Below are 57,671 nucleotides of genomic sequence, written 5' to 3' on the forward strand. Positions count from 1 at the left end.
ACTATTAACCATGGAAGTAAGCTTTACTTACATACCGTGGGGCTTTGGTGTAAACCACAACCAGAGAGTTATATAAATTCATTAGCCTGGTAAATTTTACAACTTAAATGAACAAAACGCTATGAGATTGCGTTCATTGACGGATTTAGAGATGACCCCGCTTCATACAGATGATTTTGTTGATCGACGCTGCTCCGTCATCAGCGACATAAATCAGATGACCGAGTTGGAAAGCGAGTGGAACGAGCTGTGGCTCAAAGCCAAGGGCTCCTTTTATCAAAGCTATTCGGTCTCATACCATAGCTGGAACGAAATCTCCCGCCCAGCCGGACGTTCGCTCTTCTGCATCGTCATTCGCGAAAATGGCAAGCTGGTTCTTGTCTTTCCTTTGGTAAGATATCGCAACGGTCCGTGCTCGATGGTTCGCCCTCTCGGGCCAGATGCCGCGCAAACCACGGATGTGCTGGTCGATCCCCAGTCGGATTACCGACGCAATATCAGCTTGGCGTGGCAAACGATCGAACATTCGTCCAAAGTCGACATCATCCGCATGCCATTCGTCAAGGTCGGATCATTTCTTGATCAATTGATCAACAACAGGCGAAACCTTGGCTGCGAGGGCGACATCGCGCCCTTTGCCGATTTGCAGGATCAGACGAGCTGGGATGCATATGCCAAAATAATTGGCGCGAACTCCCGCCAGCAGCTTAACCGGAAGCGCAAAAGGCTTTCCGAACTCGGCAAGTTCGAGTTTGTCGAAGTCGATCCGGTTGCCGATCCAACCTATGCAATCGAACTTATGGAGTGGATGTTCGCGCAGAAGAAAATATGGTCCGAGCGTGTCGGCAAACACGGCCCCTGGATAACCTCAAAAGACTATCGAAGCTTCATGTACAACTGGATCACGGATCCCGACAATATCCAGGGAATGCGTATCTATGCCATCCTGATCGACAAAGCGCCGATCGCCATGAAACTGGCAGCTTACGGCCTATCCCATATGGATCTGATTATTGCCGCGTTCCATTCGGATCCACAATACGCGAAATATTCGCCGGGGTTCGTGCTCGACGAATTCTGGATGAAGATCGTATTTGAAAAGCGTCTGAACGTTGATTTTGGCGCAGGCAATGAGCCCTACAAATTGTTTTGGTCGAGAAACGTCAAAAACGATCTCGCAAGCTATCATATCCCGCAAACCTTGATCGGAAACACAGCCACCCGATTGTGGCGCCTGAAGCGCGGGACGATGGCTCATCTGGCCGAGCGTCGGAAGCGACAGACTGAGCTGCCAAAGGCGGCTTAACCGACCTATCGGGGCGGGTACGTCTTCTCCCGCCCTTCCAGCACCTAACCCAACAGCTGTACTGAATTCGGCTTCCTACCTACGCGGGTGAAATAGACGCCGCGTAACCCAAAATACTCGCAATATCCGGCACTTGCTGTATAGTTGGTCCATGAGGCTCCTGATCGTCGAAGACAACCGCGAACTGGCGTCCTGGCTCGGCAAAGCGCTGCGTCAGGCGCAATATGCGGTCGACATTGCCTATGACGGCGAGGACGCCGAACATATGTTGAAAGTGGCGGTTTACGCCGTCGTCATCCTTGATTTGTCACTGCCGAAAATGGATGGGCTGACGCTGCTGAAGCGGCTGCGCCAGGGCGGCAGCAAGGTGCCGGTCATCATCCTGACGGCCAATGCCAGCCTCGACGGACGGGTTGCCGGGCTCGACAGCGGTGCCGACGACTATCTCGCCAAACCCTTCGAAATCGCCGAGCTGGAAGCCCGCATCCGCGCCCTTGTCCGCCGCGGCCATGACCGCGCCGCGCCCGAAATTGCCGTCGGCAACCTGCTGTTCGACGGCGGAACGCGGCAGTTCTTTCTGGACGGCGAGACCCTGGCGCTCACGCCGCGCGAACATGCCGTGCTCGAACATCTCGTCATGAAAGTCGGCACGACGGTGACCAAAGCCGCGCTCTCTGAAAGCGTCTTCGGCTTCGACGATCTCGCCGACACCAGCGCCATCGAAATCTACGTGCATCGCGTCCGCAAGAAACTCGAAGGCAGCGCCGTGCAGATCGCCACGCTGCGCGGCCTCGGCTATCTCCTTCGCCATGCGCAATAACGAAGTCCGCCCAATCAAAGGACGCCTGAGGCGCGCCATCGCGGGGCTGACGGCCAGCCTGCGGGCGCAACTGTTTGCCTGGGTGGTGCTGACGCTGATCGGGGCGATCTGCATCAATCTCTATCTGAGTTTCCAGTCGGCGAATGCCACCTCGAATCTCGTTACCGACCACACACTGCTTGCCTCAGCCCGTGTCATTGCCGAGGCCGTCCATGTCGACGCCAATGGCACCGTCCAGGTCGACATTCCCCCCGCCGCACTGGAGATGTTTGATACCGGCTATGGCGACCGCGTCTTCTATCAGGTGGTGACCGCCTGGGGGAACCTCGTCGCTGGCTATCCCGATCTGCCGCAGCCGAAGAAACAGCAGACCGGCGAGGACACTGCATTTCGCACCGATCGGGTGCGCGCGATGATGCTGAACCATCCGATCGTCGGCCTTAGCGAAGACAGCACGATATCCGTCACCGTCGCCGTCACTCACAACAGCCAATACGCCATGCGCAGCAGGCTGTGGCTGTCGGATTTCACCAAGCAGCTCGTGCTCGTACTGCTCGCCGGTCTCGTGACCATTATCGGCCTGCAGCGCGGTCTGACCCCGGTGCTGCGGCTGCGTGACGCCGTGCGCGAACGCGGCCGCCAGCGGCTGGATCCGTTGGAACCGGATATGGTGCAGACCGAACTGCGCCCTCTGGTTCACGCCCTTAATGACCATATGGAGCGGGTGCAGAACCAGATGGCGGCGCAGCGCCGCTTCGTCTCCAACGCCGCCCATCAACTGCGCACGCCGCTCGCACTCATCGCGACGCAGGCGAGCGTGGCGGCGCGCGAGGACGACAATGCCAGACGCGACGAGGCGTTACTGGCGCTACGCTCCAGCACGAGGCAGGTGACACGGCTGGCGAGCCAGCTTCTCACCCTGTCGCGGGCCGAACCCGGCAGCCGCCGCCCGCGCAGCGACACGGTCGACCTCGTCATCACTGTCCGGCAAGTCCTGGAAAACCTGGCTGAGGAAGCCTTGAGACGCAACATCGACCTGGGGCTGGAGGCCGAAGACACGCTGGTCAATGTTGAAGGCGACGGCACCATGCTGCGCGAGATGCTGGTCAATCTCGTCGACAATGCCCTGCGTTATACCCCTGCGAATGGGCGGGTCACGGTCGGCGTCCGGCACGACGGCGGCGACGCTGTGCTGTGGGTGGAGGACAGCGGTCCGGGCATTCCCGAAGCCGAGCGCGGCCAGGTCTTCGAGCGCTTCTATCGCATCATCGGTACCGAGCCGGAAGGCAGCGGCCTCGGGCTCGCCATCGTCCGCGAAGTCGTCGACGGCGCCGGCGGCACTGTCACGCTCGGCGATGCGGCTGGCGGCGGACTGCTGGTGACCGTGAGGCTGCCGGCGGTTTGACGGTTCCAAACCACCGGCGGCCTTATCGCTATCTTGCCGCCCGAAGCTGGACTTCGCCGTTATTCAGGAAAAATGTCTTGTCGAACAGCGCCAGATCCAGCGGATTCGGCAAACGGACATCTTCCAGACTGGGATAGGCTTTCACCGATGGATCGTAGGACCGATCGATCTGCGAGATGAAGATCATGGTCATACCTCTTTCCCGCGCGAAGGACCTCAATGCCTGGACCTGCACCATCAATTCGGGCTTCTGCCGATCCTGGTCGAGGATTTGCAGATAGTCGATGACCACCAGCGTTCCCTTGGGCGCAGACGCCAGCCTCTCCATGATATAGTCGGCACTGATCGCGTCGGAGCTGTCGAATTCGAATAGCTCTTTGAAATGCTCGAACTCGACGCCGATCGCCCGAAAGCGGCCCGAAACGTCCCTCTCGGTATATTCCAGCGAAAAGAAGACGCCCCGATTGCCTGATTTCATCGCCTCGACGGCCAGCCTAAGACTCATCAAGGTTTTGCCTTGCAGCGGGCGGGCGCCAATGAGCACCAGATCGCCGGGTTGCAATTGTGCGAACATGTCACCGGCTGATGTCGTCGAATCCGAGCGGGCCATCAGCAGACTCCACCCGCGGAAACCTTCCTCGGTGGCAATTCGGTCGAGCGCCTCATGTAGCGGGATATTTTCCCCGCGCGACATGAGCCTGGCTTTACGCTTCAAACGATAAACTGGGCTGGAAAGCCTCATATAAAAACCTCCTATTGCGAGCAACGACCGCAACCCCTCCTTATGCTGGCGCTCGAACAGTCGGTTCGATGATGATCAGCCCCGCATGAATGATACTTTCCCAGATGGAGGGGGGAGGCATGGGCTTTGCCTGAATCGGACAATAGCCTGATTCTCGTCTGGAGAAAATTGCCCCCGCGCATCTCCGCATAGCCGTGGCCAGCGCCAGCCCGAGCGCAAAAAAGAGGCCGGGTGGAGGTGCCCGGCCTTTGGAGTTGCCGGGTGGGGGGACCCGGCCTTGGGAGCTATGTCTTGGCGGCTTATTGCACATCCATATGCTGCTGCGGACGCCATCTGGTGATGCGGTTTTCGACGAGCGTCATCACGTATTCGGCGCCGAGCGTCACCACCATCACAAGGATGATCGCGGCATAGAGGCCGGCTGCGTCATAGGTGCCCTTGGCGATCGAGATCAGATAGCCGATGCCGGCGAGCGAACCGACGAATTCGCCGACGATGGCGCCGATAATAGCGAACGAGAAGGAGATGTGCAGGCTTGCAAAAATCCAGCTCATCGCCGACGGCAGGATCACATTACGGGTCACCTGCCAGTTCGAAGCGCCGAGAATGCGGGCATTGGCGATCATGTTGCGGTCGGCTTCACGCACGCCCTGGAAGGCGTTGGCGAAAACGACGAAGAACACCATGATGAAGGCGAGCGCTACCTTGGAGGCAAGGCCGAGGCCCATGATCATGACGAAGATCGGCGCCAGCACGACGCGCGGGATCGAGTTGATCGCCTTGATGTAGATCGACAGGATATCGGACGCCAGCTTGTTGCGGCCGAGAGCGACACCGACGAGCACGCCGGTGACCGAGCCGATGACGAAGCCGATCAGCGCTTCTTCCATGGTGACGCCGAGATGGTACCAGAGTGAGCCGCTATCGGTGCCTTCGGTGATCCAGTCCCACAGGCGCAACCCGATTGCATAGGGGCTGGAATAGAAGAACGGATCGATCCAGTGCAGGTCCGAGGAAAGCTGCCACAGGCCAAGAATCGCCACGAGGACCGCGACCTGCCAGAAAAGGACCACGTATTTGCGGCGCTTGATAGCCTTCAGCGCTGCGGCTTCGATTTCCGCGTCGGAGGTGCCGGCGCGGAAGATCGGGGCATTGCCTGCCTCAAGGGCTGTGTTTGCCATGGTCAATCCTCCCTTATGCCGCTTCGGCGGCGCGGCGATAGCTGGTCTCGACCTCTTCGCGAAGGTCGTCCCAGATCGTCTTGCAATAATCGATGAAGTTCTGCTCGTAGCGGATCTCCGAGACGACACGCGGGCGCGGCAGGTCGATCGTGTAGACAGACTTCACCGTCGCCGGGCCGGCCGTCAGCACATAGACTTTATCGGCGAGCGCCACCGCCTCCTCGAGGTCGTGCGTCACGAAGACGACGGAGGCCTGCCGTTCGGCCCAGAGCTTCAGCAGCTCTTCATGCATCACCGTGCGGGTCTGGACGTCGAGCGCCGAGAACGGTTCATCCATCAGCAGGATTTCCGGCTCGTTGATGAAGGTCTGCGCCAGCGAGACGCGCTTGCGCATGCCGCCGGAGAGCTGATGCGGATAGTGATGCAGGAATTTCGTGAGGCCGACACGGGCGAGCCAGTCCTTGGCCGTCTTTTCGGCTTCCGCCGCCGATTTGCCGCGAAACAGCGGGCCGGACATGACGTTGTCGATGACGTTCTTCCAGGGAAAAAGCGCATCCGTTTGAAAGACGAAGCCGACGCGCGGATCGATGCCGGTGACAGGCCCGCCCATCAGGCGGACTTCGCCGGCGCTCGGCTTGGCAAGGCCGGTGACAAGATTGAGCGTCGTCGACTTGCCGCAGCCGGTCGGGCCGACGACGGCGACGAATTCGCCGCGCTCGACGGCCATGTTGAAATCGCGCAGCGCCGTCAGCGATTTGCCGGTCGGGGATACGAAGCGGCGGCTGACATTGATGAGTTCGATCGCCGGTATCCGGCGTTCATCCTGTTGCATGGTGCTGATCCTCCCGCGTGCCTTTGGGCGTGCACGCAAAGCCCGGTGAACTGCCGCTTCCGGAACCGGCCGGAAGCGGCGTTATGGCTGCTTACTTGACGTTCTTGACGAATTCCGTCGTGTAGGTCTTCGACAGGTCGATCGACTTGCCCTTGACGTTCTTGGAGAACTGGGAAAGCACTGCGAGAACCGTCTTCGGACCATCTTCCGGCATCACGCCGTCGGCCGTGAACATTTCCTTGCCGGCATCCAGAGCCTTGATGTAGCCGTCCTTGTCGCCGACGTAGAAATCCTTCGGCATCTTGTCGGCGATTTCGGCACCCGAATGGGTGTTGATGAAGCGCAGCGTCTTGACGAAGGCGTTGGCAAGCTTCTGCACGTCTTCCTTGTGAGCATCGACCCAGGCGGCGTCCATGTAGAGCGAAGCTGCCGGATAGGTGCCGCCGAGCGCGGCCTCGGTGCCCTTCAAGGTTCTGAGATCGACGAGAACCGAAGCTTCGCCAGTCTTCAGCATGCGCGAGATGGTCGGCTCGGTGGTCATGCCGGCCTGAATGGCGTCCTGCTGCATGGCGGCGATGAAGGTCTGGCCGGCACCAACCGGAACTGGGGTGACGTCAGCCGGCGAAAGGCCGGCCTTCGACGCCATATAGAGCGTCAGGAAGTTGGTGGAAGAACCAAGGCCGGTAACGCCGACGCTCTTGCCCTTCAAATCGGCGAAGGACTTGATTTCCGGATGCTTAGTCGACACCAGCTCGACTTCGCCCGGCGCCTGGCTGAATTGCACGACGGATTCGATGAACTTGCCCTTGGCCTGCAGGTCGACGCAGTGATCGTAGAAGCCGACAACGCCTTGGACAGCACCAGCAAGCAACTGGTTCTCGGCGTCCACGCCGGCGGATTCGTTCAGAAGCTCGACATCGAGACCTTCATCCTTGAAGTAACCGAGGGATTCCGCGAGTTTGGCCGGCAGATAGATCTGCTTTTCGTAGCCACCCACCATGATGGAGATCTTGTCGGCGGCATGTGCAGCCGTAGCGCCGAGGGAAGCGGCGGTCATGACGAGAGAAAGGGCTACGGTATGAAAAAGGGTGCGCGATGAACGCATAAATGTCTCCTCCTATTAGTCCTATTAGGGTGCCGGCGTCGTATTACAGTTGCGCAGCAAACGCTTCCTCCAAGAAGCTAGGCGAACCTAGCGCGCGCAACCTTTCAGTCACCTTTCATTGGAAAATCTCACTGGTGATATCGCGATTTTATTTCACGCCGGCAACGGCAAAATCGCGTCGACCCCGCTGGGCCGAGACGGAAAATCCGAGACAAATGCCGCCTCCGGCATTTGCCGGAAGCGGCACGATGAGTAGCCTACTTGGCGTTCTTGACGAACGCCGTCGTATAGGTCTTCGACAGGTCGATTGTCTTGCCCTGGACGTTCTTGGAGAACTCGGAGAGTACGGCGAGCACGGTCTTCGGCCCATCTTCCGGCATCACACCATCAGCCGTAAACATCGCCTTGCCGTTTTCGAGCGCCTTCACGTAACCCTCCTTGTCGCCGACATAAAAGTCTTTCGGCATCTTGTCGGCGATTTCCGCGGCGGAATGGGTATTGATGAAGTGTAGCGTCTTGACGAAGGCATTCGCGAGCTTTTGCGTCTCCTCCTTATGGTCATCGACCCAGGAGGTCTGCATATAGAGCGACGCTGCCGGATAGGTGCCGCCGAGAACGGCCTTGGTGCCGTCCATGCTGCGCATATCGATGAGGACCTTGGCTTCTCCCGTCTTCAACAGACGCGAAATTGTGGGCTCCGTGGTCATGCCGGCTTGAATGGCGTCCTGCTGCATGGCGGCAATGAAGGTCTGACCGGCTCCGACCGGGACGGAGGTGAAGTCACCAAGCTTCAAGCCGTTTTTGACCGCCAGATATTGCGTCAAGAAATTGGTGGATGAGCCAAGCCCAGTGACGCCGAGGCTTTTACCCTTGAAATCGGCAGGCGACTTGATCTCAGGATGTTTGCTGGACACCAGTTCCACCTCACCGGGCGCCTGGCTGAACTGTACGACGGATTCGACGAATTTGCCCTTGCCCTGAAGGTCGATACAGTGGTCGTAAAAGCCGACGACGCCTTGAACGGCGCCGGCCAGCATTTCGTTTTCCGCATCGACGCCGGCCGGCTCGTTGAGAAGTTCGACATCAAGACCTTCATCCTTGAAGTAGCCAAGGGATTCCGCGAGCTTGGCCGGCAAATAGATCTGCTTTTCATAGCCGCCCACCATGATGGAAATCTTCTCGGCGGCATGTGCCGCTGTGGCGCCGAGCGAGGCGGCGGTCATGACCAGAGATAGGGCTGCGGTATGAAAAAGCGCGCGCGATGAACGCATTGGTGTCTCCTCCTGTTTGGATGCCGCGGCGGCGCTTGATCACCGCGTCGGCATAGGCTTCCTCCACGAAGCCAAGCAAGCCTAGCGCGGGCAACCTTTCAGCCAGCTTTCAGTAGGAACCTCTCATAAGACGGTATTGCAGTTTTATTTCACTGCCGGCAATCACCAGCGTTGGATCGCCGTCTCGACCCATACTTCTCCCGAGGCCGAATACATTTGCGCGAACAACCATCCAGTGAACTGAACGGCTAGGGTGTCGGCAACCTCCTGGCGTTGGAAAAGCGCGTCGGCTCTCAACGCAAATTTTTGCACGCGCAGGTATTTTGCAATGCCTGTGCGAGTTGCATCATCGGCGATAAACGCAGCGGTTTGTGGACGAGGGCAAAGTTCTGGTTGATCGTCTTGCGGCCGTGCTTGGACGGCCGGGGCTCGCTGACCCCCCTGCTTTGTAGGCATGGCGGGCCCCGCAAGAAAACGATAAAATGAAAAGAAAAAAGGACCCGCCGTTCTTGGTTCAGCGGGCCTAAAGATTCCAGCAACTTGTCCGGGCGCGGGCACGACCGGACAGTCGGCATTAAGACCATCTAATATAACAGGGTCAAGACGCGAATTCGACCAATTTTGGGTAGGTTAATCAACCAGAAATAGAGTTTACGCTCGCGAAATACGCTAGATCGTTGATTTCATAATAAGAAATATAACCGAACCCCCTCTCCAAAAGAATGACGTGCCGAGCAAAAAAATTTTGCTTTCAGAATAGCTCGGCCGCTCCCAGCCGTGATCAGCTTTCCTATCCACGTCCTTGAAAAGGCTAACGTAACGTTAACTTTAGAAAATATTAATATATTTGACACTGAAAGTGACAGCCCAATCCGACCGTCGTTGCAAAGCGATCTTCGCGTGCTAAGTCGGCTAACGTGCACGTAGAACGCTGATATGCTATAAATTTCGAACGACCGCCGGCACTTGCCGGGGGCGGACTCGCGGCTGAGGGATCAGCTAATTTCAGCGGAGGGGGACAATCCATGAAAACTGCAGCCGCAGCTCTGCTTTTGTTGGCGATCGTTAGCGCCAGCCCGGCGTTGGCGATCTCCCGCTACGAATCACTCAGCAAAAGCTGCGAGTCGGTGCAGCAGTTAATTTCGAGGGAGCGCTCGGTGCTGCTGCGTTATCCTTCGAGAAGCGGCAATGTAGTCCTCTATGACCGTTATGTAGCCGGCGATGGGCAGTGCGGCAGCGGCTACTATGCGGCTTCCACCAGCGTACCTACCAAAGACAATCCAAAGTGCCCTGTGTACAATTGCAGATCGTCTTCAGTCTTTAATCCACATTGACGCGAAGCTTCTTTTCTGCCGTTAATCTCTCCGCCAACCGAGGGAAAAACGCCACTGTCAAGACTTTTGGTTGAAAATTACCGAACTTTAATACACACTGAACGGGCAGATCGGGGACATGTTCTTGCCTCCTCCCCGGGCATCTGTAAGGTGGCGCCCGCTGGGTACCCCCGTTCGAATGAGGAGATTGCGCAGTGAGTGCAAAAGTACCAAATCCAATTGACGCCTATGTCGGCTCACGCGTGCGCATGCGCCGGCTCATGCTTGGTATGAGCCAGGAACGGCTCGCCGAACAGATCGGAGTCACCTTTCAGCAGGTGCAAAAATACGAGAAAGGCACCAATCGCATCGGCGCCAGCCGATTGCAGGCGATCGCGGGAGTTTTGGCGGTTCCGGTCGCTTTCTTCTTCCAGCAGGACACCACGCAGCCGCTGACGACGGAAGGCTTGGGCGCAATCAGCGGCCTTGAGGACCTGTCCGAATTTCTGACGTCCAAGGAAGGTCTGAGCCTCAACAAGGCCTTCATGAAGATCAACGACCCCAACGTCCGCCAGTCCGTGCTGACGCTCATCAAATCGCTGGCCAACGCTTCCGAGCCAACGGTCACGCATGCGCCGCCTGCGGCCGAAGTTCCTTTCGGCCTCAGAAACTGATCTCCACGCCTCGCCCTTCAAATTTGGGTGAGGCGCGGATCACGATCGAATGATAGGCTTGCCCCCACGTCGACGATCGCGGTATCTGCAATTGCAGGAGAGAGGAGAGCCCATGCGTTCATTTGAGCGCAGGAAGGCGGTTCCGGCTTTCTTGAATCTAGAACATCTTATCCGTCTGCGGGTGATCTACCTCAATGCGGGATGTTCTAGCGATTGCGATAGGATAGCAGTCATCGTAGTATGATTTTCACGATCGCAAATAACAGCGCGATCACAATGACACAGGTCATCGCAGGCGACACCGGAAATCGAGTTTCCGATACGGGAAAGCTGTTGGATGCAGTGGGGATGCATGGATTTCAGGCTGCTGACATTCGGAGACCTGCGTCTCGTGGACGGAGCAGGTTCAACAGTGCCTTTTCCCGAAAAAGGCTTGCTGTCGATCTGCTTCCTGCTGACGAGTTCGTCGACGCAAAAGCCCCGTGCGGAACTTGCTGAATTTCTCTGGGGCGATATCCCAATGGACAAGGCGCTGGCGAACCTGCGGCAGACGCTGTCGCGCGTCAAAAACCGGCAGGACGAACTCGGAATCGAGCTGCTGCGGATCGAGCAGGCGACCGTAAGCGTGAATGTCCAAGCCTTCACCAACGACCTCTCGCTCCTGAACGCAGTGTCGCAAACCGACCCTCACACCGCGCTGGAGGAATTGCTGCAACTTGGCCGCTGGGATTTTCTCGCCCGCACCGAAGTCGTCGGCGGCTTGGCTCGCATGTGGCTGCGCACGCAGCGGGATCGTATCAAGACGCAGATGCTGACGACGCTCCACGATACTATTGCAGCCATGAGCGAAGACGCGGACGCGACCATTGTCAAAGAAGCGGCACTGCGGCTGTTCGAGGCCCATCCCGAAGATGAGTCGGTCTACCAGCTACTGGGTGAGACCTATGCCGGCGAACCCCAGCTGGAAAGCGCTCGCCATATTTTCGAGAGCCGCAGAAAATATCGCTGGGGCGAATTGCCGGTCGATCCCGACCCGCAGACGTTAAGCGTTGCGCGACGGCTTTTCGAACGTCAGCGCAATGTCGCGCCACAGCCTCGGGAGACAGCGGCGCCACAGCAGTTGGAAATCATTCCACCCGTGCCTAGCGGCCCCCCCAAGCTCGCACTGCTGCCGCCCGTGAACACCGCCCAAAACCATCAGCCCGCCGTCTTTCTCTCGTCGGCGTTGTTGGAAGACATCACTGTCGGCCTTTGCGTGTTGAAGACAGTGACGATGGTGGCGCACTACACGGCGGAAAAGATTGCGCTCCACTTTGATCGCCCGGCAATGCTGGAAAAATACGCCATCAACTACGTGCTAGATACCAGGCTCAGCTTCGACGGCAGCACCTACTGGCTTTTCGCCCAGTTGATTTACGCCGGCAATGACGAAGTCATCTGGGCGGAGCGATTCAGCATGGAGGCCCAGGATCTGCCGCGCCAGCATCGCGAAATCGCGCAACGCGTTGTAGCGTTTGTCGCCAGCTACATCGAGCGCAACGAATTTTCCCGCGACTACTTCGAGCGCAACCCGGGAGTCTATCACCAATATCTGCTAGGCCAGCGATATCTGAAGAATCTCGGCCTGCCGGACATTCGTAGAGCTCGCAAGGCATTTCAAGCGGCACTGAAGGAAAATCCCTATTTCTCACCAGCGCTCAGCGGCATGGCCCGCACCTATCATCTCGAGTGGTTCTTGACGGCGCGCGGCGATGCGCACCTGCTGAAACGCATCGAGGAAGAGGCCGGCAAGGCCATCGCCACGGGTCAGGATCTCGCCAACGGCTATCGTGAATTTGCCGCTGCGAAACTCTTCCAGGGCGATTTCGACGAAAGCCTTAATTCCTTTGAACTCGCCGAAACCATCAGCCCGCATCATGCCGACATTATCACGGACTATGCGGACGCGCTGGTTCATGCTTCCCAACCGGCCAAGGCCCTGGAGAAGATGGAGCGTGCCATCAAGCTGAACCCGATGAGTCCGGACTTCTATTATTGGACAGCAGCCGGAGCCAGCTACTTTCTTGAGCAGTATGATCAGGCTATGTCCTATATCGGTCGCATGGCCGATCCTGCGCCGGCGGCGCGGCTTGCCGCCGCGGCGGCGGGGATGGCCGGCGACATACGCAAGGCAAAACGTCTCGTGCGCAAGGTCAAGGAAACCTATCCGGATTTCGAGGTCGACAAGTGGCTTTCCGTCGTGCCTATGCGCGAGCAATGGCAAAAGGAACATTATAGGGAGGGGCTAAAACGCGCGGGCTTTAATTAGGCGCCGATAAGAACCAATTCACACTTTCCTCAGCTCGTTCTTAACTATCCATCAAATTGGAGATTTAGACATGGCACATGTCGTGATTGGCATCCCGGGTGATCCGCAGCTTTACCTCGCCGACCTCAAGGCTGGCACCGTCACCCCGCTCGCGCCGCAGGCGCAAAGCTCAATCCACGCGGCCGATCAGTTGCGCCATGCCGGCGCAACCATCGTCAAGGGCGTCAATCTGGCCGTTGCCGTTGGGAGTGTCGATAAGGCTGCAAGCGGCGTATTTGACGGCTGAGATTCCTGTGACGGCAGATCCGTCTCTGTCTCTTGCCAAATTCCGGGCGCGGAATTCCGGCGAGCGGGATTTTGCGGCCGCCTCACCGTATTCGGATCGCATTTGCGCAGCCGAAGAAACGTTTCGGCGCATCGAGCCATATCTTGCCGGCCACGGCATCACTCGCCTTGGCCGGCTGACCGGGCTCGATAGAATAGGCATTCCGGTCTGGCAGGCCGTTAGCCCGAATGCCAAGTCTATCGTCATCAACAACGGCAAGGGCATCACCGACCTCGACGCCAAAGTTTCCGCTGCCATGGAGGCATTGGAACGAACGATCGCCGGCACCCCTGCGGTGAAGACAGTCTTTGCCAGCCGGCGGGAACTCTTGGCCAAAGGACAGCATGCCGATCCGCTTTCGTCTCTCATCGCCCGTGGCCAGGCCGACATCGCCGATAATGAAGAAATCGCCTGGGTTGAGGGTTACGATCTCATCGCCGATCGACACGTCTGGATTCCCTTCGACACCGTGACGCTCGACCGAACCCCTCGCAACCCGCGGTTCTGGCAGTCCTCCGACGGCCTCGCCTCCGGCAATGTACTGACCGAAGCCATCCTGCACGGCCTGCTTGAACGTATCGAGCGGGACGCCAAGGAACTGTGGGATGTTTCCGAACCGGTCCTGCGCATGGACACCTGCGTCGATCCCGCTTCGCTAGCAGATCCGGTGTTGAACGAATTGCTCGGAAAGATCGGCAGCGCCGATCTGACGCTCAAGCTGTTCGACATGACCAGCGATGTGAAAATACCGGCCTTCTCGGCCTTTCTCGGCCCGGCCGAAATAACCCGAGCAAAGTATGTCCGTTATATCGACGTGACCATGGGCTGCGGTGCGCATCCATCGGCGGTGCGGGCCGCGATCCGCGCCGTCACCGAGGCGGCGCAATCGCGCCTCACCTTCATCAGCGGCGCCCGGGACGACATTCATCCGGATGATTTCACCCGGGAGCTGCCGGAAAGCATCCTCCGTTGTTTCGAGGCGGTGCCGAAGCCAGCGGCAAGTCAGGATGAAGCCCTGCCCCTTGGCGCCGAAGCCCTGCTGCATCTGACCATCGACCGTTTGCGCCAGACGGGTATCAATTCCGCCATCGCGCTTTCCCTCGGCGACGCCTTGCTTCCCTTTGCCGTGGCCAAGCTCATCGTGCCGCAACTCGAAAATCCGGCCGGCGAGCGCAAGCGCCGCTTTGGCTATCGCGCCATCGCCAAGACCTTGCAACTGCTATGAAGCTCTTGTTCGTAGGCCCGACACTTCCCGACGCGGCTGATATCGCCGATCCCGGCATCATTCTCCGTCCGCCGGCAAAGCAGGGCGATATCATCGGCGCGATGGAAGCGGGAGCCAGCGTCATCGGCCTGATCGACGGGCTTTTCGAAAATGTCGCGCCCGTCTGGCACAAGGAAATCCTCTTTGCCCTGTCGAAAGGCGTCCGTTTCTATGGCGCAGCCAGCATGGGCGCACTGCGCGCCGCCGAATGCGCCGCTTTCGGCATGGTCGGTATCGGGCGCATTTTTGAGGCCTATGCCTCCGGCACGGTTGTAGACGATTCCGCTGTCGCGCAGATTCATGGTCCCGCCGAGCTCGGGCACCTTCCGCTCAGCGAACCGCTGATCAACGTGCAGGCAACCTTGCGCGCCCTGGCCGAGGCCGGCGCGATCAGTGAAGCCGAGCAAGTTGTTCTGCAAGAGCGCGCAGAAACTATGTTCTTCAAATCACTTACCTATCGCTCTCTGGCGGACACCGCGGACCTGCCGGATCCCGCGCGGCGGCAGGAAATTTCCGGTCTCCTGCGCGCCAATGCGGTCAACCAAAAACGCATCGACGCCCTGGAATTGCTTCGCGCAATTGCCGACTGCCCGGACGAGCGACAGCAACCGCCGCGCGATTGGGCCTTCAAAGCCAATAGTTTATGGCGTTCCGCCTTCCACCGCCTTGAAATTGCATCGTAAAAGCTGCACGCAATCTCACCTCGTGTCACGCTGTATGTCACGCGCCAATGCGCACGACTTGGGCTAAGCTCCTCTCATGTTCCTGGCGATGAGTATCTCGTTCTCCAGGAACTGAGGGCAAAGGGGCATCACATGACCGCAATTCTTCCTATCGAAATGGCAAGCCAGGATTCGGAGTCGCTGAAAGAACTGGCGTCAATTGCACGACTGATTACCTATGCGCGACAGAGCGCCAAGAGTTTGAACGCCGATTTCCCAGTCTGGTGCCTCGATCTCGCACTCGGCGCCGTGTTGCAGGAAATGTACGCAAACGGCCTGCAGATGCCGCTTTTCGAAGAGGGCGCAGACAAGGCAAATATGGCTGTCGCGCATTAAGGACAGTTTCTGAGATTCTGGCGGGGGGCCGGAGAAAGATGCCGGTGTGGTTCTTTGAGCCACGCCGGCATTGATCGCTTTGGCCTACAGGCTGACCTAGAGCAATTCCAGGAAGTGCGAAGCGGTTTTCCGTTCGGAATGCGTAAAAACAAAGGGATAGAGCGGTTCAGCGATTCCGTGAAACACTGAACCGGTCCAAAAGCCTATCGGACCTTCCGACGCGTCTGCGCGCCCGCGACAAAGATTGCGATGCATTGACGCAGGTGTCTCAGGCGGGTTTCGCGATCGGGCCAGTCGTTCGGCTTACCGGGATGCGAGATCATCGCGCCGAAGATCATGTTCATCAGCATGCGTGCGCCGCTTGAAGCATCTGCAATTTCGATCAGACCGCGTTTCTGCTGGAGGCTGAGCCAGTCAGCCAGCATTTGCCTGGACTGCTCGGCGCCGTAGGTGCGCAACAGCGCTGCAATCTCGGGAAACTGCTGCGCTTCACTCATGATGAGATGAACGAAAGCCTCGCGGTCACGCTCCGCCGCTTCATCGATATTGATCATGAAAATCTGTTCCAGCGCCTCCTCGAGCGGCAGATTTTCCTTAGGATCGCGTGGCAAGGCCAGCATCGAGGCGCGATGCTTGGCGATAATCGCCATGAAAAGTTCCGTCTTGCTCGAAAACAGTCGATAGAGGGTTTGCTTGGAAATCCTGCATCGCGCAGCGACAAGATCCATGGTCGTACCGCCGTAGCCGAACTCATGAAATGTCGCGCGGGCCTCGGTGATGATCTCCGCCCGCCTTGCATCGTCACTCGCCGATTTTGGACGGCCGCGCGGGCGGCGAACGACGACAGTTTCGTCAGCGTCCCTTCTCCTCGCCTGCGTCCCCACTTCCATCCTCACCTCAAAAAAGCCAAATGAGATTGACATTTATAACGGTACAAATATTTTTTGTACTACTTGGTACTGTAATTAAGACAATGGGAAATAGCAACGTGCGAACGCTCGCCTCTTCTACCCCTGTAATCGTACGTGCGGCGGCCTTCAAACGCCCCCCAGTCATACGGATGTTGTTGGTCGCAGCAGGGGTCGCCGCCACGTTGGCGCTAGCCAGTTGCAACGAGCAGAAGGCTTCGCAAACCAACGCGCCTGCCGTCAAGGCTGAAGTCAGCGCCATGACGCTGCATCCGCAATCGGTTGCGATCACTGCGGAGCTGCCCGGCCGCACCAGCGCCTATCTCATCGCTGAAGTGAGGCCGCAGGTCGGCGGTATCATCCGCAGCCGCAATTTCAAGGAAGGCAGCGAAGTCAAAGCCGGTGACGTGCTCTACGAAATCGACCCCGCCAGCTATCAGGCCGCCTATGACAGCGCCGCCGCTGCTCTGCAGAAGGCAGAAGGCGCTGTACCGAGCGCGCAGGCCAAGATGGACCGTTACCGGGGCTTGAGCGCCCAGAACGCTGTCAGCCAGCAGGATTACGACACTGCGCAGGCGGCCCTCGTCCAGGCGCAGGCCGATGTCGCCTCCGCCAAGGCCGCGCTCGAGACCGCACGCATCAATCTCGACTATACCAAGCTGCGCGCACCGATCGGCGGCCGTGTCGATGCCTCGACAGTCACCGTCGGCGCGCTCGTAACCGCCGACCAGACGACGGCGCTGACCACAATCCGCCAGCTCGATCCGATCAATGTCGACGTCACGCAGTCGAGCACCAACCTGCTCGAGTTCCGGCGCGCCATTGCGGAAGGCCGGTTGAAGACCAGCGGCGACAACGTCTCCGTCCACCTGACGCTGGAAGACGGTTCCGAATACAAGGAAACCGGCAAACTCCAATTTTCTGAGGCCTCTGTCGCGGAGACCGTCGGAACGATCACCGTGCGCGCTGTCTTCCCCAATCCGGAGCGCGTGTTGCTGCCCGGCATGTACGTTCGCGCAAGCATCGAGGAAGCGATCGCGGAAAACAGTTTCCTCGTGCCGCAGCGAGCGGTTACGCGCAATACGAAGGGCGAGCCGGTCGCGATGTTCGTCGGCGACGACAACAAGGTTCAGCAGCGGGTGCTGAAGGTGCAGAGAAGCATCGGCAACAGTTGGCTGATTAACGAAGGCATGAAGGACGGCGACCGGATAATCGTCGAAGGTGGCCAGCGCGTCCGTGCCGGCCAGGATGTCAACGTCGCCGCTGTGACCATCGACGATGCGACCGGCGAGCTGAAGCAAGCGGTCGCCGACACCAAGCCCGCCGAACAGGTCGAGCTGGAAAAGACCGATGGCAAAGCAGCCTCCGGCACGCAGAAGTAAGGTGGTTTGATGTCTCGTTTCTTCATTGACCGGCCGATCTTTGCCTGGGTCATCGCCATCATCATCATGCTGGCGGGCGCGCTGTCGATCTTCACTCTGTCGATCTCGCAATATCCGCAGATCGCGCCGACGACGGTGCGCATCACCGCAACCTATTCAGGCGCAGATGCCCAGACGGTCGAAAACTCGGTGACCAAGGTCATCGAGCAGGGCATGACCGGTATCGACAATCTCGACTACATGGCCTCCACGTCGACTTCGACGGGCCAGGCCTCGATCTCGCTGACCTTCACCAACAAGGCCAATCCAGACGTGGCCCAGATGCAGGTGCAGAACAAGCTGCAGCTCGTCACCGCGCAATTGCCGCAGTCCGTCCAGAGCACCGGCATCACGGTGTCCAAATCGACCTCGAACTTCCTGATGGTCATCGGCTTCGTGTCGACCGACGGCAAGCTCAATTCCAACGACCTCGCCGACTACGTCAACAGCACCCTGAACGACACCCTGAAGCGCGTCCCGGGCGTCGGTGACACGCAGCTCTTCGGCGCCGGTTACGCCATGCGCATCTGGATCGATCCGGACAAGCTTGCGAAATACCAGTTGATGACGTCCGATGTGGTCTCGGCAATCCAGGCACAGAACACACAGGTTTCGACCGGCCAGCTCGGTGCATTGCCGCAAATGCCGGGCCAGCAGCTCAATGCGACGGTGACGGCCAAAAGCCGCCTGCAGACACCGGAACAATTCAACAACATCATCCTGAAGAGCCAGTCCAACGGTTCGTTGGTACGCCTCAACGACGTCGCTCGCGTCGAGCTGGGCGCCGACAGCTACACCAGCTCGAGCGCCTTCAACAATCAGCCCTCGGCCGGTCTCGCGATCATGCTTGCCTCGGGTGCCAACGCCATCAACACGGCCGAGGCCGTGCAGTCGACCATCAACAGCCTGAAGCAGACGCTGCCGCCGAATGTCGAAGTCGTCTATCCCTATGACACGACGCCCTTCGTCAAGCTGTCGATCGAGGATGTGGTGAAGACGTTGTTCGAAGCCATCGTGCTCGTCTTCATCGTCATGTTCGTCTTCCTGCAGAACATCCGCGCCACGCTGATTCCGACACTTGCCGTTCCGATCGTTCTGCTCGGCACGTTCGGCGTGCTGTCGGCCTTCGGCTACTCCATCAACACGCTCACCATGTTCGGCATGGTGCTGGCGATCGGCCTCTTGGTGGACGACGCAATCGTCGTGGTCGAAAACGTCGAGCGCGTGATGGAGGAGGAGGGACTATCTCCGCGCGAGGCAACCATCAAGTCGATGCAGGAAATCACCGGCGCCTTGATCGGCATCGCCACGGTTCTGTCGGCCGTGTTCATCCCAATGGCCTTCTTCTCCGGCTCGGTCGGCGTCATCTACCGTCAGTTCTCGGTGACGATCGTTTCGGCGATGATCCTGTCGGTCATTGTCGCGCTCATCCTGACGCCCGCGCTTTGCGCCACCATTCTCAAGCAGCCCGAGCACGGCGCCAAGGAGCGGGGCCTGTTCGGCTTGTTCAACCGCAACTTCGAGCGTGGCGTCCATGGATATCAGTATAGCGTGCGCCGCATCATCAAAGGCGCTCCCTTCTTCCTTGTCCTGTTCCTGCTGATCGCCGGCGTCGTCGGCTATCTGTTCAACCATCTTTCCAGTTCGTTCCTGCCGGACGAAGACCAGGGCATCCTGATCACCAGCGTGCAGCTCCCGCCGGGTGCTACGGACTACCGCACCAAAGACGTGCTGGCGCAGGTCAGGCAGTACTATCTCGAAAAGGAAAAGCCTTATGTCGACGCCGTCTTCACCGTCGCAGGTTTTGGCTTTGGCGGACAGGGGCAAAACGTCGGCCTGGCCTTCATCAAGCTGAAGGATTTCGCGGAGCGTCAGACAAAGGAAAGCAAGGCGCAGGCGATCGCCGCCCGCGCCATGGGCGCCTTCTCGAAGATAAAGGATGGCAGCGTCTTCGCGCTCGCGCCGCCGGCAATCCCGGGCTTCGGCAGTTCCGCGGGCTTCGATTTCTTCATCAAGGACATCAACAACGCAGGGCATGATCAGCTCATTGCCGCCCGCAACCAGTTGCTGGGCGCCGCCGCGAAAAACCCCAAACTGTTCGGCACGCGCCCGAACGGCCAGGAAGATACCCCGCAATATTCGGTTGTGATCGACCAGGAAAAGGCAAGCGCCCTCAACATCAAGCTTTCCGATATCGACGCGACACTGTCGACGGCCTGGGGCAGTACCTATGTCAACGATTTCATCGACCGCGGTCGCGTCAAGAAGGTCTACGTGCAGGCCGACGCCAAGTTCCGCATGCAGCCGGAGGATTTCGACCGCTGGTACGTGCGCAACTCCGATGGTGCCATGGTGCCCTTCTCGGCCTTTGCCTCCGGCAAATGGAACTATGGCTCGCCGCGCCTCGAACGCTATAACGGCTCGTCGGCCGTCGAAATTCAGGGTGCTGCTGCCCCCGGCGTTTCGTCCGGCGACGCCATGAACCAGATCGACCAGATCATGGCGAGCTTGCCGCCGGGCTTCAGCCATGAATGGACCAGCCTCTCGGCTCAGGAAAAGCTCTCCGGCAACCAGGCCAGCCAGCTCTACGCCATCTCCATCCTGGTCGTCTTCCTGGCACTGGCTGCGCTTTATGAGAGCTGGTCGATCCCGCTCGCCGTCATGCTGTCGGTTCCGATCGGGATCTTCGGGGCGCTATTGGCGGCCACCCTCTTCGGCCAGTCGAACGACGTCTACTTCAAGGTCGGCCTGCTCACCACCATCGGTCTCGCCGCCAAGAACGCCATCCTGATCGTCGAATTCGCCATCGAGCAGCAGAACAGCGGCAAGGACCTAGTTCCGGCGACGCTGGAGGCGGCCCGCCAGCGCCTGCGTCCGATCCTGATGACGTCGCTCGCCTTCATCCTCGGCGTCATGCCGCTGGCCATCGCGAACGGCGCGGGCTCCGGCAGCCAGAACTCGATCGGCATCGGCGTCATGGGCGGCATGATCTCGGCCACCGTGCTTGGCGTCTTCTTCATCCCGCTGCTCTTCGTCTCGGTCCGCCGCGTCTTCAAGGGTGGAAAGCGGCCGTCAAGCACCGCGGCATCGGAGCCAGCCCCGGACACGGCGCACTAAGAAGCGCCACCTGCACGCTTTAAGGGAGGAGAATGCTATGATCAGGGCTTTGATGATCGAGGCAGAAAACGTCACGCGCTTCCACGACATAGAGGAAGCGCCGCTGGGCGCGGGCCAGGTCCGCGTCGGTGTCCGGCATATTGGCCTCTGCGGCAGCGATCTCAACACCTTCAAGGGCCTCAACCCGCTGGTGAAGCTGCCGCGCATTCCCGGCCATGAAATCGGCGGCGAGATCGTTGCCGTCGGCCCCGGTGTCGATCCCGCCTATGCGCCCGGCCGCCGTGTCATCGTCATGCCCTATACCAATTGCGGGGAGTGCAGCTCCTGCCGCAAGGGCCGGCTCAACGCCTGCCGCTACAACAAGACGCTTGGCGTGCAACAAGATGGCGGGCTGGCCGAGGAGATCGTGCTGCCGGCCGAAAAGCTGATCCTCAACGACACGCTGCCGCCGCGTCATCTGTCCCTAGTCGAGCCGCTGTCCGTCGGCTTTCACGCTGTCGAACGCGGCCGGGTGGCGAAAGGCGACCGCGTGGTCGTCCTCGGCTGCGGCATGATCGGCATGGGCGTCCTGATCGCCGCGGTCGCCCGCGGCGCCGAAGTCCTCGCCGTCGATCTTAGCGAGGAAAAACGCGCTCTTGCCCGGCAGCTCGGCGCCGTCGAGACGATCGACGCCGGTAGCGACGATGTCGTCGCCAGGGTAAGCGAACTGACCGGCGATGACGGCGTGGATATCGCTTTCGAGGCTGTCGGCCTGCCCGCGACCTTCACCCAAGCTGTCGATCTCGCCTGCTTTGGCGGCCGTGTCGTCTATGTCGGCTATTCCAAGGCGCCGGTCACCTACCAGACGCAGTTCTTCAACCTGAAGGAACTCGACATCATGGGCTCCCGCAACGCCCTGATGCGCGACTTTCAAAGCGTCGTCAGCCATCTTGAGACGATCGGCGACAAGGCCGACGCGCTGATCTCGAAAGTCTTTCCTTTTGAAGAGGCCGAAAAAGCGCTACCCTATTGGGACAGTCACCGCAACGCGCTGAAGATCGTGATTGAGCGCGGCGCGACAGATGGAGCGTCCACACCCACCACTTAATGACGGCCATTTGAAAACTCTGTCATCAATGATTAATATGCAATCATTGATGACTGGAGAATCTCAATGGCCAGCATGACGATCCGCAATATCGACGATCATCTAAAGGCGCGATTGCGAATTCGCGCAGCAGCACATGGACGATCGATGGAGGACGAGGCACGCGACATCTTGCGAGCTGCATTGTCGGCTGAGGACAAGCGGCAGCCTAACTTGGCGGAAGCTATTCGCCGCCGCATGGCTGCAACTGGTGGTGTCGTACTTGAGATTGCGCCACGCGAACCGATCCGACCGGTCGAGCTTGATCCATGATCATTCTCGATACCAACGTTATTTCGGAACTTCTGACACCATCACCGTCGACAACCGTCGAGGCCTGGCTCGCCGCCCAGCCTCCCCTGTCCATCTTTACGACGGCGACCACCCAGGCAGAAATCCTTTATGGTCTCAGACTGTTGCCCTCCGGTAGACGCCGGAGCCAACTGGAAGCTGCCATTCTCCCAATATTCGAAGAGGATTTTGCCGGACGAGTTCTAGCGTTCGACAGCGAAGCAGCGAGCGCTTACTCCGTGATTGCAACATCGCGGCGTCAGGAAGGCAGGCCGATCAGCCAGTTCGACGCCCAGATTGCGGCAATTGCAGCATCTCGTGGGGCAACGCTGGCAACACGCAACGTGCCGGATTTTTTGGGCACCGGAATCGTGATCATCAATCCATGGGACTATCGGGCCTGATCCAGCCCGTTCCACTCCCGCTCAAGTCGGCAGCGAAGATACAGGCGGTACCGGCTGTTGCTTCGTCGACCACCTGGCGTGGAGCTTGGCCAGCATCAGATAGATGATCGGCGTCGTGTAGAGCGTCAGGATCTGCGAGACGATCAGGCCGCCGACGATGGTGATGCCGAGGGGGCGGCGGAGCTCTGCTCCGGGGCCGGTGGCGATGATCAGGGGAATGGCGCCCATCAGGGCAGCGAGCGTGGTCATCAGGATCGGGCGGAAGCGTTTCAGGCAGGCTTCATAGATCGCCTCTTCCGATGGCAGGCCGAGCTTGCGTTCCCCCTGCAGCGCGAAATCCACCATCATGATGCCGTTCTTCTTGACGATGCCGATCAACAGGATGATGCCGATGAAAGCGATGATCGTCAGTTCCGTGCCGCTGATAACCAGCGCCAGCAGCGCGCCGAGACCGGCTGATGGCAGCGTCGAGATGATCGTCAGCGGATGCGCCAGGCTCTCGTATAGGATACCGAGGACAATGTAGACCGTTAGCAGCGCGGCTAGAAGCAACAACGGCTGGCTGCTCGCGGATTGAGTCACGTTGGCCGCATCGCCGGCGAAATCCGCATGCAGCGTGTCCGGCAGGTGCATTTCGAGCACCGCTTGCTGAATGGCATCGTTTGCTGTTTCCAGCACTGTGTTGAGCGCCAGATTGTAGGAGATGGTCACGGAAGGATATTGCCCCTGGTGATTGACCACCAGCGGCGCCAGCGTCCGATCGACCGACGCCACGGCATTTAGCGGAATCTGAATGCCGCCCGAGGCCGGCACATAGAGCTTCGAGATATCGTTGGGATCGCGGGCGTAGCTGGGATCGGCCTCCAGCACGACGCGATATTGATTGCGCTGGGTATAGATGGTCGAGACCTGCCGCTGCGCGAAGGCATTGTTCAGCGCCGCGTCGATCGACTGGATGCTGACGCCAAGGCGCGAGGCTTCACCGCGGTTGATATTGACCGTCGCCTGCAGGCCGTTCGGCTGCCGGTCGGTGGCGACGTCGGTGAGTTGCGGCAGGGCCTGCAGACGTTCGAGCACTTTCGGCGCCCATTCCACCAGCTCATCATAATTCGCCCCCCAGAGCGTGAACTGATATTGCGACTGCGACTGACGCGCCCCGGCGCGGATATCGCCCGGCGAAAACAGGAAAGTGCTGAGCCCGGGAGTGGCCGTTAATTGCTTGCGCAGCCGGTCGATTACCTCCGCGGTCGACACACGCTCCGATGCGGGCTTCAGCGAAATGAACAATTGCCCGCGATTGATCGAACTCGAAAAACCGCCGCCACCCACGGACGACCCGACACCGGAGACAGCCGGATCCTTGGCAACCATATCGGCCGCCTGCTGCTGCAGCTTGACCATGGCCGGATAGGAAATATCGGTTGCCGCCTCCGTGCCGCCCTGGATGTAGCCGGTATCATCCTGCGGAATGAAACCCTTCGGTACCTTGACATAGAGATAGCTGGACATGACGACGCAGGCGAGGATGACGAGGACGGAGAGCACGCGATGATGCAATACCGCCTTCAGCGTCCGGCCGTAGAAATTGGTGATCGCACCCAGCGTCCCTTCGACGATCCGGCCGAACAGGCCGGGCCGCGCGTCCTTGTCGTACGACCGCAGCCGATGCCCACAGATCATCGGCGTCAGCGTCAGCGACACCAGTGTCGAGACGACGATGGTGAAGCCGAGCGTCAGCGAGAAAGTCTGGAAGAACCGTCCGACGATGCCGCCCATGAAAAACAGGGGAATGAAAGCTGCGAGCAGCGACAGGCTGATCGAAACGACGGTGAAACCGATCTGCTTCGCGCCCTCGAGCGCCGCCTTCATCGGCTTCATGCCGGTTTCGAGGTTCGCATAGATATTCTCGATCATCACGATGGCGTCGTCGACAACGAAGCCGACGGAGACCGCAAGCGCCATCAGCGACAGATTGTCGATCGACAGTCCGACGAGCCACATCGCGGCAAAGGTGCCGCACAGCGACAATGGCACGGTGACACCGGCCGCAAAGGTCGTCGTGGCGCGCCGGAGGAAGATGAAGACCACGGCCATGACCAGGCAAATCGTGGCGAGCAACGTCCATTGCATGTCGGTGACGCTGGCATGGATCGTCGTGGTGCGGTCCGAGAGAACCGCGATGTGGACGCCGGATGGGATCAGACGCTGCAGTTCCGGGATCAACGCCTTCACGCCATCGACAGTGGCGATGACATTGGCGTCCGCCGCTCTGGTGATGTTGAGTAGCACCGACGGCTTGCCGTCGTACCAGGCATCCGAGCGGCTGTTGCGGACACCAGGCTCAACGGTGGCGATGTCGGAAAGGCGGACAGCCGTGCCGTCGCCGCTGCGGACGACAATCCGGCCATAAGCCTCCGGTGTCCGCAGCTGACTATTCATGGAAATCGAGAAGGCGGCGCTGTTACCGTCGATCGAGCCAATAGGGCCGAGCACATTGGCGTTGACGATCGCCGTGCGGATATTGTCCAGCGACAGACCCATGGCGGAAAGGCGGTCGGGATCGAGCCTGACACGCACGGCAGGCTGGTCGGCACCGCTGACAGTGACGCCGCCGACACCATCCACCTGGGAAATGCGCTGCACCACCACGGTGTCGGCAGCATCGTAGATGGCGCTCGGCGACACATTGTCAGACGTCAGCGCCAGGATCAGGACGGGTGCCGCCGCCGGGTTGATCTTGCGGAAGGAAGGCAAGGTCGGCAGATCACCCGGCAAGTCAGTCGCCGCGGCGTTCAGCGCTGCCTGTACGTCCTGCGCCGCACCGTCAACGCTCCGCGACAGATCGAATTGCGCGACGATGCTGCTCGATCCGAGCGAGCTGACGGAGGTCAACTGCGTGATGCCGGCAATGGTGCCGAGATGCCGCTCGAGTGGGGCTGCGACGCTTGCCGCCATGCTCGCGGGGTCGGCGCCGGGACGGCTGGCGGAGACCACGATCGTCGGCAGATCGACAGTCGGCAGGCTGGCGACCGGCAAGAAACGGTAGGCGACGATGCCGAGGATCATCAGGCCGATCGCCAGAAGCGTGGTTCCGACAGGACGTTTGATGAACGGCTCCGAAAGGCTCATGTCCCGCCACCCACAACTTCGTCAAGCTCCGGAGCCGGCGCGCCGGTCGGCCGCCCGACAACGCGGGCGCGCAGGCTTTCGAAGGCAAGATAGATCACCGGCGTCGTATAGAGCGTCAAAAGCTGCGACAGCACCAGGCCGCCGATGATGGTGATGCCGAGCGGAATGCGCAGTTCCGCCCCGGTGCCATGCGCCAGCGCCAGCGGCAGCGCACCGAAGAGCGCGGCGAGCGTCGTCATCATGATTGGACGGAAGCGGAGGATCGAGGCTTTCAAGATCGCCTCACGCGGCGCCAACCCTTCCTTGCGCTCGGCCTCCAGCGCGAAGTCGATCATCATGATCGCGTTCTTCTTGACGATACCCATCAGCAGCACGATGCCGATCAGGGCGATGATCGACAGGTCCTGGCCGAACAGCATCAGCGCCAGCAGCGCGCCAACGCCCGCCGACGGCAAGGTCGAGAGGATCGTCACGGGGTGCACGGCGCTTTCATAAAGCAGCCCGAGGACGATATAGATCGTCACGACAGCCGCCAGGATCAGCCAGGGCTCGCCGGCAAGCGACGAGGCGAACTCCTGGGCATCGCCGGAATAATTACGCTGTATCGAGTTCGGCATGCCGATATCGCGCTCCGCCGCCTGGACCTCGGTGACGGCTTCGCTGAGGGAGGCGCCCTTGGCAAGATCGAAACTGATGGTCACTGCCGGGAACTGTTCGTCGTGGCTAATGACCAACGGCGCCGTCATGAACGCGGCCGTCGTAAAGGCATTGAGCGGCACCTGCGTGTCGCCGGCGCCAGCGACGTAGAGCTTGTCGAGCGATTTCGGGTCCGACTGATATTGCGGCGCCGCCTCGAGGATAACGCGGTACTGATTGGCCTGGCCGTAAATGGTGGCGATCTGACGCTGGCCGAAAGCATCGTTCAGCGTGTCGCTGACGGCCTGCATCGAGACGCCAAGGCGTGAGGCGGTCTCGCGGTCGACGTTGACGAAGATGCGGCCACCGCCCATTTCGACTTCCGAAGCGACATCAATCAGCTTGGAGCTCTGCTGCAGTCGCTGCACCAGCTTCTCCGCCCAGTCCACCACCGTCGCCGTGTCAGTGCCGGTCAGCGTATACTGGTAGGGCGCTCGGCTGGCGCGCGTGCTGATCGAGATGCCGCGCACGCTCTGGAAGGTGACGTGGATACCGGGCAGATCCGCAACTTCATCCCGCATGCGGTCGATGATTTCGGTCGCTGACGCGGCCCTCTCGTCCCTCGGCTTCAATATGAGGCTGAGATTGCCGGTATTGAGCGTCAGATTGCTGGCGCTGGTGCCGATGACCGAGACGATACCCGTTACGTCAGGGTCTTTGCGCAGCCGGTTGGCCACCGTTTCCTGCGTCTGCTTCATCGCTTCGAAGGAAGTAGTAGGCTCCGTCTCGACGACGGCGGTGATCAGGCCGGTATCCTGCGGCGGCAGGAAGCCTTTGGGGATGAAGATGTAAAGCGCGATCGTGGCGGCAAGCGTCACCACCGTGACCAGCAGCATGAAGGTGCTGCGGTTCACCGCCCAGACGAGACTGCGCCGATAGCCCTCGATCAGCCGACCCATGCCGCGGTCGGTGCCCGCCAGCAAGCCGCCGCGGTCTTCCTTCGGTTTGCGCAGGATGCGGGCGCACATCATTGGCGTCAAAGTCAGCGAGATCACCGCCGACACGACAACCGCGATGGTCAGTGTCAACGCGAACTCGCGGAACATGCGCCCGACGATACCGGTCATGAACAGCAGGGGAATGAAGACGGCGATCAGCGAGAAGGTCAGCGAGATAATGGTGAAGCCGATTTCGCCGGCGCCTTTCAGAGCCGCCTGCATCGGGCTCTCGCCCTCTTCTATATGGCGGGCGATATTCTCGATCATCACGATGGCGTCGTCGACGACGAAGCCCGTGCCGATGGTAAGCGCCATGAGGGACAGATTGTCGAGGCTGAAACCGGCAAACCACATGACGCCGAAGGTCGCGATCAGCGACAGCGGCAGGGCCACGCCGGCGATGAAGGTCGCCGTCACCGTCCGCAGGAACAGCAGAACGACGAGGATGACCAGGCCGATGCTGACGACGAGCGTCCATTGCACGTCATGGATCGAGGCGCGAATCGTGTCGGTGCGGTCGTTGACGATATCGAGCGAGATGCCGGCCGGCAGTGCCTGCTTCAGCCGCGGGATCTGCTTCAGCACGCTCTCGACCGTCTGGATGACGTTGGCTCCCGGCTGGCGCATGATGTCGAGGATGACGGCCGGCTGGCCCTGGTACCAGGCGCCGACACGGTTGTTTTCCAGCCCCTCGACGACAGTGGCGACATCCTTCAGCTGCACGGGCGCATTGTTGCGATAGGCGACAATGACGGATTTGTAGATGTTGGGATCGACAATCTGGTCATTGGCGGCGAGCGTGAAGCTCTGCTGCGTGCCGTCGAGCGCACCCTTGGCGCCGGCAACGCTGGCATTGGTGATCGCCGTGCGCAGATCTTCCAGCGCCAGGCCATAGGAGGCAAGCCGCGGCAAGTCGGCCTGGATGCGAATGGCGGGCTTGACGCCACCCTGGATGCTGACATTGCCGACCCCCGAGACCTCGCTGAGCCGCTGCGCCATCATCGTATCGGCGAAATCGCTGAGTTCACGGATCGAATAGCTATTGGAGCGCAGCGCCAGCGTAACGATCGGCGTATCGGCCGGGTTCACCTTCGAATAGGTCGGCGGATAGGGCAGCGTGCGCGGCAGCGTCGAGCCGGCGGCATTGATCGCCGCCTGCACGTCTTGGGCCGCCCCGTCAATGTCGCGGCCGAGATCGAATTGCAGGGTGATCTGGCTGATGCCGAAGGCGCTGGATGAGGTCATCGACGCCAACGACGGGATCTGCCCGAGCGGCCGCTCCAGAGGCGCAGTCACCAATGCCGCCATCGTATCGGGATCGGCGCCCGGCAATTGCGTCGTCACCTGGATGGTCGGAAAATCCACCTGCGGCAGCGGCGCGACCGGCAGGAAGAGAAAGCCGAGAATGCCGCCCAACAGAATGGCCACCCCGAGAAGCGAAGTGGCAATCGGCCTGGAAATGAAGAGCGACGAGACGTTCATTGCTGTCGTGTCGTTGAACTGGTGACGGCAGCATCGTTGCCGTCCGTATTCGCGTTGGAATTGGCGTTATTGCCGCCGGCGCCATCCGCGTTCTGTCGACGGTGACCACCGTTGCCGCCACCCTGGCCGTTATGCTGGCGGTGCGGCCGTTGGCCATCATTGGCGGCGTTGCCGGGCGTTTGAGCCTGATTGTTTTGCGTTGCGTTTTCGGCAACCGGCTGCCCCTCGGTAACAGGGGTCGTCACAGCTGGTGCCGATGCGCCGGCCGCGGCGGAAATCTGCACTTTCGAACCATCCTGCAGACGGGCAAAACCTGTCGTCACCACCTTGTCGCCGGGGACGACGCCATCGGCGATGACGGCCTGCACGTCGTCCTGCTGGCGCACCTTCACCGGCTTCATGGCAACCGTCTCATCCTGTCGGATGATGTAGACGAAGGTACCGTTCGGTCCGCGCTGCACGGCAGCGGTCGGGATGACCGTCACGCCCTTCAGCGTCTCGACCAGCAAGCGGGCGTTGACGAAGGCGCCCGGCCACAGCGCCAGCTTGTCGTTCGGGAAATTGGCCTTCAATCGCACCGTGCCTGTGGTCGGGTCGACCTGATTGTCGACCACCGCCAACGTGCCGTTATCGACCACAGTCTGACCGTCGCTCGCTATCGCCTGGACCGAAAGTGTGCCCACGGCACTTGCTGCGTTGACACGGGCAAGCTGCTGCTGCGGAACGGAAAACAGGACGGAAATCGGCTTGATCTGCGACAGCGTCACGATGCCCGTCGCGTCCGACGCGCTGACGAGATTGCCGACATCGACGTTGCGGATGCCGGTGCGCCCGTCGATCGGCGCCTTGATCGTCGTATAGTCGAGCGTCGCCTGCGCACTTTCAATGGCTGCCTGATCGGACTGGATCGCCGCCGTATATTGCGCCACCTGGGATGTCGCGGTATCGACCTGCTGTTGGGTACCGGAAGCGGTCGCCACCATACGCTGAAAGCGCTCGAGGTCGCGTTTCGCGCCGGCCAGCAAGGCCTCGTCCTGGGCCTTCTTGCCGACAGCCTGGTCGAGTTGGGCCTTGTAGACGGCATCGTCGATGCGGGCGATGACGTCGCCCTTCTTGATGTCCTGGCCTTCTCCGAAACCGATTTCGACGACCTTGCCGCTGACCTGAGCGCGCACCGTCACCGTGTTCAGCGCCTTCACCGAGCCGACGCCGTCGATATAGACCGGCACATCCGTGGCTTTCGCATCCGCCGCCAGCACCGGAACGGGACCGGTGAATTGCGAAAGGCCGCCGCGCCGACGTCCGCCGGCCTGGCCTGCACCCTGCCCTTGATTGCCACGGCGTTCACCCTGGGCCTGCTCATTGGGCTGAGCCGCGCTCTGATAGCCGAGCAGCCGCTCGGCGCTTCCGAGCCAGCGATCGCGTGTCACATAGGCGCTGTAGCCCACGGCGCCGATCATTGCTACCGATATCAGGACCCGAAATGTCCGAGCCATCAACATACCTTCCTTCACGGCTCCGGCTTTACCGATCTGCCGGTGCGATATTGGCGCGACTTTAGCTTGCAGTTGGTCGCTTAGGAATTTGGTATGGCCATTAAATTTTGTCCATTTTTGTGTGGCTTAGCGCAACAAACTGTTACATTGGACGAAAACTAGGGTTGTGGTTGCAATTGAATAATCGGCAACGCACGCCCTAACTGTCCTGCGAAAAGTCAGCGGGCCACCTCGTCCTTCGAGGCTCCGCTCTTCAAGCTCCGCAACTCAGATGAGGTGGAGTAAGCTACGCGGCTGCGCACAATAGGTCCGCCCTCACCCTGAGGAGCGGGGGCCGAAAGCCGACGCCTCGAAGGGTGAGGGCGAGTGGGCAGGATCAGCGACGACACTCATATCCGCACGATCAGGCGGCCGCGAACCTGCCCCGCCAGAATGGCCTTGGCCGCTTCCGGCAAATCCTCCAGCGTGATTTCCTTGACGAAACTGTCATAGGCCGAAAAATCGAACAATTCGGCGATACGTGCCCAGGCGGCGACACGCCGCTCATAGGGCTGCATGACGCTGTCGATGCCCAGAAGCGCGACACCACGCAGAATGAAGGGCAGGACGTTGGTCTCGAACGTCACGCCACCGGCATTACCGATGGCGGCCACGGCTCCGTGATATCTGACCTGCTTCAGAAGCTTGCCGAGCATCGCCCCGCCCACCGAATCGATGGCTGCGGCCCAGCGGGCGCTTTCGAGCGGCTTGTCGGCCGCAGCGAAGAACTCTTCGCGGCTCATGATCGTCTTTGCCCCGAGCGCCTTCAATTCCTCGGACAAATGCGGGCGGCCGGAGATTGCCGCGACCTCATAACCGAGTTTGGAAAGCAGATGGATCGCGACCGTGCCGACGCCACCGCCGGCGCCTGTCACCAGCACTTCGCCGTCGCCGGGCTTCAGGCCGTTGGCTTCCAGCCGATCGACCGCGAGCATCGCCGTCAGCCCCGCGGTTCCCATGACCATGGCATCGCGCGTGGAAAGCCCTTCTGCAAGCGGCACCAGCCAGTCGCCGAAGACCCTGGCCTTCTCGGCATAGCCGCCCCAATGGTTCTCGCCGACACGCCATCCTGTGAGCACGACCTTCTGGCCGGCGCGATAGCGCGGATCGGCGCTCTCGATCACCGTCCCGGAAAAATCGACGCCGGCGACATGCGGATAGGTGCGCACCAGACCACCGCCCCCCGTCAGGCACAGGCCGTCCTTGTAATTGACGTCGGCCCATTCCACCGCGACCGTGACATTGCCCTCAGGCAACCGGTCATTTTCGAGCGTCTGCACAGTCGAGGCGACGGCGCCGGCAGCGTCGCGCTCGGTAACAAGAGCCTTGAAACTCATCGGGCCGTCCTTGTGTTCATAAAGGTCAAGTTAGGGCGGAACGACGACAAATCATCCCACCTGCCTCAAGCGATCGCTGACGTCGCGGTCCGCGGCGCAACCGGTATTGGATTGGGCTTTGCGAAGTGACAGGCAACAAAATGGCCCGGCACGGTCTGCGCGAGAGGCGGCCTTTCGGACTTGCAGATCGCTTCGGCAATCGGGCAGCGCGTATGAAAGCTGCAGCCGGGTGGCACGTTGGCCGGGCTCGGCACGTCACCCTTCAGGATGATGCGGGTCTTCGGCGCGTCGGGATCAGGCTCCGGCACGGCCGAAAGCAGCGCCTGCGTATAAGGATGGCTCGGATGGTCATAGACGCGATCCTTAGGCCCGATCTCGACGATGCGGCCGAGATACATCACCGCGACGCGATCGGCGATGTGGCGCACGACCGATAGATCGTGTGCAATGAACAAATAGGAGAACTTGCGTTGCTCCTGCAGGTCCTGCATCAGATTGACGATCTGTGCCTGCACAGAAACATCGAGCGCCGAAACCGGCTCGTCGGCGACGATGAATTGCGGATTGACCGAAATCGCCCGCGCAATACCGATTCGCTGTCGCTGGCCGCCGGAAAACTGCCGGGGGTAGCGATCCATGAAAGTCGGCGACAGCCCGACCCGGGTCAAAAGTTCGGCCACGCGATCGCGGGCCTGTTGTCGCGACTTGACCAGGCCGAAGACCTCCAACGGTTCGGCAACGATCTGAGCGATCGAGCGGCGCGGGCTCAGCGACCCGTAAGGGTCCTGAAAGATCATCTGCATCTTTTCGCGCATCGCCCGCATGTCGCCACGGCTGAATGCGGTGAGATCGACGCCGTCCATCAGCACCTGGCCCTCGGTCGGCTCGATCAGCCTCAGAAGCAGCCGCCCAAGCGTGGACTTGCCGCAGCCGGATTCGCCGACCAGTGCCAGGGTCTCGGCACGCTTGACGGTGAAGGAGACGCCGTCGACGGCGCGCACGCCCGAAGGTGTCTTGCCGAGCGTCAGCCCGACGGCATCGGAAAAGGTCTTGCCCAAATCCCTGACGGTGATGAGGTCGTCTTGCGTGTTCGTCTCTTTCATGACGTCGCTCCCGCGCTGACCCAGCATGCTGCCTTCTGGCCGGTGGCCTGGGTGAACATCGGCGGCATAACTTGTGCGCATTTGTCGATCCGGTCGGCGCAGCGGGCATAGAAGGGACAGCCCTGCTTGACCGCGCCGGCGAGCGGCACTGAGCCCGGAATCTGATACAGTCGCTTGCGGTCGTCCTTCAGTTTCGGCACGGATTGCAAAAGGCCGCGCGTATAGGGATGGCCGGGATTACGGAAGATGGTGCGCACGTCTCCGTCCTCCACCACGCGGCCGGCATACATGACGATCACCCGCTCCGCGATATCGGCGACAACGCCAAGATCGTGCGAGATCAACAGCACGGCGGTGTTCAGCTCCCGCCGCACCTTCTTCATCAGCTCCAGCACCTGCGCCTGGATGGTGACATCGAGGGCCGTGGTCGGTTCGTCGGCAATCAGGAGTTTCGGATTGCAGGCGACGGCCATGGCGATCATCACGCGCTGACGCATGCCGCCCGAGAACTGATGCGGATAGGCCGCGATGCGCTTTTGCGGATCGGGCATACCCACGAGCTTCAAAAGCTCGATGATGCGGGCGCGCCGCTCCTCGCGACTCGATTTTTCATGCAGCTTGATCGCCTCGCCGATCTGATCGCCGATGGTCATGACCGGATTGAGCGAACTCATCGGCTCCTGGAAGATCATCGCGATATCACGGCCACGAATCTCAGGCATTTTCGAGCGCGGCAGTTCCAGAAGATTGACGCCCTCCAGCTCGACGCGGCCCTCCGCAATGCGGCCGGGCGGCATGGGGATGAGGCCCATGGTGGCGAGCGAGGTAATCGACTTGCCGGAGCCGGATTCGCCGACGATGCCGACTGCGCCACCGGCGGCAATTTCGAAACTGACGCCGTTGACGACGCGGATTGGCCGATCCTTGGGGCCGAATTCGACCGAAAGGTTCTCCACCTTGAGAAGGGGCACCTGCTTGCCGGATCGGGATTGAGACTGGGATTGACCCTGGTTTTGCTTGGACGATGTTTCGGCAATCATGATGCGGTCTCCGGATCGAGCAGGTCGCGCACCGCGTCACCGGCAAGGTTGAACGAGAGCACCACGCAGGTGATGGCGAAGCCGGCGGCGATGATCGGCCATGGCGAGCCGAAAAGATTGTTCAGGCCATCTCGGATGATATTGCCCCAGCTCGGATTCGGCGGGCGCGTTCCGATGCCGAGGAAGCTCAGCGATGCCTCGAGACGAATGGCGGAGGCGACCCAGAGCGTCATCAGCACGACGATGGGCGCTGCGATGTTCGGAATGATGTGGCGGAAGATGATGACTGGCGTGCTGAGCCCGATGGCGACGGAGGCTTCGACATAGGGCTCCTGCTTGACCGCCAGTGTCGAGGCGCGGGCGACGCGGGCAAAGCCCGGCACGAAGGCGACGGTGATGACCGCGACGATGTTCCAGAAAGCGCCGCCGAGAACCGCGGCGATCATGATCGCCAGCAGCAGCTCTGGGAAAGAGAGCAGCAGATCGATGACCCGGCTGATCAGGCGATCGACGATGCCGCCGAAATAGCCGGCGACGACGCCGAGCGCCGTGCCGCATATGGCAGCGAGCGCGGGCGAGATCAGCCCGAACAGCAGCGAATTGCGCGAGCCGTAGATCATGCGTGACAGCACATCGCGGCCGAACTGGTCGGTACCGAGCCAATGCGCTGCCGACGGCGGCTTGTTCACGGCAAGAATGCCCTGCTGCAACGGATCGTAGGGAGCAAGCAGCGGTGCGAAGACGGCGATCAAAAAGAACACCAGCACGATGGCGAAGGCGAAGATGGTGGAGGGCCGGCCGAATATCATCTGGCGCAACAGAGTGCTGAAGCCCGGCGCGGGCGCCAGATGCGGCGTATCGGCCTGCGACCCGATGGGAGCGGTGATCGTGTTCATTATTTCACCCGAATGCGAGGATCGATGACGATATAGAGCAGGTCCATCACCAGGTTGATCAGCACGACAACCATGGCAAAGACGATGACACCGCCCTGGATGACGCCGTAATCGCGCTCATTGATCGCCTGAATCAACAGCCTGCCGATGCCGGGCCGGTTGAAGACCAGCTCGACGGCCACCGACCCGGAGAAGGTAGCAAGCAGGCTGAGGCCCATGCCCGTCGTCAGCGGCAAAAGCGCATTGCGCAGGCCATGGCGATAGATGACCCTCGGCTCGCGCGCGCCCTTGGCACGCGCGGTGCGGACATAGTCCTTGCCCAGCACCTCAAGGAGCGACGTGCGCGTCAGGCGGCCGATGAAGGCGGCCTTGACCAACGCCAGCGTCAAGGCCGGCAGGAAGACGTGATACATGCGGTCGGCAAAACCATAGCCCGCCCCATTGATCGGGAACAGGCGCAGATTGAGCGCGAAAATGATCAGGAGCAGCGCGCCGAGATAGAAATCCGGAACGGCATAACCGAAAAGCGAGAAGGCACGCACGCTGTTGTCCGGCAGCTTGTCGCGATTGGTCGCGGCCATCACGCCTATCGGCACGCCGGCACCGACACCCATGATCATAGCGACCACGGTCAGCTCGATCGTGTAGGGCAGGTTGCGGCCGATAAGGTCGAGCACCGAGGCGCCGTTCATATAGGAGGTGCCGAGATTGAAGGTCACGACCCCGTAGAGGAAGTTGATATATTGATGCCAGAGGGGCACATCGAGGCCCATCTTGGCGCGGAACTGCGCGAGCTGCTCCGGGAGAGCGGCGTCCCCCAGAGCAGCTATCGCCGGATCGCCGGGCAGAATGCGCATCGCAATGAAGACGAGCGTCAACACCAGCCAGATAGTCGGTATGGCGTCTACGAGCCTTAGGAAGAGATATCTGCCCATTGCTTTCTACCTGTATGAAAAGCTTTACGCGGTCTTGGTGGCGCGATGGAAACGCCAGCGGGCGTAACCGCTCTTGACGTCGTAGCCGAGACTGATGCGGGCGTTGCGCGCCACGGTGAAGGAGAGCGTCGACATGCCGATCAACGGCAGATCACGCAGCACCTGCAGCTCGATCTGCTTGCAATAATCGACGTAGCTCTTGAAGTCGGTGGACTGCAGCGCCTTGTCGAGCAGCCCGTCGATGCCGGGCATGGCGACACCATAATGGCTGTAGTTGATACCGCCGCTGCCGTCGGCCTTAACCTCGGACTTGGTCGAAAGCTGCTGGAAATAAAGCTGCGTCGGGATCGGCGGATAGCTCGACGAATGCAAAGCGAGGGTGTTCTTGTCCATGTGATTGTCGGCATGATAGGCGGTATGGTCGCCAATATGCAGGTTCATGCGCATGCCAACCGCGCGCAGCTGTTCCTGGACGATCAGCATGATGGAGGAATAGTCCTCGCGCTGGCTGCAATTGCTGTCGAAATCGAAGCCGTTCGGAAAGCCGGCTTCGGCAAGCAGTGCCTTCGCCTTGGCCGGATCGTAGTTGTATTGCAGTTCCGGCGGCAGATCCTGGGTCTTGAAGCCGGCCGGGAAGAAATCGGGTTGCAAACCGGCCGTGAAGCCACCCATCGGCTTCAATGCATCGGCAACCGCGTGGCGGTCGACGGCATACATGATCGCCTGGCGGACCTTGAGGTTGTCAAAGGGCTTGCGGTTGAGGTTGACGTGGAGCGTGTTGAACGAGCCCGGCGCGGTCATGTCGAATTTCAGCGTCGAGTCGCGCTGCAGCATGGAGTCGACCCAGCCCGGTGCGCGTACGGCCTCGATCATGTCGACATCGCCCGACAGCAGCGCCAGCGTACGCGCCGTAGTGTCGGCGATATATACGCATTCGACGTTGGCGATCTTTGCCTTGTTTTTCGTGTCCCAATAGCCCTCGTGGCGCTTCATCGCGGCGCCCCACTGATTGTCGAAGCGGGTGAGTTCGTAGGGGCCGGTGCCGACGGCATCGGTGGCGAATTTTGCCGCGCCGATCTTGTCGAACGCCTTCTTCGAGACGATGGACGTGTTATTGCAAAAGATCGACGTGCCGAGCAGGTTGACGTCGGGCGTCTTTAACTGGACGTCGACCTCATAGGGGCCCTTGGCAACGACGTCGGCGATATTGGCCAGGATCGTCGTATTGGTGCCGTCCTTGATCGCGCGCTTGAAGGAGAAGACCACGTCGTCGGAGGTCATCTCGCCATAACCTTTGTGGAACTGCACGCCCTGGCGCAGCTTGAAGGTCCAGGTCTTGGCGTCCGGCGACGTCGTCCACTCGGTGGCAAGCGTCGGAACATATTGATCCGGCGTCGTGGCGAAAGCGCCGTCATCGGGGCGGACGAGCTGTTCGTATATCTGCTCGGTCGCCCAATTATCGCCGCCCTGCGTCGTCTGGTTCGGATCGCTGGTACGCGGGCCGGTGGCGGCAATGCCGATGCGGATCACATCTGCGCTCTGCGCGCGGGCAGCCCTTAGCCCGATCATGCTCATCGCCGCCGTCGCAGCCGTCAGTTCAAGGAATTCACGTCTCTTCAGGCTCATAACTATCCTCCCAGGAATATCAGCTGCGACGCTTGTTCAGTTCGGCGTCGTTGATCGAAAGGCCCAGCCCCGGGCCAGAAGGCACTACAAACTTTCCATTCTGAGGCTTCGGCAGATTGTCGAAGGCGACATGCATGCGCGTCGACGGATCGGCAAACTCGGCCGGCTTGGTCAGATGCATGATGGCGGAAAGAACGTGCAGGTTGGCGACATGGCCGATGGTTGGCTGCGTCTGGTGCGGTACCAGCTCGACGCCATGGGCGTGGCAGATCGCCATGCACTGCATCAGGCCGGTAATGCCACCCATCTTGATGACGTCGGGCTGCACCATGCGCACACCGGCATTGATCATGTCGACGAGAGCTTGCGTCGTATATGTCTGTTCGCCCGCCGAAACGGTGATGCTGAGGCGCTGGGCGATCTCGCCCATGGCGCGGACGTTGTAATGCTGCACCGGCTCCTCGAACCAGATATAGCCCTCGTCCTCCAGCACCCGGCCAACACGCATCGCCGTTCCGACGGAGTAGAGATTGCTGGCATCGAAGGCGAGCGGGAAACCGTCGCCGACGAGTTTGCGCACCGCCTTGATCTTGGCGATGTCGCCGGGAACGTCGATATCCTGGCGCGACCGGTCTCCGTCCTGACGGAACTTGATCAGCGCCGGCGTTTCCGACCTGAAGCGCTCTTCAACGGCGCGCAGCGTCTCGTCGAGAGTGCGGAAGGCATTGTTGCCGACAGAGGAATAGAAAGGAATTTCCTTACGCCAGGCGCCGCCGAGCAATTGATGGATCGGCTGGTTGAAGAACTTGCCCTTGATGTCCCAGAGCGCGACGTCGAACGCGGCGAGTGCACCGGTGACCGCGCCTTCCGGCCCGAGCTTGATATATTTGTGCATCAGCCGGTCGAAGATGATGGCGTGGTCGAGCGCATCGAGGCCGACCAGGGATTCGGCGAAATCCCTGACCACGCCAAGCGAGTGCTCGCCGCCCATCATCGGCGACGCTTCACCATGGCCGACGATACCGTCGGTCGTGGTGACGCGGATGAACGCCGTACGGCGGCCCGGCGGCTCGTTGGGCTCCCAGCTGACCTGGAAAGCCTCGACGGATTTAATGGTTGTAGAAGTCGGCACGCCCAAAATCCTTGCTGCAAACGAAATGTTGAATGACAGTCCGGCCTGGTGGCCGAAAATGGGGTCGGAGCTGGCGATACGCGGCGAACGGATCAATTCGTGCCAGTCTCCCACGGGGAAGGCACGGGTTGCCGTTCAGCCCAACGGGGCTGCCCTTGCTCAGAAAATTCTCAATAGCCTCCTGCGATCCTCGCAATACCTGCCGTTTTCACCCGGCAGTCACTCTCTCCACAGAGCGCACCATTGCGCATTTTGCATCCGTATGCAAGATCGTCGTACGGGCAAATTCGGGAAAACCGCACTAATTGGTAGGATGAATAAGGTAGCACGCGTCCATAAAGCCGCAAAGCCGCCTTTGCTGGCATGTTGTGGCAACACAGATATTCCCAGAAGGAAAAAACAGCTCAGGCGTAAGCGTAGATCGAGCTCCGACGGAACCGGGCCACTAGGACATTGTCGGCCATCATGAACTCCTCGCTCTCGAAATAATATTTGCCCTTGCGCAGCGACGCGTCGGTTATGCGTCCGGCTGTGGCCAGGCGTTGGCCGGGACGGACGAGGCCGAAATGCTGCGCCTCGGCACTGGTCAAAACCACTGGCGCGGGAAAGGCGAAGCTATTGTTGGTGTCGCCCATGGCGAGCCGCATCAGGCAGCCGGAATGCACGAAGCCTGGATCGCTGTAGAGCGGATGCCGCTCGCCGAAAGCCGAAAGCGATTTTCGGAAATCCGCTTCGGTCAGCACCCTGGCGGCTGTCGTCACCGGCATGCCCGGCTGCAACTCACCAGCCACGACACGCGACGGCGTCTGGGGCTGCGGCAATATCGCGAATCCTGAAATATTCGGCGCAACGGGCTGCGTATCCGGCAACCCGACCCAGCCGGACGCCACCTCTTCGCCCTCCTCGTTGACAGCACTGATCATGGCCCGGCGCATCTCAGGACCATCCGTTAGTTCGGCGGCCGTGATGGTCAGTACATCGCCATTGTAGACCGGCCGGCGAAAGCGAGCGCCCATGCCGCCGCGTTCCGCCCAGACCTGCCCCCAGGCTTCGATCGCCACGCGACTGATATGGCCGTAGACGAAAGCGCCGGGCACCAGAGCCGCCTTGTAGCCTCGGGCACGGGCGACATCATCGTCATGGATCGAGCCCTTGTAACGGGGATCATCATCGAGCTGTACGTGAACGGTCAAACTGCGCGGGAAGAGCGCTTTGTCGGTAGAGGGGGAAAAGGGCATATCGGGCTCACCCATCGGCAAACGGCACGGTCGCCGTTGCGGCGCTGGCCTGGAGTTGATCGATCTCTTCATCTGACAGAGCAAGGATATCCCGGAGCACCCGCAGATTGTCGCCGCCGAATTGCGGGGCCGCACTGCGTTGCGAGCCGGGCGTGCGGCTCAGGCGGATCGGCAGGCCCGGATGCGGATGCCGCCCGGCATCGGGATGATCGAGCTCGGTGAAGAAACCGCGATGGGCGAGGTAGTCGCTGCCGGCAAGATCCGCAGCGGTTGCGACCGGGGCCGCGGCAACGCCAGCCTCCTGCAGCCGCCTCGCCACCTCATGCTTGCTGCGCCCACGCGTCCAATCCGCGATGATTCCGGTCAACAGATCCTCATTGACACGCCGCGCCGCCAGCGTCGCAAAGCGGCTGTCTTCAGCCAGATCCGGTCTCTCAATCGCAGCAGAGAGGGCCCGCCACTGCGTCTCGTCCTCCGCGGCGATCACAACCCATTGGTCTTCGCCGTCAGCCTGAAACGCATCGTGCGGCGCCATATGGGCAACGTGGTTTCCGTCCGGCACCGGATCGAGGCCGGTCTCGGTCGCAAGCAGCAGTTCCGCGCCGACCAGCTGCATCGCAGCTTCCACTTGCGGCACCTCGACATATTGGCCCTTGCCGGTTCGTCGGCGGTAATGCAGGGCTGTCAGAATGGCGGCCGCGGCATTGAAGCCGCCGATCGGATCGAGATAGGACGGACCGGTATTCTCCGGCTGGCCATTGCGATAGCCCATCATTGCGGACATGCCGGTCGCCATTTCCATGGTCGGGCCGAGCGCGGCATAACCGGACATCGGTCCATCGCGCCCGAAAGCCGGCAGTTCCGCGACGATGATATCCGGCTTGATCTTGGTGAGATTGTCGTAATCAAGTCCGAGCTTGGCCAGCGTCCCCGGCCGGAAATTACAGATCAGCACATCGGCCACCGCCACCAGCCGCAGCAATGTCTGCCGCCCCTCCTCCGTCTTCAGATTGAGAATGCAGGAAAGCTTGTTGACGTTTTGCGAGTTGAACAGAAAGGACCGGTCGAAGAAGCGCTCACCCGGCTTGCCGCCCGGGAAATTGATCGGATTGGGCTTTTCCTTGTTCAATCGCCAGGAATTGACCCGGTTCGGTGACTCCACATGGATCGATTCGGCCCCGAAATAGCCAAGTACCCGCCCCGCCATCGGCCCGGCCCAGGCGGTCGTGATCTCGATGACCCGGATGCCCTGCAGGGGGAGACGTGGAACCGCGGTTCTTTGCCCGCCCTCGTCCTTCGAGGCTCCGGCCTGCGGCCTCCGCGCCTCAGGATGAGGGCTAATCTCGAGCCGTGCCGCTACTCCAACTTCCTTGGTGATTTGCTCTGATGCAACTGCATTCTGTTTGCTTCTATCCCGAAGCACTGGGCTGGCTCCATCCTCATCCTGAGGCGGGAGCGCAGCGACCCTCCAAGGACGAGGACGGCCCCCTTGTCCATCAAGATTGAAACTTCCTTCGCCCAGATCCGGCGCACCCGCCCGCACGCGGCGCGGCGTCTCGCTCATGCGAAACGGCGGCCCGAGGATAACCCTGCCAGCGACGCTTTCCCAATAATTGCGGCTATTGAGATGGGCATTGCCGAATTGCTCGGACGGACGATAGGCCTTCGCGGCGATCACCTGCGCCTGCTGCAGCCGCTCCACCAGGCCTTCGGCGGCAAGATCGGCGACCTTCGCCTGGATGATGGCAAACATGGCTTCCCAGTTTCGCCGGCGGATGGCCGGATCGGCAAAACGCGGATCGCGCTCCATCTCCGGCAGATCGAGCGCCGTGCACACCGCATGCCAGCGGTGATTATAGATCCAGATGCACACCCAACCATCGCGGCACTTCACCTGGCCTGCCGGGATAGTCTGATCATTGCGGCGATGGACGGAGCCATTGTAGATGTGCCGAAGCACATAGGGAAAGCACATGGCGGCAGCCGTTTCCCCTAGATCGACGCTGACCACTTGCCCCTCGCCATCCGTGTAGCGCGCGGAGAGCGCCGCCATGACGCCGATATAGGCCGCAACGCCGGCGGCAAACGAAGCGCGGTCGCCGACGCCATAGAGTGGTTCGCGCCCGAATTCGCCGTTGTTGTTCATCATGCCCGACAGCGCCTGCAGCACGATTTCGGGCGCTTTCCAATCCTTCAGCGGACCATCCTTGCCGAAGGGGCTGACTGTAACGGCGACGCATCGCGGATTGATCTTCTCTACCTCGGCCGCGTCGAAATCCTCCGGCAGGATGGCGACGTCGGCACTCGCCAGCAGCGCGTCCAACCGGACACGACCCTCGACGCTTTCGCGGTTGAGGCTGACGGAACGTTTGCCGGTGTTGAGATGCCAGAAGCGCAGCGAAAGCCCGCCGTCCTTCGCTGAAAACGGCGGCATGCGCCGGATCGGCGAACCGCCCTCAGGCTCCACCAGGACCACCTCCGCGCCGAAGTCGGCAAGCAGCCGCGCGCAATATTGACCACCCACATTGTCCGAAAAATCGACGACCCTGAGATCGTCCAGCGCATCAGGCATTCGAATTGCCTCCACCGATCATCATACCATTCGGCGCCCGATCTCCCCCCGAACGCAGGCGCACATTAATATGACTTGCATACGCATTCAACATGAACTTCAATCCGAATGAATCGATTGAATGAAATCGATCGGAACGGTATTGACCGTGCAGCGGCGGTTGAGGCCGCAAGACAGTCAATTCGGGGACGCAGATGGCGCGCGGCGTAGGATCGTCAGATGGAAAGAGAAGGCCGATCACCGCGCGTGAGCTGGCGCGCATGATCGGGGTCAGCCAGTCGGCGGTCTCCCGCGCCTTCACGCCGGGGGCCAGCATCGCAGCGGAGCTGCGCCAAAAAATCCTGAAATTCGCGGAGGAGCAGGATTACCATCCGAACGCGATCGCCAGCATGCTGTCGAAGAGCCGCACCAACATCGTCGGCATCGTCGTTTCCGACATGAGCAATCCTTTCTATCCCGCGCTCATCCAGAAGCTTTCGCAGGGCCTGCAGCGCATCGGCCTGCAGAGCCTGCTGTTCAACATCACCAAAGGCTCGAATATCGAAGAGCAGCTCTCGGCGCTGAGACGCTATAATGTTGATGCCGTCATCGTCATTTCGGCGACGATGCTTTCGGGAGCGACCCTGCATTGGGCGACCGAGGGCCGTGCTGCGATCCTGATCAACCGTGTCGTCGAGGATGCCGATATCAACTGCGTCTGCTGCGACAACGTCGAGGGCGCACGCGCCATTGCCGATCATTTCCACGAGCTCGGCCGCCGCCGCGTCGCCTACGTCTCGGGCCTCAGCCATACCACCACCAATCTGGAGCGACAGAACGCCTTCATTACCCGCATCGCCGAACTGGGCATGACGCTGACGGGCCGTGTCGATGGCGGGGAATACAGCTATGAGGCCGGCCGCCGCGCCGCACTCGAAATCGCTGCCAAGAACAACGCCGATGCGATCTTCTTCGCCAACGACATTCTCGCGATCGGCGGCATCGACGCGCTGCGCGAGGACGTCGGCAAGCGGGTGCCTGAGGACATTTCCGTCGCCGGTTTCGATGACATCCCCATGGCGAGCTGGCCGCATTATGCGCTGACGACGTTTCGCCAGCCGCTGGACGAGATCGTCACCGTCGTTGTCGGCATGCTGGAAGACGGCTCTTGCCAGCCGGGCCAACCATCAAGCGTCAGGCGAATATCGGGTGGGCTGATTGTCAGGCACTCGACCGGGCCGCTGGGATAGGTCTCACAGCCGTTCCACCAAGTCCAGCAGCGCGCCATCACTGCCGCGGCGGCCGATGACGGATAGCCCTACCGGTCCGCCGTCCATTTTCCCGGCCGGCATCGAAATCTGCGGCAGGCCGGCGTGGCCGGCGACGGAGAGGATGCCGAGGGCTTGCTGGCGGTAGGCCTCGAACATCTCTCGCGATGAATCCCTTAGCGGCGCGGGACCCGGCGCCGTCGGGATAATCATGACCAGGCCGTTGGCAAGTGCTGCGTCCATTGTTCGGGCAATGTCGCGACGCGTTGCATCGACCCTGGCAAAGGTCTCGTCGCTGATGGATCGGGCCGCGGCGAAACGCGCGGCGATATCGGGACCGAGTTCGGCGTCATGCGCCTCGACCCAGCTGCCCAAAACTTTCCAGGCATCATAGCCCTGCCAGAAACGGTAAACTTCGGACCGTTCTTCCGGCCCGACGATCGGCAACGGGTCGGTAACAGTTTTGCTGAACCGCGCCGCGACCTTTTCCGCCATCGGCCGCAGCAAGGCGGCAAGTCCCGGATCGACGCCCGTCCAGATATCGGAGGGCAGCCACGCCACCGAAAAATCCGCCTCGCCTGCCAGACCAAGCGCGCGGCCGACACGAGCCAGTGTTCCGGCATCGCGGGCAAACCAGCCGAGCGTATCGAAACCAGGTCCGAGCGGCACCACTCCGCCCATATCGATCGCAGCATGACTGGGCCGCATGCCGAAAATTCCGTTGAAGGAGGCGGGCAGCCGCACCGAGCCGCCCGTATCCGTTCCCAGCGCGAAATCCACCAGGCCGGCGCCGACCGCGGAAGCGGAGCCGGAAGAGGAGCCACCGGGCACGCGATCGGGTGCCGCGCTATTGAGCGGCGTGCCGTAATGCGCGTTGGTGCCCATCAGGCTATAGGCAAATTCATCCATATGCGTCTTGCCGGCGAGCACTGCACCCTCGGCCAGCAGCCGGGCAACGACAGGCGCATGCGCCGCCGCTGGGCCATGCGCACGCCGCCAGACCGGATTGCCATTGCCGGTAATCCGCCCTTCGACATCGATATTGTCCTTGGCGGCAAAGGTCAGCCCGGCGAGCGAGCCGCTATCCACAGCGCGAACGGGCTGCGCGAAGAGTTCGATGAAGGCGTTGGCGGTATCGATCAGGGGCATGAAGTGACTTCCGTGAAGGTGGGAACACGAAGCTAGCCGCATTCCGCTACGCGGACAATGACGGCGCGACCCTCAGATGAGCAATCTAGTGCTTACCGCACTAAAGGATACCCCAGCCGCGATAACGCCCGCGTCCGGTCATCTCGCGCACGCCGAGTTCGGCCACCAAATTGAGGGCGCCGCGGGACGTGACGCCGACATGGCGGGCAACCATGCTGGCAGAGACGATAGGCCGGGCAAGCACAATCTCGATGACGCCAGGCAAGCTGCTGTTCGACCGCCGATCTTTCAGCCGCCGCTCCATCTGTATCTTGGCAAGCGACAGGCGATCGAGCTCCTTCAGACCGGCCTCGGCCGAAAGTGCCATGGCTTCAAGAAAAGCCATCAGCCGGATGGAGCGATCCGACGAGCGGCGGCGCTCATGCCGAACGGACTTCAGGCCGGTATTGAGGCAGAAAAGGTGAGAAGTGACCTTACCGCGGCGGCGAAGATAGGCGCTGACGAGCTGGCTGCCCAGCCAATGTTGCCGCCGCAGCGGCTCGAGCCGCTCCCAGGCGTCGAACAGTACGGCAGCGCCCAAAGCCGGCGGCAGGAGATCGGCCTCATGGATGACGGCGCGCCAGTTTTCCAGCCGCTCGTTTTCGTCCCAGTCATCATCTCGGATCAGACCGAGCGGATCGTCCATGGTCACTGCCTTGGGCTGCGGGGTCTTTCCGTCCAGCACCTGGCCGGAGCGGGCGATAACGGCGTCGATCTCGGAAAAATCCATACCGAAATCGTCACCGTCGTCGTCGTCATCCTCTTCCGTTGCCGACGTCTCGACAGGCATGGGGCGTAGGGTGACGGTTTCCTCGGCATCGCCGATATCACCGCTCAAGACTGCAAGACCGGCCGTTCCCAACCCCCAGTCCGGCTCGGCATTCCACAGCCGTCGCCGGGCGCGCAGCACCGCGTGGGCGATGGTCAATTCATGCGTCGGCGCGCGGGCATCCACATGCGCATCATGCAGCACCAGATCTTCGATATGCACCAGCTCGCCACCGACCCAGAGCGCGGCGACAGCATCGAAAAAATGACCGCGCTCACGAAAACCGTCGCCGACGACATGCCGCAACACCCGCTCATCCAACCGCGCAAGCATATCCTCTGCTCTGGTCATCGCAGGGAGAAGCGTCGTCAGCGGTAGGGTGGCAAGATCATATCGCATTGGAATCACATGATTGATTCTGTCTTGCGGAAGGTAACACCGCCGATCGCATCGGGATAGAAAGCCGCCTCTTTCAACTGTGGACCGCCATCACTATTTTTCTTCTTGACCTTCCAGTTACAGGAAGGTTCATAAAGTTTTCCGACGCCCTCTCTGGGGCAAAGGAGTTTATTATGGCATTGCATGACGAGCACGATCACAGCCATCACGGCAACGGTCACCACCATCATCATCACGACACCGATTCCGAGGATACGGTGACCCGCGACCCCGTCTGCGGCATGACCGTGGATCCGAACGCCGACAAGCCGTCGCTGGACTATAACGGCCGCACATTTCATTTCTGCTGCAATGGCTGCCGCACGAAATTCGAAGCCGCGCCGGAAGATTATCTTACCGCCACGGACCCCACCTGCGGCATGACGGTCGATCGCGCCACCGCGCGACATTTCCTGAAACACGAAGGCGAGAAATTCTATTTCTGCTCCGCCGGCTGCAAGGCGAAGTTCGAGGCGGATCCATCAGCATATCTCAATGGCAATAGGCCAGCACCGAAGCCGATGCCGAAGGGCACGCTTTATACCTGCCCGATGCATCCCGAGGTCGTCAGCGACCACCCAGGCGATTGCCCGAAATGCGGCATGGCGCTGGAGCCCATGGGCGTGCCCGCTGCCGACGAAGGCCCGAACCCGGAGCTGATCGATTTCACGCGCCGCCTCTGGATCAGCGCAGCCTTGTCGCTGCCCCTGCTCATTATCAGCATGGGTCCGATGATCGGCCTGCCTATCCGCGACTGGATCGGCGAGCCGATCGCCACATGGGTCGAACTTGTCCTTGCGACACCGGTTGTACTCTGGGCCGCCCTGCCCTTCTTCCGCCGCGCCTGGAACTCGCTCGTCAATCGCAGCCCGAATATGTGGACGCTGATCGGCCTCGGCGTCGGTACGGCCTATCTCTATAGCCTCGTGGCGACGCTCTTACCCGGCATTTTCCCGATGAGCTTTCGTGGGCATGGCGAAAGCGTGCCCGTCTATTTCGAAGCCGGGTCGGTCATCGTTGCCTTGGTGTTTGTTGGACAGGTGCTGGAACTGAAGGCGCGTGAGCGCACCGGCTCGGCGATCCGCGCCCTGCTCGACCTCGCGCCCAAGACCGCCCGCCGTATCGGCACCGACGGCAGCGAGGCCGATGTGCCCGTAGACGAGATCCAGGCCGGCGACCGGCTGCGCGTGCGTCCCGGCGAGCGTGTGCCCGTGGACGGTTCGGTTGTCGATGGACAGTCGACCATCGACGAATCGATGATCACGGGCGAGCCGCTGCCGGTCGAAAAGACCCAAGGGGACGCGCTGACCGGCGGCACCATCAACAAGAACGGCTCGCTGGTCATGATTGCCGAAAAGGTCGGCGCGGAAACAACGCTGTCGCGGATCGTCGAGTTGGTCGCCAAGGCGCAGCGGTCTCGTGCGCCGATCCAGACGATGGTCGATCGTGTTTCGGCCGTCTTCGTGCCCACCGTCGTGCTCGCCGCCATTATCGCCTTTGCGGTTTGGGCCTTTGTCGGACCGGAGCCGACGCTGGCGCATGCGCTGCTTGCCGCCGTCGCCGTCCTCATCATCGCCTGCCCCTGCGCATTGGGACTTGCAACGCCGATGTCGATCATGATCGCCACCGGCCGTGGCGCGCAGGAGGGCGTGCTGGTGCGCGACGCCGAGGCGCTCGAGCGCTTCGCCAAAGTCGACACGCTGATTGTCGACAAGACCGGCACATTGACCGAGGGCAGGCCGAACCTGACCGATGTCATCCCTGCCGCCGGTGTGGACGAAAGCCGCCTGCTGTCGCTTGCCTCCAGCCTCGAACGCGGCTCCGAACATCCGCTGGCCGAGGCGATCGTCGCGGGCGCACAGGAGCGCGGCGCGAGCCTAGTCGATATATCCGGCTTCGTGGCAAAGACCGGCAAGGGCGTGGAGGGCCGCGCCGGTGATACGGCAATCGCCCTCGGCAATGCCGCAATGATGGCCGATCTCGGCGTTGCGACCGATGCGCTGCAGGCTGAGACCGAGCGCCTGCGCGGTGACGGCAAGACCGTGATGTTCGTCGCCTTCGACGGTCAGCTGGCCGGCCTCGTTGCCGTCGCCGACCGCATCAAGCCGACGACCGCAGCCGCCATCAAGGCGCTCCATGAAAGCGGCCTGAAGATCATCATGGCGACCGGCGACAATGGGCTGACCGCCAAGGCAGTCGCCGCTCATCTCGGCATCGACGAAGTGAAGGCGGACATGTTGCCGGAAGGCAAGAAGGCGCTGATCGACGAGCTGCGGGCCAAGGGCAATGTGGTCGCCATGGCCGGCGACGGCGTCAACGACGCGCCGGCGCTCGCTGCAGCCGATGTTGGCATCGCGATGGGAACCGGTGCCGATGTCGCGATGGAGAGCGCCGGCATCACCCTGGTAAAGGGCGATCTCAACGGCATCGTCAGGGCGCGGCATCTTTCGGAAGCGACGATCCGCAATATCAAACAGAACCTGGCCTTCGCCTTCGGTTACAATGCTCTCGGCGTGCCGCTGGCGGCAGGTGTGCTCTACCCGGTCTTCGGCCTGCTTCTATCGCCGATGATCGCAGCCGCCGCCATGAGCCTGTCCTCGGTCTCGGTCATCGCCAACGCGCTGCGGCTGAGACTGGCCAAATAAGGAGAGTTCACATGAATATCGGCGAAGCATCGGGCCGTTCCGGCCTGCCGGCAAAGACGATCCGCTATTACGAGGATATCGGCCTGATCCGCCCCGATCGCGGCGGCAACGGCTACCGCGATTATGGCTCTGACGACGTACACAAGCTGCGTTTCCTCAACCGCTCCCGCAGCCTCGGCTTCTCCGTCGACGAGTGCCGGCAACTGCTGGCGCTCTACGAAGACAAAAGCCGCGCCAGCGCCGACGTCAAGGAGATCGCCACGGCGAAGCTCACCGAGATCGACCGCAAGATCCGCGAACTGACGGAGCTGCGTCGCACGCTGGAGCATTTGGTCCATGCCTGCCATGGCAATGAGCGGCCGGATTGTCCGATCCTGGAGGAGTTATCGGAGGGGTGAGGTTGCCGAGCCACCCGCCCTCGCTCTTCGAGGCTGCGGCTTCAGCCTCCGCACCTCAGAGTGAGGGCTGATCTTCTCGCCGGCTGCTCTGACCTGCTCTTGCGTTATCGTGAGCGTGCTGAACGAGGACGGGCCGCAGCAGCTCTGAGGCCTTCCGGTGCACTCTCTCCGCCTCATCCAGAGGTGCGCACGCGATGAAGCGTTAGCCGAAGCGACCGGGCCTCGAAGGACGAGGCGGCCGCCGCGCTTATCCTTAGCTCACCCTCTCCACCGCAATCGCCGTAGCCTCGCCTCCGCCGATGCAGAGTGCTGCGACACCGCGCGTTGCGCCCTGACGCGCCAGCGCATGCAGCAGCGTCACGATCAGCCGCGCGCCGGTAGCCCCGATCGGATGGCCCAGCGCACAGGCGCCGCCGTTGATGTTGAGGCGGTCGCGATCGATGCCGAGATCCTTAGCAGCAGCCATGGCGACGACGGCGAAGGCTTCGTTGATCTCGAAGAGGTCGACATCGCCGACCTTCCAGCCGGCCTTGTCCAATACCTTGCGGATCGCCGGGATCGGCGCCGTTGTGTACCAGGCCGGTTCCTGGCTATGGGTGGCATGCGCCTTGATTTCGGCGAGGATCGGCAGTCCTTCGCGCTCGGCGATCGAGCGCCGTGTCAGCACCAGCGCGGCCGCGCCGTCCGCATTGGCCGAAGCGCTGGCCGCGGTGATCGTACCGTCCTTGCGGAATGCTGGCTTCAGCGTGGGGATTTTTTCCGGCGAAACCTTCTGCGGATGCTCATCCTTGGCGATCGCTATCGGACCGGCCTTGGCAGCAACCGAAATCGGTGTGATCTCGGCCTCGAACGCCCCGGTCTCGATCGCCCTGCGAGCTCGAGTCAGCGTCTCGACGGCATAGGCATCCTGATCGTCGCGGCTGAACTGATAGGCTTCGACGGCCATCTCACCGAAATCACCCATCGAGCGGCCTTTTTCATAGGCGTCTTCCAGCCCGTCGAGCATCATGTGGTCGAAGATGCGGTCATGGCCCATCCGGTAGCCACCGCGCGCTTTCGCGAGCAGATAGGGCGCGTTCGACATCGACTCCATGCCGCCGGAGACCGCGATCGAGGCAGAGCCGGCAAGGATCAGGTCATGCGCCAGCATTGTCGCCTTCATGCCCGAACCGCAGACCTTGTTGATCGTCGTGGCGCCGACCGCATCCGGCAATCCCGCACCTCGCGCCGCCTGTCGCGCCGGTGCCTGCCCCTGGCCGGCCGGCAGGACGCAGCCGAACAGCACCTCGTCCACTTTCTCCGCGGACAATCCGGCGCGTTCCAATGCGGCACGGATGACATGGGAGCCGAGTTCCGGCGCCTGCAGCGGTGACAATTCGCCTTGGAAGCGGCCGAGCGGGGTACGCGTAGCAGCGACGATAACGACAGGATCAGTGACAGACATGATGCTCCTCGCAATCTGCAAGTTAAGTGATCAAGGCTATTGCTAGCACGTTAGATGATGTTCGTCATGTAAATAAGTCAAAAACATTTCTTCGGGCAAAACATGTCCGCTATCACCGATCCAAGAATTGCCGGATGATTGTCCTCTTCGCCGCCATGCGCTAGGGATATCTAGAGATCAAAAAATGGATATCCCATGCCGCTTTACATCAAAGACGACGCCATCGACCGGTTGGCGCGGCGCTACCAGGCGCTGACGAAAGCCTCCACCAAAACCGAAGCCGTGCGGCTGGCATTGCAGAGAGCGCTGGACGAGGAGCTTACCAAGCCTTCGCTTGCCGATGTCGCCGTCACCTTCTGCCGTCAGCTCAAACAAAAGGCGGGCGGCGGAATTGCAGCGGGTACCAGCCAATCAGGGGATGCCTGATGTTCATCGATGCTTCGGTGCTTGCCGCCATGATGACGAATGAGGATGATGCGCGCGAATTTGCCGCGCGCATGCAGGTCGATACGGCGCGCATGACTTCACCCGCGGCAGTAGCTCAGGCGGCGATCCGCGTCGCCGCCACGCTCGATCTGTCTCTTGCCGATGCCAGCGACGCGATCAGAAGATTCCTGACGCTGATGAACATTCAGCTGCTGGCCACGCCCCCACGCGCGGCTTTTCTCGCACTCGAAGCCTATGAGCGTTTCGGAAAGGGCCGCCATCCCGCCGATCTCGATTTGGACGATTGCATGACCTATGCCTGCGCCCGCTATTATCGGCAGCCGCTATTGGCGAAAGGTGACCAGTTCGGCCGGACGGATATCGGCATGGCCTAACACGCCCGCATCGAAACTATTGTCCGGGGCAACGCGAGGTCGGACCCGCTGCGTATGTGTTCGAAACGCCAACGGAGTTCGGCGCTGCGGCGCATTGCAACCTCGTTATCGTATCGCCGGCTCGGATCGGACCGGTCACCGACGGATCGGTGTTGATCGTGCCATCCGGAAGGATCGCATCCTTGGAATGATCGACGAAGGCAGCGTCGGTCTGCATTGCCTGTGGGTCGAAGGTTGTCGTGCGATGTTTGTGAGCGGGGCCAGCCAAAACGGCACTGGTGGACACGCCAACGACGAGGGCGGAGATGGTAAGAGCCTTGAGCAGCATGACACGTGCCTCCTGTGGAGTTGAAACCCACTTTATATATATGAATCACGAAGGTATTTTACACCATCGCGCGACCCGACGTCACGCTGGTTTGATCGGCAATCACGCCATAACAATATCGGTGTGAACAAAATCATTGCCCTTGGTTAACACGGGCAATTCAAGAGCCTGCGCGCAAGCAAAAGCAAAGCAGTCGCCGAATATAACGCCTGCGACTTCAACAACGCCCTCGATTATTTTCGTGTGTTATGCCGGGATACTTCCGCGCCCGCATCATGCGCCAGGCGGAGAAAGCGCAGCGACGAGACAACGCCGATCAGAGCGATGGCGATGAAGGCCCAACGGAAATCGACAGGAGTGAGTGTTTCGCCACCGTGAACGGTGCGCGAGAGGTTGAGCACTGCGGCGCCGACTGCGACGCCCAGCAGCAGCGAAACCTGCTGCAGCATGCTCGACAGGGTCGAAGCAGAGCTGCGTTGCGCCGCGTGAATGTCGGCGAAGGCAAGCGTGTTCAGCGCGGTGAAATTCATCGAGCGGGACAGGCCGGCGCAAAGCAGGAGGATGTAGGTTAGCCAATCGGGAGTCGATGGCGACAGCAGCGCGAAGCAGCCGATGCTCGCAGACGAGATCAGGCCATTGACGACGAGCACGCTGCGGAAACCGAAAGCCTTCAGCATCGGCGTCGTGATCGCCTTCATGCCAAGATTGCCGGCGAAATAAACCAGCAGATAGGTGCCGGCATTGATCGCCGTCAGACCGAAGCCGACCTGGAAAAGCAGCGGCAGCAGAAAGGGCGTGGCATTGATCGCCACCCGGCTCGCCGTCCCGGCCGAAAGCGTGGCCATGGCGAAGGTCTGGATCTTGAAGGCGGAAAGATCGAGCAGCGGCGCGTCGACCCTCAGAAAATGCCTGGTGGCAACGATGGAAAAGACGACGCCGACGGCAATCAGGCCGGCACTGGCGGCAAGCCCGGTGGTACCATGGACGACGAATTCGAGGCCGGCGAGCAGAAACGTCAGGCCCACCGCCGATTCGAAGAAGCCAGTGAGGTCTAATCTTGCGACCTTCTCTTCGCGCTGGTCCGGCACGAAGCGCAGGACGAGGCCGAGCCCGACGATGCCGATCGGTATGTTGATCAGAAAGTTCCAGTGCCAGGTCAGATAGGTGGTGATGTAGCCGCCGAGGACGGGGCCAAGGACAGGCGCGGTCAATGCCGGCCAGGTGATCATCGACATGGCATGGACGAGATCGGATTTGCGGGCGCTGCGCAGCACGATGATACGGCCAACTGGGGTCATCAGCGCGCTGCCGATCCCCTGCACCGCGCGGGCGACAACGAATTCGGTCAGATTGCCGGACAGGCCGCAGAACAACGAGGCGACGGTAAAGATGACGATCGATGCCAAAAACACCCGGCGGGCGCCATAGCGATCACCGGCCCAACCCGCCAGCGGGACAAAGGCCGACATGGTCAGCAGATAGACCGTGATACCGATGCTCATCGCCACCGGCACGACGCCGAAGCTCGCCGCCATCTGCGGCAGCGAGGTCGTGACGATCGTGCCATCCAGGACCTGCATGAAGAAGGAGACTGCGACGACGAAGGCGATAATGCGGGATTGCCGGCCGAAACTTTCTTCGGAAGGCTGCTCTGTAGTCTGAACTGCGGTCATAGCATCGGATATCAGAGGTGGCGGTTGTGGATCGCCGGACAAATCCGACATCAATCATATGATCAATGCATACGCCCATTGCCGCCAGATGCAAAGTCGTAATCAGCTCTTGCGGTATCAAAACCTGCAATACCCGCCTGCGGAAACGGCCGAGACCTCAGTCGTCCGAGTAGCGCTGCTCGCGCCAGGGATCGCCATACATATGATAGCCGTTCTTCTCCCAGAAACCGGCCCTGTCGGCGCCGATGAGCTCGATGCGGTTCAGCCACTTGGCGCTCTTCCAGAAATAGAGATGCGGCACGACAAGACGCATCGGGCCACCATGTTCGCCGGTCAGCGGCTGACCTTCCCAGGCGGTGGCGAGGATCGCATCTTCAGCGGCGAAATCGGCAAGCGGCAGGTTGGTGGTATAGCCGTCATGGCTCGTCAGAAGCACATGGTTCGCCTCGGCCGTCGGCATGGCGAGATCGAGCAGATCGCGCGTCGACACCCCTTCCCATCTGTTGTCATAGCGCGACCAGGTGGTGACGCAATGAATATCGCTGACACGGGTGCTGTGCGCGATCGCCTGGAAAGCGGCCCAATCGAGGCTGAGCCGCGTCTCCACGAAGCCGATCACATCGAGGCGCCAGCTCGACAAGGACATCTGCGGCTGCACGCCGAGATCGAGCACCGGCCAGTTCTTGACGAGATGCTGTCCCGGCGGCAAGCGTTCGGTTTCCGGCCGGCTGACGCGCCCCGTCAGAAACTTGCCCTCGGCCGCCCAACGGCGCTTGGAGGTGGTCAGCTTACTATCGGCGGGGATTTGATTGTCGCTCATACGGGCATCCTCTCTGCGGCGCGGCAATAGGATAACCGGGGTATGCCGGTGTCAAGTCAAAGCGCAGTCGATAGCCGACTATGTTGCCTCAACGGCGATGCAAAATAGCTGTGCTTTGCCTGAGATCGAGCGCCGTGTGGCAACCTCGTTGGAGACAAGCAGGCAATCGCCCGCGGCAAGTGCCGCACCATCGATCTCGACATCTCCGCGATGGCAAAGGACAAGGCTGGTCCCGCCCTTCAACTCGACTTCGCCATTTCCATCAATCGAAACGCGCCGCATCGAATGCGTAAAACGTCCCCGCCGCGTCATGACGTTGAGATCAGTGATCGTCCCGTCGATCAAGGTCGCCGAGGTCCGCGCATCGGCAGCGAACGACAGCGGTGCGCTTGCCTGCGTCAGGCGCTCAGGCTCGCGCCCCTCGATAAAGAGGGTCATCCCCTCGCCGTCGAGAATGGATAGCGTGCGATCGATTCCCGAAAAGACCGAGAACGGCCCATCCGTGGCGACCGTCGCCATGCTGACGCGCCAATCGAATTCGGCAAGCCCGGCGCCGTCGGGCGAAACGGCTATCTCTACCGTCTCGCCCCCGCCGTTTTTCCAGGGCATGCGACGGTGACTATCGCGGCGGAGAATCGTAATTTTTGGCGTTGCCATATGTTCCTGTCCAATCATTGCAATTCGATTCGGTGTAAACTAAGTTTAGTGGACTAAGTCCATTCGGAGTCTGCCATGGAAACCGTCAATATACATGAGGCGAAGACGCATTTATCGCGGCTGATTGAGAAAGCGGCCAAGGGCGAAGCTTTCATCATCGCCAAGGCGGGTAAGCCGATGGTGAAAGTTGTCCCCCTAGAGGAGAAAGAAGCTCCGAAGAAGCGCCGCATCGGCTTCATGGAAGGCAAGATCGTGGTTCCCGAAGATTTCGACACGATGATGGCCGACGAAATCGAGAAGATGTTTCATGGCAATCCCAATGATTTCAAAAGCATTAGAGATCGATGAGATTTCTCCTGGACACGCATATTCTGCTCTGGGCTACGGTCGCTTCTCAGCGGCTGCCTGAAAAAGCCCGCGACCTGATTGAAGACCTCGACAATACGATCGCATTTTCGACCGCCAGCATATGGGAGGTGGCGATCAAGGCGGGATTGGCGCGCCCCGACTTTGCAGTCAATGCCCGCCGGCTCTACGAAAATCTGCTTGAAAACGGATATGAGGAACTACCCGTTCTCGGGCAGCACGCGGCCGCCGTCGCGGATCTGCCCGATATTCACAAAGATCCTTTCGACCGAATTCTTATCGCTCAAGCCTTTGTTGATGGTATCTCCCTGATCACCGCCGACAAGACCGTCGCAAGCTACGGCGGTCTCGTGCGGCTGGTGTAGGCTAATTCCCCAGGATTGCCGGCAGGCGCAGGCCCTGCTCTTTGGCGCAATCGATGGCGATCTCGTAGCCGGCATCGGCGTGGCGCATGACGCCGGTCGCCGGGTCGTTCCAGAGAACGCGTTCCAGGCGCCTTGCCGCATCATCCGTGCCGTCGGCGCAGATGACCATGCCGGAGTGCTGGGAAAAGCCCATGCCGACGCCACCGCCATGATGCAGCGATACCCAGGTGGCGCCGGAAGCGGTATTCAGCAGTGCGTTGAGCAGCGGCCAGTCGGAAACGGCATCCGATCCGTCCTTCATAGCTTCGGTCTCGCGGTTCGGCGAAGCGACCGAGCCGGAGTCCAGATGGTCGCGGCCGATGACGATGGGAGCCTTCAGCTCGCCGTTCTTGACCATTTCATTGAAGGCAAGGCCGAGACGATGGCGATCGCCGAGGCCAACCCAGCAGATGCGCGCCGGCAGGCCCTGGAAGGCGATGCGATCACGCGCCATGTCGAGCCAATTGTGCAGGTGCTTGTTGTCCGGCAGCAGCTCCTTCACCTTGGCGTCGGTCTTGTAGATATCCTCCGGATCGCCGGAAAGTGCTGCCCAGCGGAAGGGGCCGATGCCGCGGCAGAAGAGCGGGCGGATATAGGCGGGTACGAAGCCCGGGAAGGCGAAGGCGTTTTCGAAACCCTCGTCCTTGGCGACCTGGCGGATGTTGTTGCCATAGTCGAGCGTCGGCACGCCGGCATTCCAGAAGTCGACCATGGCTTCGACATGCACCCTCATCGAGGCGCGAGCGGCGGCTTCCACAGCCTTCGGATCGCTCTCGCGTTTGGCCTTCGCTTCGGCCACGGTCCAGCCGAGCGGCAGGTAACCGTTCAGCGGATCATGCGCCGAGGTCTGATCGGTGACGATGTCCGGGCGCGGGCCGCCGGCCTTCATGCGCTTCACCAGTTCCGGGAAGATTTCCGCGGCATTGCCGAGCAGGCCGACCGACTTCGCCTCGCCAGCCTTCGTCCATTTGTCGATCATGGCAAGCGCTTCATCGAGCGTCTTGGCCTTTTCATCGACATAGCGGGTGCGCAGGCGGAAATCGATGCGGGTCTCATCGCATTCGACGGCAAGGCAACAGGCGCCGGCCATGACGGCCGCCAGCGGCTGTGCGCCGCCCATGCCGCCAAGGCCGCCGGTCAGGATCCACTTGCCCTTGAGATTGCCGCCATAGTGCTGGCGGCCGGCCTCGGCGAAGGTCTCGAAAGTGCCCTGCACGATGCCTTGCGTGCCGATATAGATCCACGAGCCCGCGGTCATCTGGCCGTACATGGCCAGCCCCTTCTTATCCAGCTCGTTGAAATGATCCCAAGTCGCCCAATGCGGCACGAGATTGGAATTGGCGATCAGCACGCGCGGCGCGTCCTTGTGGGTGCGGAAGACGCCGACCGGCTTGCCGGATTGCACCAGCAGCGTCTCTTCTTCGGTCAAAGTCTTCAGCGTTGCGGCGATCCGGTCAAAATCATCCCATGTACGGGCGGCGCGGCCGATGCCGCCATAGACGACCAGCTCATTCGGATTTTCCGCAACGTCAGGATCGAGATTGTTCATCAGCATCCGCAGCGGCGCTTCGGTCATCCAGCTCTTGGCGTTGAGCTCCGGGCCGCGCGGCGCACGGATTTCGCGGATATTATGGCGTGGGTTGGTCATGTCATATCTCCAGAGAGGGCAGGATGCCGGCGGATACGGATGCGTTGAGCGTGCCGGAGGCGACGAGGTCGCTTGCGGCCTTGAGATCGTTTGCCATGTAGCGGTCTTCATCGAGCGTCGGCACGGCGGCGCGGATGGTGGCGATGGCGAGCGTCAGTTCGGGGCTGGTCGTCAGCGGCGCCCGCAGCTCGACGCCTTGCGCAGCGGTCAGTGCCTCGATGCCGATGATGCCGAAGAGATTGTCGGTCATCGGCAGCAGTCGGCGCGCGCCATGGCAGGCCATGGATACGTGGTC

General features: G+C 60.9%; 50 protein-coding genes (1 of these 50 running past the window's edge). 22 read left to right on the forward strand and 28 right to left on the reverse strand.

Annotation, left to right across the window (positions count from 1 at the left end; all coding sequences use genetic code 11):
* Nucleotides 1-127: 127 nt before the first annotated feature.
* From PY649_RS29095 to PY649_RS29105, 3 genes are all read left to right on the forward strand, one after another.
* Nucleotides 128-1,306 carry a GNAT family N-acetyltransferase gene (locus PY649_RS29095; protein WP_285872370.1) on the forward strand — a complete coding sequence of 393 codons (1,179 nt, stop codon included), beginning with the start codon at nt 128-130 and terminating at the stop codon, nt 1,304-1,306.
* Between the two features lie 151 nt (nt 1,307-1,457).
* Complete coding sequence (locus PY649_RS29100) at nt 1,458-2,126, forward strand: response regulator (RefSeq protein ID WP_285872371.1); 669 nt, start codon at nt 1,458-1,460, stop codon at nt 2,124-2,126.
* A complete protein-coding gene (locus PY649_RS29105) occupies nt 2,116-3,531 on the forward strand; it encodes a sensor histidine kinase (protein ID WP_285872372.1) in 1,416 nt (471 codons plus the stop codon). The genes PY649_RS29100 and PY649_RS29105 overlap by 11 nt, the downstream gene beginning before the upstream one ends.
* Nucleotides 3,532-3,559: 28 nt before the next feature.
* Here the strand turns inward: PY649_RS29105 and PY649_RS29110 are convergent, their stop codons facing one another.
* The 5 genes from PY649_RS29110 to PY649_RS29130 form a co-directional block, all read right to left on the reverse strand.
* The gene (locus PY649_RS29110) at nt 3,560-4,273 is read right to left on the reverse strand and encodes a DNA helicase (protein ID WP_285872373.1); all 714 of its coding nucleotides are present in this window, start codon (nt 4,271-4,273) and stop codon (nt 3,560-3,562) included.
* Nucleotides 4,274-4,572: 299 nt separating this feature from the next.
* The gene (locus tag PY649_RS29115; protein WP_285872374.1) at nt 4,573-5,454 is read right to left on the reverse strand and encodes an ABC transporter permease; all 882 of its coding nucleotides are present in this window, start codon (nt 5,452-5,454) and stop codon (nt 4,573-4,575) included.
* A gap of 13 nt (nt 5,455-5,467) precedes the next feature.
* On the reverse strand, nt 5,468-6,286 hold the full coding sequence (locus tag PY649_RS29120) for an ABC transporter ATP-binding protein (protein WP_285872375.1): 819 nt from the start codon (nt 6,284-6,286) through the stop codon (nt 5,468-5,470).
* Nucleotides 6,287-6,377: 91 nt separating this feature from the next.
* Complete coding sequence (locus tag PY649_RS29125) at nt 6,378-7,391, reverse strand: ABC transporter substrate-binding protein (RefSeq protein ID WP_285872376.1); 1,014 nt, start codon at nt 7,389-7,391, stop codon at nt 6,378-6,380.
* A 257-nt stretch (nt 7,392-7,648) separates the two neighbouring features.
* Nucleotides 7,649-8,662 carry an ABC transporter substrate-binding protein gene (locus tag PY649_RS29130; protein ID WP_285872377.1) on the reverse strand — a complete coding sequence of 338 codons (1,014 nt, stop codon included), beginning with the start codon at nt 8,660-8,662 and terminating at the stop codon, nt 7,649-7,651.
* A gap of 1,025 nt (nt 8,663-9,687) precedes the next feature.
* On the opposite strand from PY649_RS29130, the gene PY649_RS29135 reads away from it, so the two are divergent.
* From PY649_RS29135 to PY649_RS29165, 7 genes are all read left to right on the forward strand, one after another.
* The gene (locus PY649_RS29135; RefSeq protein WP_285872378.1) at nt 9,688-9,996 is read left to right on the forward strand and encodes a hypothetical protein; all 309 of its coding nucleotides are present in this window, start codon (nt 9,688-9,690) and stop codon (nt 9,994-9,996) included.
* Between the two features lie 194 nt (nt 9,997-10,190).
* Nucleotides 10,191-10,649: a helix-turn-helix domain-containing protein gene (locus PY649_RS29140; RefSeq protein ID WP_285872379.1), complete on the forward strand. Its 459-nt coding sequence runs from the start codon at nt 10,191-10,193 to the stop codon at nt 10,647-10,649.
* Nucleotides 10,650-11,001: 352 nt separating this feature from the next.
* Nucleotides 11,002-12,957 (forward strand): BTAD domain-containing putative transcriptional regulator, encoded by a 1,956-nt coding sequence (locus tag PY649_RS29145; RefSeq protein ID WP_285872380.1) that lies wholly within the window; start codon nt 11,002-11,004, stop codon nt 12,955-12,957.
* 70 nt (nt 12,958-13,027) lie between these two features.
* Entirely contained in the window at nt 13,028-13,243 is a 216-nt protein-coding gene (locus PY649_RS29150) for a hypothetical protein (protein WP_285872381.1), read from the forward strand.
* Between the two features lie 100 nt (nt 13,244-13,343).
* Nucleotides 13,344-14,507 (forward strand): YcaO-like family protein, encoded by a 1,164-nt coding sequence (locus PY649_RS29155; protein WP_285872424.1) that lies wholly within the window; start codon nt 13,344-13,346, stop codon nt 14,505-14,507.
* Nucleotides 14,504-15,229 (forward strand): TfuA-like protein, encoded by a 726-nt coding sequence (locus PY649_RS29160; protein WP_285872382.1) that lies wholly within the window; start codon nt 14,504-14,506, stop codon nt 15,227-15,229. The genes PY649_RS29155 and PY649_RS29160 overlap by 4 nt, the downstream gene beginning before the upstream one ends.
* Before the next feature lie 132 nt (nt 15,230-15,361).
* The gene (locus PY649_RS29165; RefSeq protein WP_285872383.1) at nt 15,362-15,604 is read left to right on the forward strand and encodes a hypothetical protein; all 243 of its coding nucleotides are present in this window, start codon (nt 15,362-15,364) and stop codon (nt 15,602-15,604) included.
* Between the two features lie 203 nt (nt 15,605-15,807).
* Here PY649_RS29165 and PY649_RS29170 read toward each other — a convergent pair whose 3' ends face one another.
* Together PY649_RS29170 and PY649_RS29175 are read right to left on the reverse strand one after the other, a co-directional pair.
* The gene (locus PY649_RS29170) at nt 15,808-16,494 is read right to left on the reverse strand and encodes a TetR/AcrR family transcriptional regulator (RefSeq protein ID WP_285872384.1); all 687 of its coding nucleotides are present in this window, start codon (nt 16,492-16,494) and stop codon (nt 15,808-15,810) included.
* A gap of 7 nt (nt 16,495-16,501) precedes the next feature.
* The gene (locus tag PY649_RS29175) at nt 16,502-16,774 is read right to left on the reverse strand and encodes a hypothetical protein (protein WP_285872430.1); all 273 of its coding nucleotides are present in this window, start codon (nt 16,772-16,774) and stop codon (nt 16,502-16,504) included.
* On the opposite strand from PY649_RS29175, the gene PY649_RS29180 reads away from it, so the two are divergent.
* The 5 genes from PY649_RS29180 to PY649_RS29200 all read left to right on the forward strand — a co-directional run bounded on the left by PY649_RS29180 (nt 16,665) and on the right by PY649_RS29200 (nt 22,871).
* Nucleotides 16,665-17,894 (forward strand): efflux RND transporter periplasmic adaptor subunit, encoded by a 1,230-nt coding sequence (locus PY649_RS29180; RefSeq protein ID WP_285872426.1) that lies wholly within the window; start codon nt 16,665-16,667, stop codon nt 17,892-17,894. The two genes, PY649_RS29175 and PY649_RS29180, sit on opposite strands and share 110 nt — an antisense overlap.
* Nucleotides 17,895-17,903: 9 nt before the next feature.
* Nucleotides 17,904-21,050 carry an efflux RND transporter permease subunit gene (locus PY649_RS29185; RefSeq protein ID WP_285872385.1) on the forward strand — a complete coding sequence of 1,049 codons (3,147 nt, stop codon included), beginning with the start codon at nt 17,904-17,906 and terminating at the stop codon, nt 21,048-21,050.
* 37 nt (nt 21,051-21,087) lie between these two features.
* A complete protein-coding gene (locus PY649_RS29190) occupies nt 21,088-22,137 on the forward strand; it encodes a zinc-binding alcohol dehydrogenase family protein (protein WP_285872386.1) in 1,050 nt (349 codons plus the stop codon).
* 66 nt (nt 22,138-22,203) lie between these two features.
* On the forward strand, nt 22,204-22,449 hold the full coding sequence (locus PY649_RS29195; protein ID WP_285872387.1) for a FitA-like ribbon-helix-helix domain-containing protein: 246 nt from the start codon (nt 22,204-22,206) through the stop codon (nt 22,447-22,449).
* Nucleotides 22,446-22,871 carry a type II toxin-antitoxin system VapC family toxin gene (locus PY649_RS29200; protein ID WP_285872388.1) on the forward strand — a complete coding sequence of 142 codons (426 nt, stop codon included), beginning with the start codon at nt 22,446-22,448 and terminating at the stop codon, nt 22,869-22,871. The genes PY649_RS29195 and PY649_RS29200 overlap by 4 nt, the downstream gene beginning before the upstream one ends.
* Nucleotides 22,872-22,892: 21 nt before the next feature.
* On the opposite strand, the gene PY649_RS29205 is transcribed toward PY649_RS29200, so the two are convergent.
* The 12 genes from PY649_RS29205 to PY649_RS29260 all read right to left on the reverse strand — a co-directional run bounded on the left by PY649_RS29205 (nt 22,893) and on the right by PY649_RS29260 (nt 42,530).
* Nucleotides 22,893-26,000, reverse strand: coding sequence for an efflux RND transporter permease subunit (locus PY649_RS29205; protein ID WP_285872389.1), 3,108 nt, complete (start codon nt 25,998-26,000; stop codon nt 22,893-22,895).
* Nucleotides 25,997-29,116, reverse strand: coding sequence for an efflux RND transporter permease subunit (locus tag PY649_RS29210; RefSeq protein WP_285872390.1), 3,120 nt, complete (start codon nt 29,114-29,116; stop codon nt 25,997-25,999). The genes PY649_RS29205 and PY649_RS29210 overlap by 4 nt, the downstream gene beginning before the upstream one ends.
* Nucleotides 29,113-30,612: an efflux RND transporter periplasmic adaptor subunit gene (locus tag PY649_RS29215; protein ID WP_285872391.1), complete on the reverse strand. Its 1,500-nt coding sequence runs from the start codon at nt 30,610-30,612 to the stop codon at nt 29,113-29,115. The genes PY649_RS29210 and PY649_RS29215 overlap by 4 nt, the downstream gene beginning before the upstream one ends.
* Nucleotides 30,613-31,001: 389 nt before the next feature.
* Complete coding sequence (locus PY649_RS29220) at nt 31,002-31,988, reverse strand: acrylyl-CoA reductase family protein (protein WP_285872392.1); 987 nt, start codon at nt 31,986-31,988, stop codon at nt 31,002-31,004.
* Between the two features lie 65 nt (nt 31,989-32,053).
* Nucleotides 32,054-33,091 carry an ABC transporter ATP-binding protein gene (locus tag PY649_RS29225; protein ID WP_285872393.1) on the reverse strand — a complete coding sequence of 346 codons (1,038 nt, stop codon included), beginning with the start codon at nt 33,089-33,091 and terminating at the stop codon, nt 32,054-32,056.
* Nucleotides 33,088-34,062, reverse strand: a complete 975-nt coding sequence (locus PY649_RS29230; RefSeq protein WP_432761425.1) for an ABC transporter ATP-binding protein — start codon at nt 34,060-34,062, stop codon at nt 33,088-33,090. The genes PY649_RS29225 and PY649_RS29230 overlap by 4 nt, the downstream gene beginning before the upstream one ends.
* Nucleotides 34,063-34,127: 65 nt before the next feature.
* Nucleotides 34,128-35,027, reverse strand: coding sequence for an ABC transporter permease (locus PY649_RS29235; RefSeq protein ID WP_285872395.1), 900 nt, complete (start codon nt 35,025-35,027; stop codon nt 34,128-34,130).
* On the reverse strand, nt 35,027-35,962 hold the full coding sequence (locus PY649_RS29240) for an ABC transporter permease (RefSeq protein ID WP_285872396.1): 936 nt from the start codon (nt 35,960-35,962) through the stop codon (nt 35,027-35,029). Before PY649_RS29240 ends, PY649_RS29235 begins: the two co-directional genes overlap by 1 nt.
* 24 nt (nt 35,963-35,986) lie before the next feature.
* Nucleotides 35,987-37,588, reverse strand: a complete 1,602-nt coding sequence (locus PY649_RS29245; protein WP_285872397.1) for an ABC transporter substrate-binding protein — start codon at nt 37,586-37,588, stop codon at nt 35,987-35,989.
* A 19-nt stretch (nt 37,589-37,607) separates the two neighbouring features.
* Nucleotides 37,608-38,720, reverse strand: coding sequence for a mandelate racemase/muconate lactonizing enzyme family protein (locus tag PY649_RS29250; protein ID WP_285872398.1), 1,113 nt, complete (start codon nt 38,718-38,720; stop codon nt 37,608-37,610).
* Between the two features lie 404 nt (nt 38,721-39,124).
* Nucleotides 39,125-39,958 carry a hotdog family protein gene (locus PY649_RS29255; RefSeq protein WP_285872399.1) on the reverse strand — a complete coding sequence of 278 codons (834 nt, stop codon included), beginning with the start codon at nt 39,956-39,958 and terminating at the stop codon, nt 39,125-39,127.
* 7 nt (nt 39,959-39,965) lie between these two features.
* Complete coding sequence (locus tag PY649_RS29260; RefSeq protein WP_285872400.1) at nt 39,966-42,530, reverse strand: CaiB/BaiF CoA transferase family protein; 2,565 nt, start codon at nt 42,528-42,530, stop codon at nt 39,966-39,968.
* A 194-nt stretch (nt 42,531-42,724) separates the two neighbouring features.
* Here PY649_RS29260 and PY649_RS29265 point away from each other — a divergent pair, with 194 nt between their 5' ends.
* Complete coding sequence (locus tag PY649_RS29265) at nt 42,725-43,759, forward strand: LacI family DNA-binding transcriptional regulator (protein ID WP_285872401.1); 1,035 nt, start codon at nt 42,725-42,727, stop codon at nt 43,757-43,759.
* A 3-nt stretch (nt 43,760-43,762) separates the two neighbouring features.
* Here the strand turns inward: PY649_RS29265 and PY649_RS29270 are convergent, their stop codons facing one another.
* Nucleotides 43,763-44,926: an amidase gene (locus PY649_RS29270; RefSeq protein ID WP_285872402.1), complete on the reverse strand. Its 1,164-nt coding sequence runs from the start codon at nt 44,924-44,926 to the stop codon at nt 43,763-43,765.
* A gap of 100 nt (nt 44,927-45,026) precedes the next feature.
* Nucleotides 45,027-46,133 (reverse strand): RHE_PE00001 family protein, encoded by a 1,107-nt coding sequence (locus tag PY649_RS29275; protein ID WP_285872403.1) that lies wholly within the window; start codon nt 46,131-46,133, stop codon nt 45,027-45,029.
* A gap of 173 nt (nt 46,134-46,306) precedes the next feature.
* Here PY649_RS29275 and PY649_RS29280 point away from each other — a divergent pair, with 173 nt between their 5' ends.
* Together PY649_RS29280 and cueR are read left to right on the forward strand one after the other, a co-directional pair.
* Entirely contained in the window at nt 46,307-48,817 is a 2,511-nt protein-coding gene (locus PY649_RS29280) for a heavy metal translocating P-type ATPase (RefSeq protein ID WP_285872404.1), read from the forward strand.
* A gap of 11 nt (nt 48,818-48,828) precedes the next feature.
* Nucleotides 48,829-49,215: a Cu(I)-responsive transcriptional regulator gene (gene cueR / locus PY649_RS29285; protein ID WP_285872405.1), complete on the forward strand. Its 387-nt coding sequence runs from the start codon at nt 48,829-48,831 to the stop codon at nt 49,213-49,215.
* 253 nt (nt 49,216-49,468) lie between these two features.
* Here the strand turns inward: cueR and PY649_RS29290 are convergent, their stop codons facing one another.
* Nucleotides 49,469-50,659 carry an acetyl-CoA C-acyltransferase gene (locus PY649_RS29290; protein ID WP_285872406.1) on the reverse strand — a complete coding sequence of 397 codons (1,191 nt, stop codon included), beginning with the start codon at nt 50,657-50,659 and terminating at the stop codon, nt 49,469-49,471.
* 195 nt (nt 50,660-50,854) lie between these two features.
* Between PY649_RS29290 and PY649_RS29295 the strand changes: the two genes are divergently transcribed.
* Nucleotides 50,855-51,085, forward strand: coding sequence for a type II toxin-antitoxin system VapB family antitoxin (locus PY649_RS29295; RefSeq protein WP_285872408.1), 231 nt, complete (start codon nt 50,855-50,857; stop codon nt 51,083-51,085).
* Nucleotides 51,085-51,480 (forward strand): type II toxin-antitoxin system VapC family toxin, encoded by a 396-nt coding sequence (locus PY649_RS29300; RefSeq protein WP_285872409.1) that lies wholly within the window; start codon nt 51,085-51,087, stop codon nt 51,478-51,480. Before PY649_RS29295 ends, PY649_RS29300 begins: the two co-directional genes overlap by 1 nt.
* A gap of 16 nt (nt 51,481-51,496) precedes the next feature.
* Here PY649_RS29300 and PY649_RS29305 read toward each other — a convergent pair whose 3' ends face one another.
* The 4 genes from PY649_RS29305 to PY649_RS29325 form a co-directional block, all read right to left on the reverse strand.
* Nucleotides 51,497-51,808 carry a hypothetical protein gene (locus PY649_RS29305; protein WP_285872410.1) on the reverse strand — a complete coding sequence of 104 codons (312 nt, stop codon included), beginning with the start codon at nt 51,806-51,808 and terminating at the stop codon, nt 51,497-51,499.
* A 233-nt stretch (nt 51,809-52,041) separates the two neighbouring features.
* Nucleotides 52,042-53,481, reverse strand: coding sequence for an MFS transporter (locus PY649_RS29315; protein WP_285872411.1), 1,440 nt, complete (start codon nt 53,479-53,481; stop codon nt 52,042-52,044).
* A 157-nt stretch (nt 53,482-53,638) separates the two neighbouring features.
* Nucleotides 53,639-54,301, reverse strand: a complete 663-nt coding sequence (locus PY649_RS29320) for a sulfite oxidase-like oxidoreductase (RefSeq protein WP_285872412.1) — start codon at nt 54,299-54,301, stop codon at nt 53,639-53,641.
* 78 nt (nt 54,302-54,379) lie between these two features.
* Nucleotides 54,380-54,958, reverse strand: a complete 579-nt coding sequence (locus PY649_RS29325) for a HutD/Ves family protein (RefSeq protein ID WP_432761424.1) — start codon at nt 54,956-54,958, stop codon at nt 54,380-54,382.
* 75 nt (nt 54,959-55,033) lie between these two features.
* On the opposite strand from PY649_RS29325, the gene PY649_RS29330 reads away from it, so the two are divergent.
* Together PY649_RS29330 and PY649_RS29335 are read left to right on the forward strand one after the other, a co-directional pair.
* Nucleotides 55,034-55,306: a type II toxin-antitoxin system Phd/YefM family antitoxin gene (locus PY649_RS29330; RefSeq protein WP_285872413.1), complete on the forward strand. Its 273-nt coding sequence runs from the start codon at nt 55,034-55,036 to the stop codon at nt 55,304-55,306.
* Entirely contained in the window at nt 55,303-55,689 is a 387-nt protein-coding gene (locus tag PY649_RS29335) for a type II toxin-antitoxin system VapC family toxin (RefSeq protein WP_285872414.1), read from the forward strand. The genes PY649_RS29330 and PY649_RS29335 overlap by 4 nt, the downstream gene beginning before the upstream one ends.
* 1 nt (nt 55,690) lies before the next feature.
* Here PY649_RS29335 and hutU read toward each other — a convergent pair whose 3' ends face one another.
* Together hutU and hutH are read right to left on the reverse strand one after the other, a co-directional pair.
* On the reverse strand, nt 55,691-57,376 hold the full coding sequence (hutU, locus tag PY649_RS29340) for a urocanate hydratase (RefSeq protein WP_285872416.1): 1,686 nt from the start codon (nt 57,374-57,376) through the stop codon (nt 55,691-55,693).
* A 1-nt stretch (nt 57,377) separates the two neighbouring features.
* A protein-coding gene (hutH, locus tag PY649_RS29345; RefSeq protein ID WP_285872417.1) for a histidine ammonia-lyase crosses the window boundary here: on the reverse strand, nt 57,378-57,671 show its end. The gene runs 1,242 nt beyond the window's last position; the window shows 294 of its 1,536 coding nt (coding positions 1,243-1,536); the start codon falls outside the window, past its right edge — the gene reads right to left on this strand; it ends in the stop codon at nt 57,378-57,380.

Origin of the sequence: Rhizobium mayense (genome assembly GCF_030272705.1) — a bacterium.
Classification (GTDB): Bacteria; Pseudomonadota; Alphaproteobacteria; order Rhizobiales; family Rhizobiaceae; genus Rhizobium; species Rhizobium mayense.

What these genes read in the sequence shown, in the direction of transcription:
- PY649_RS29200 (WP_285872388.1), top strand. Translation starts at nt 22,446, where the DNA reads ATGATCATTCTCGATACCAACGTTATTTCGGAACTTCTGACACCATCA.
- PY649_RS29325 (WP_432761424.1), bottom strand. Translation starts at nt 54,958, where the DNA reads ATGGCAACGCCAAAAATTACGATTCTCCGCCGCGATAGTCACCGTCGC.
- PY649_RS29260 (WP_285872400.1), bottom strand. Translation starts at nt 42,530, where the DNA reads ATGCCTGATGCGCTGGACGATCTCAGGGTCGTCGATTTTTCGGACAAT.
- PY649_RS29220 (WP_285872392.1), bottom strand. Translation starts at nt 31,988, where the DNA reads ATGAGTTTCAAGGCTCTTGTTACCGAGCGCGACGCTGCCGGCGCCGTC.
- PY649_RS29120 (WP_285872375.1), bottom strand. Translation starts at nt 6,286, where the DNA reads ATGCAACAGGATGAACGCCGGATACCGGCGATCGAACTCATCAATGTC.
- PY649_RS29335 (WP_285872414.1), top strand. Translation starts at nt 55,303, where the DNA reads ATGAGATTTCTCCTGGACACGCATATTCTGCTCTGGGCTACGGTCGCT.
- PY649_RS29300 (WP_285872409.1), top strand. Translation starts at nt 51,085, where the DNA reads ATGTTCATCGATGCTTCGGTGCTTGCCGCCATGATGACGAATGAGGAT.
- PY649_RS29205 (WP_285872389.1), bottom strand. Translation starts at nt 26,000, where the DNA reads ATGAGCCTTTCGGAGCCGTTCATCAAACGTCCTGTCGGAACCACGCTT.
- PY649_RS29150 (WP_285872381.1), top strand. Translation starts at nt 13,028, where the DNA reads ATGGCACATGTCGTGATTGGCATCCCGGGTGATCCGCAGCTTTACCTC.
- PY649_RS29255 (WP_285872399.1), bottom strand. Translation starts at nt 39,958, where the DNA reads ATGCCCTTTTCCCCCTCTACCGACAAAGCGCTCTTCCCGCGCAGTTTG.
- PY649_RS29110 (WP_285872373.1), bottom strand. Translation starts at nt 4,273, where the DNA reads ATGAGGCTTTCCAGCCCAGTTTATCGTTTGAAGCGTAAAGCCAGGCTC.
- PY649_RS29105 (WP_285872372.1), top strand. Translation starts at nt 2,116, where the DNA reads ATGCGCAATAACGAAGTCCGCCCAATCAAAGGACGCCTGAGGCGCGCC.
- PY649_RS29315 (WP_285872411.1), bottom strand. Translation starts at nt 53,481, where the DNA reads ATGACCGCAGTTCAGACTACAGAGCAGCCTTCCGAAGAAAGTTTCGGC.
- PY649_RS29235 (WP_285872395.1), bottom strand. Translation starts at nt 35,027, where the DNA reads ATGAACACGATCACCGCTCCCATCGGGTCGCAGGCCGATACGCCGCAT.
- PY649_RS29185 (WP_285872385.1), top strand. Translation starts at nt 17,904, where the DNA reads ATGTCTCGTTTCTTCATTGACCGGCCGATCTTTGCCTGGGTCATCGCC.
- PY649_RS29130 (WP_285872377.1), bottom strand. Translation starts at nt 8,662, where the DNA reads ATGCGTTCATCGCGCGCGCTTTTTCATACCGCAGCCCTATCTCTGGTC.
- PY649_RS29170 (WP_285872384.1), bottom strand. Translation starts at nt 16,494, where the DNA reads ATGGAAGTGGGGACGCAGGCGAGGAGAAGGGACGCTGACGAAACTGTC.
- PY649_RS29330 (WP_285872413.1), top strand. Translation starts at nt 55,034, where the DNA reads ATGGAAACCGTCAATATACATGAGGCGAAGACGCATTTATCGCGGCTG.
- cueR (WP_285872405.1), top strand. Translation starts at nt 48,829, where the DNA reads ATGAATATCGGCGAAGCATCGGGCCGTTCCGGCCTGCCGGCAAAGACG.
- PY649_RS29265 (WP_285872401.1), top strand. Translation starts at nt 42,725, where the DNA reads ATGGCGCGCGGCGTAGGATCGTCAGATGGAAAGAGAAGGCCGATCACC.
- PY649_RS29180 (WP_285872426.1), top strand. Translation starts at nt 16,665, where the DNA reads ATGTTGTTGGTCGCAGCAGGGGTCGCCGCCACGTTGGCGCTAGCCAGT.
- PY649_RS29190 (WP_285872386.1), top strand. Translation starts at nt 21,088, where the DNA reads ATGATCAGGGCTTTGATGATCGAGGCAGAAAACGTCACGCGCTTCCAC.
- PY649_RS29270 (WP_285872402.1), bottom strand. Translation starts at nt 44,926, where the DNA reads ATGCCCCTGATCGATACCGCCAACGCCTTCATCGAACTCTTCGCGCAG.
- PY649_RS29275 (WP_285872403.1), bottom strand. Translation starts at nt 46,133, where the DNA reads ATGCGATATGATCTTGCCACCCTACCGCTGACGACGCTTCTCCCTGCG.
- PY649_RS29135 (WP_285872378.1), top strand. Translation starts at nt 9,688, where the DNA reads ATGAAAACTGCAGCCGCAGCTCTGCTTTTGTTGGCGATCGTTAGCGCC.
- PY649_RS29225 (WP_285872393.1), bottom strand. Translation starts at nt 33,091, where the DNA reads ATGAAAGAGACGAACACGCAAGACGACCTCATCACCGTCAGGGATTTG.
- PY649_RS29125 (WP_285872376.1), bottom strand. Translation starts at nt 7,391, where the DNA reads ATGCGTTCATCGCGCACCCTTTTTCATACCGTAGCCCTTTCTCTCGTC.
- PY649_RS29215 (WP_285872391.1), bottom strand. Translation starts at nt 30,612, where the DNA reads ATGGCTCGGACATTTCGGGTCCTGATATCGGTAGCAATGATCGGCGCC.
- hutU (WP_285872416.1), bottom strand. Translation starts at nt 57,376, where the DNA reads ATGACCAACCCACGCCATAATATCCGCGAAATCCGTGCGCCGCGCGGC.
- PY649_RS29145 (WP_285872380.1), top strand. Translation starts at nt 11,002, where the DNA reads ATGGATTTCAGGCTGCTGACATTCGGAGACCTGCGTCTCGTGGACGGA.
- PY649_RS29280 (WP_285872404.1), top strand. Translation starts at nt 46,307, where the DNA reads ATGGCATTGCATGACGAGCACGATCACAGCCATCACGGCAACGGTCAC.
- PY649_RS29160 (WP_285872382.1), top strand. Translation starts at nt 14,504, where the DNA reads ATGAAGCTCTTGTTCGTAGGCCCGACACTTCCCGACGCGGCTGATATC.
- PY649_RS29305 (WP_285872410.1), bottom strand. Translation starts at nt 51,808, where the DNA reads ATGCTGCTCAAGGCTCTTACCATCTCCGCCCTCGTCGTTGGCGTGTCC.
- PY649_RS29165 (WP_285872383.1), top strand. Translation starts at nt 15,362, where the DNA reads ATGACCGCAATTCTTCCTATCGAAATGGCAAGCCAGGATTCGGAGTCG.
- PY649_RS29115 (WP_285872374.1), bottom strand. Translation starts at nt 5,454, where the DNA reads ATGGCAAACACAGCCCTTGAGGCAGGCAATGCCCCGATCTTCCGCGCC.
- PY649_RS29290 (WP_285872406.1), bottom strand. Translation starts at nt 50,659, where the DNA reads ATGTCTGTCACTGATCCTGTCGTTATCGTCGCTGCTACGCGTACCCCG.
- PY649_RS29245 (WP_285872397.1), bottom strand. Translation starts at nt 37,588, where the DNA reads ATGAGCCTGAAGAGACGTGAATTCCTTGAACTGACGGCTGCGACGGCG.
- PY649_RS29295 (WP_285872408.1), top strand. Translation starts at nt 50,855, where the DNA reads ATGCCGCTTTACATCAAAGACGACGCCATCGACCGGTTGGCGCGGCGC.
- PY649_RS29175 (WP_285872430.1), bottom strand. Translation starts at nt 16,774, where the DNA reads ATGGCGCTGACTTCAGCCTTGACGGCAGGCGCGTTGGTTTGCGAAGCC.
- PY649_RS29100 (WP_285872371.1), top strand. Translation starts at nt 1,458, where the DNA reads ATGAGGCTCCTGATCGTCGAAGACAACCGCGAACTGGCGTCCTGGCTC.
- PY649_RS29240 (WP_285872396.1), bottom strand. Translation starts at nt 35,962, where the DNA reads ATGGGCAGATATCTCTTCCTAAGGCTCGTAGACGCCATACCGACTATC.
- PY649_RS29195 (WP_285872387.1), top strand. Translation starts at nt 22,204, where the DNA reads ATGGCCAGCATGACGATCCGCAATATCGACGATCATCTAAAGGCGCGA.
- PY649_RS29210 (WP_285872390.1), bottom strand. Translation starts at nt 29,116, where the DNA reads ATGAACGTCTCGTCGCTCTTCATTTCCAGGCCGATTGCCACTTCGCTT.
- PY649_RS29320 (WP_285872412.1), bottom strand. Translation starts at nt 54,301, where the DNA reads ATGAGCGACAATCAAATCCCCGCCGATAGTAAGCTGACCACCTCCAAG.